The 51,271-nt window shown below is 65.4% G+C and carries 49 protein-coding genes; 24 read left to right on the forward strand and 25 right to left on the reverse strand.

Features of this window, described 5'->3' with window-relative positions:
• A partial coding sequence (locus AC1DXX_RS21505; RefSeq protein WP_478136242.1) for a hypothetical protein occupies positions 1 to 858 on the forward strand: 858 nt, incomplete at its 5' end.
• On the opposite strand, the gene AC1DXX_RS21510 is transcribed toward AC1DXX_RS21505, so the two are convergent.
• Complete coding sequence (locus tag AC1DXX_RS21510) at positions 855 to 1,505, reverse strand: hypothetical protein (RefSeq protein ID WP_478136243.1); 651 nt, start codon at positions 1,503 to 1,505, stop codon at positions 855 to 857. The two genes, AC1DXX_RS21505 and AC1DXX_RS21510, sit on opposite strands and share 4 nt — an antisense overlap.
• Positions 1,493 to 2,599, reverse strand: coding sequence for an HsdM family class I SAM-dependent methyltransferase (locus AC1DXX_RS21515; protein ID WP_478136244.1), 1,107 nt, complete (start codon positions 2,597 to 2,599; stop codon positions 1,493 to 1,495). Before AC1DXX_RS21515 ends, AC1DXX_RS21510 begins: the two co-directional genes overlap by 13 nt.
• Before the next feature lie 236 nt (positions 2,600 to 2,835).
• Here AC1DXX_RS21515 and AC1DXX_RS21520 point away from each other — a divergent pair, with 236 nt between their 5' ends.
• A complete protein-coding gene (locus tag AC1DXX_RS21520; RefSeq protein ID WP_478136245.1) occupies positions 2,836 to 3,201 on the forward strand; it encodes a hypothetical protein in 366 nt (121 codons plus the stop codon).
• A 1-nt stretch (position 3,202) separates the two neighbouring features.
• Here AC1DXX_RS21520 and AC1DXX_RS21525 read toward each other — a convergent pair whose 3' ends face one another.
• The gene (locus tag AC1DXX_RS21525) at positions 3,203 to 3,832 is read right to left on the reverse strand and encodes a DUF7002 family protein (RefSeq protein ID WP_478136246.1); all 630 of its coding nucleotides are present in this window, start codon (positions 3,830 to 3,832) and stop codon (positions 3,203 to 3,205) included.
• 7 nt (positions 3,833 to 3,839) lie between these two features.
• Positions 3,840 to 4,772: an SDR family oxidoreductase gene (locus AC1DXX_RS21530; RefSeq protein ID WP_478136247.1), complete on the reverse strand. Its 933-nt coding sequence runs from the start codon at positions 4,770 to 4,772 to the stop codon at positions 3,840 to 3,842.
• A gap of 55 nt (positions 4,773 to 4,827) precedes the next feature.
• On the opposite strand from AC1DXX_RS21530, the gene AC1DXX_RS21535 reads away from it, so the two are divergent.
• Positions 4,828 to 5,892, forward strand: coding sequence for a CDP-6-deoxy-delta-3,4-glucoseen reductase (locus AC1DXX_RS21535; protein WP_478136248.1), 1,065 nt, complete (start codon positions 4,828 to 4,830; stop codon positions 5,890 to 5,892).
• A 29-nt stretch (positions 5,893 to 5,921) separates the two neighbouring features.
• Positions 5,922 to 6,896, forward strand: coding sequence for a Bug family tripartite tricarboxylate transporter substrate binding protein (locus AC1DXX_RS21540; RefSeq protein WP_478136249.1), 975 nt, complete (start codon positions 5,922 to 5,924; stop codon positions 6,894 to 6,896).
• A 1-nt stretch (position 6,897) separates the two neighbouring features.
• On the opposite strand, the gene AC1DXX_RS21545 is transcribed toward AC1DXX_RS21540, so the two are convergent.
• From AC1DXX_RS21545 to AC1DXX_RS21580, 8 genes are all read right to left on the reverse strand, one after another.
• Positions 6,898 to 7,662: an ABC transporter ATP-binding protein gene (locus tag AC1DXX_RS21545; protein WP_478136288.1), complete on the reverse strand. Its 765-nt coding sequence runs from the start codon at positions 7,660 to 7,662 to the stop codon at positions 6,898 to 6,900.
• 16 nt (positions 7,663 to 7,678) lie between these two features.
• Entirely contained in the window at positions 7,679 to 8,452 is a 774-nt protein-coding gene (locus tag AC1DXX_RS21550; protein ID WP_478136250.1) for an ABC transporter ATP-binding protein, read from the reverse strand.
• Positions 8,453 to 8,469: 17 nt separating this feature from the next.
• Entirely contained in the window at positions 8,470 to 9,678 is a 1,209-nt protein-coding gene (locus AC1DXX_RS21555) for an ABC transporter permease subunit (RefSeq protein ID WP_478136251.1), read from the reverse strand.
• Between the two features lie 13 nt (positions 9,679 to 9,691).
• Positions 9,692 to 10,621, reverse strand: coding sequence for a branched-chain amino acid ABC transporter permease (locus AC1DXX_RS21560; protein WP_478136252.1), 930 nt, complete (start codon positions 10,619 to 10,621; stop codon positions 9,692 to 9,694).
• Between the two features lie 239 nt (positions 10,622 to 10,860).
• The gene (locus tag AC1DXX_RS21565) at positions 10,861 to 12,153 is read right to left on the reverse strand and encodes a replication-associated recombination protein A (RefSeq protein ID WP_478136253.1); all 1,293 of its coding nucleotides are present in this window, start codon (positions 12,151 to 12,153) and stop codon (positions 10,861 to 10,863) included.
• 8 nt (positions 12,154 to 12,161) lie between these two features.
• The gene (lolA, locus tag AC1DXX_RS21570; protein ID WP_478136254.1) at positions 12,162 to 12,794 is read right to left on the reverse strand and encodes an outer membrane lipoprotein periplasmic chaperone LolA; all 633 of its coding nucleotides are present in this window, start codon (positions 12,792 to 12,794) and stop codon (positions 12,162 to 12,164) included.
• 157 nt (positions 12,795 to 12,951) lie between these two features.
• A complete protein-coding gene (locus AC1DXX_RS21575) occupies positions 12,952 to 15,369 on the reverse strand; it encodes a DNA translocase FtsK (RefSeq protein ID WP_478136255.1) in 2,418 nt (805 codons plus the stop codon).
• Between the two features lie 94 nt (positions 15,370 to 15,463).
• The gene (locus AC1DXX_RS21580; RefSeq protein ID WP_478136256.1) at positions 15,464 to 16,138 is read right to left on the reverse strand and encodes a Crp/Fnr family transcriptional regulator; all 675 of its coding nucleotides are present in this window, start codon (positions 16,136 to 16,138) and stop codon (positions 15,464 to 15,466) included.
• A gap of 181 nt (positions 16,139 to 16,319) precedes the next feature.
• Here AC1DXX_RS21580 and trxB point away from each other — a divergent pair, with 181 nt between their 5' ends.
• From trxB to rpmG, 3 genes are all read left to right on the forward strand, one after another.
• Positions 16,320 to 17,279 carry a thioredoxin-disulfide reductase gene (trxB, locus tag AC1DXX_RS21585; protein ID WP_478136257.1) on the forward strand — a complete coding sequence of 320 codons (960 nt, stop codon included), beginning with the start codon at positions 16,320 to 16,322 and terminating at the stop codon, positions 17,277 to 17,279.
• A gap of 182 nt (positions 17,280 to 17,461) precedes the next feature.
• The gene (gene rpmB / locus AC1DXX_RS21590; RefSeq protein WP_007830293.1) at positions 17,462 to 17,695 is read left to right on the forward strand and encodes a 50S ribosomal protein L28; all 234 of its coding nucleotides are present in this window, start codon (positions 17,462 to 17,464) and stop codon (positions 17,693 to 17,695) included.
• A gap of 11 nt (positions 17,696 to 17,706) precedes the next feature.
• Positions 17,707 to 17,880: a 50S ribosomal protein L33 gene (gene rpmG / locus AC1DXX_RS21595; protein WP_007830291.1), complete on the forward strand. Its 174-nt coding sequence runs from the start codon at positions 17,707 to 17,709 to the stop codon at positions 17,878 to 17,880.
• 138 nt (positions 17,881 to 18,018) lie between these two features.
• On the opposite strand, the gene AC1DXX_RS21600 is transcribed toward rpmG, so the two are convergent.
• From AC1DXX_RS21600 to AC1DXX_RS21610, 3 genes are all read right to left on the reverse strand, one after another.
• Entirely contained in the window at positions 18,019 to 19,233 is a 1,215-nt protein-coding gene (locus AC1DXX_RS21600; RefSeq protein ID WP_478136258.1) for a DesA family fatty acid desaturase, read from the reverse strand.
• 132 nt (positions 19,234 to 19,365) lie between these two features.
• A complete protein-coding gene (locus AC1DXX_RS21605; protein ID WP_478136259.1) occupies positions 19,366 to 20,637 on the reverse strand; it encodes an RsmB/NOP family class I SAM-dependent RNA methyltransferase in 1,272 nt (423 codons plus the stop codon).
• A gap of 28 nt (positions 20,638 to 20,665) precedes the next feature.
• Entirely contained in the window at positions 20,666 to 22,519 is a 1,854-nt protein-coding gene (locus AC1DXX_RS21610; RefSeq protein WP_478136260.1) for a M48 family metallopeptidase, read from the reverse strand.
• Between the two features lie 51 nt (positions 22,520 to 22,570).
• On the opposite strand from AC1DXX_RS21610, the gene AC1DXX_RS21615 reads away from it, so the two are divergent.
• Positions 22,571 to 22,804, forward strand: coding sequence for a DUF1653 domain-containing protein (locus AC1DXX_RS21615; RefSeq protein WP_478136261.1), 234 nt, complete (start codon positions 22,571 to 22,573; stop codon positions 22,802 to 22,804).
• A gap of 20 nt (positions 22,805 to 22,824) precedes the next feature.
• On the opposite strand, the gene AC1DXX_RS21620 is transcribed toward AC1DXX_RS21615, so the two are convergent.
• Together AC1DXX_RS21620 and purN are read right to left on the reverse strand one after the other, a co-directional pair.
• Complete coding sequence (locus tag AC1DXX_RS21620) at positions 22,825 to 23,145, reverse strand: I78 family peptidase inhibitor (protein WP_478136262.1); 321 nt, start codon at positions 23,143 to 23,145, stop codon at positions 22,825 to 22,827.
• A 35-nt stretch (positions 23,146 to 23,180) separates the two neighbouring features.
• Positions 23,181 to 23,777: a phosphoribosylglycinamide formyltransferase gene (gene purN, locus AC1DXX_RS21625; protein WP_478136263.1), complete on the reverse strand. Its 597-nt coding sequence runs from the start codon at positions 23,775 to 23,777 to the stop codon at positions 23,181 to 23,183.
• A 181-nt stretch (positions 23,778 to 23,958) separates the two neighbouring features.
• Between purN and AC1DXX_RS21630 the strand changes: the two genes are divergently transcribed.
• The 4 genes from AC1DXX_RS21630 (at position 23,959) to AC1DXX_RS21645 (ending at position 28,515) form a co-directional block, all read left to right on the forward strand.
• The gene (locus tag AC1DXX_RS21630) at positions 23,959 to 25,140 is read left to right on the forward strand and encodes an acyl-CoA dehydrogenase family protein (RefSeq protein WP_478136264.1); all 1,182 of its coding nucleotides are present in this window, start codon (positions 23,959 to 23,961) and stop codon (positions 25,138 to 25,140) included.
• Positions 25,141 to 25,153: 13 nt separating this feature from the next.
• Positions 25,154 to 26,269, forward strand: coding sequence for an acyl-CoA dehydrogenase family protein (locus AC1DXX_RS21635; RefSeq protein WP_478136265.1), 1,116 nt, complete (start codon positions 25,154 to 25,156; stop codon positions 26,267 to 26,269).
• 84 nt (positions 26,270 to 26,353) lie between these two features.
• Positions 26,354 to 27,715, forward strand: a complete 1,362-nt coding sequence (locus AC1DXX_RS21640; RefSeq protein WP_478136266.1) for an alpha/beta fold hydrolase — start codon at positions 26,354 to 26,356, stop codon at positions 27,713 to 27,715.
• 11 nt (positions 27,716 to 27,726) lie between these two features.
• Complete coding sequence (locus tag AC1DXX_RS21645; protein ID WP_478136267.1) at positions 27,727 to 28,515, forward strand: enoyl-CoA hydratase; 789 nt, start codon at positions 27,727 to 27,729, stop codon at positions 28,513 to 28,515.
• Here the strand turns inward: AC1DXX_RS21645 and AC1DXX_RS21650 are convergent.
• Positions 28,512 to 29,072 carry an HNH endonuclease gene (locus AC1DXX_RS21650; protein WP_478136268.1) on the reverse strand — a complete coding sequence of 187 codons (561 nt, stop codon included), beginning with the start codon at positions 29,070 to 29,072 and terminating at the stop codon, positions 28,512 to 28,514. The two genes, AC1DXX_RS21645 and AC1DXX_RS21650, sit on opposite strands and share 4 nt — an antisense overlap.
• Positions 29,073 to 29,238: 166 nt before the next feature.
• Between AC1DXX_RS21650 and AC1DXX_RS21655 the strand changes: the two genes are divergently transcribed.
• From AC1DXX_RS21655 to AC1DXX_RS21700, 10 genes are all read left to right on the forward strand, one after another.
• On the forward strand, positions 29,239 to 30,276 hold the full coding sequence (locus AC1DXX_RS21655) for a bifunctional riboflavin kinase/FAD synthetase (protein WP_478136269.1): 1,038 nt from the start codon (positions 29,239 to 29,241) through the stop codon (positions 30,274 to 30,276).
• A 129-nt stretch (positions 30,277 to 30,405) separates the two neighbouring features.
• The gene (ileS, locus tag AC1DXX_RS21660) at positions 30,406 to 33,255 is read left to right on the forward strand and encodes an isoleucine--tRNA ligase (protein ID WP_478136270.1); all 2,850 of its coding nucleotides are present in this window, start codon (positions 30,406 to 30,408) and stop codon (positions 33,253 to 33,255) included.
• Positions 33,255 to 33,773: a signal peptidase II gene (lspA, locus tag AC1DXX_RS21665; RefSeq protein WP_478136271.1), complete on the forward strand. Its 519-nt coding sequence runs from the start codon at positions 33,255 to 33,257 to the stop codon at positions 33,771 to 33,773. The genes ileS and lspA overlap by 1 nt, the downstream gene beginning before the upstream one ends.
• Before the next feature lie 146 nt (positions 33,774 to 33,919).
• Positions 33,920 to 34,918: a LacI family DNA-binding transcriptional regulator gene (locus AC1DXX_RS21670; protein ID WP_478136272.1), complete on the forward strand. Its 999-nt coding sequence runs from the start codon at positions 33,920 to 33,922 to the stop codon at positions 34,916 to 34,918.
• A 44-nt stretch (positions 34,919 to 34,962) separates the two neighbouring features.
• Positions 34,963 to 35,976 (forward strand): ABC transporter substrate-binding protein, encoded by a 1,014-nt coding sequence (locus tag AC1DXX_RS21675; RefSeq protein ID WP_478136273.1) that lies wholly within the window; start codon positions 34,963 to 34,965, stop codon positions 35,974 to 35,976.
• Positions 35,977 to 36,371: 395 nt separating this feature from the next.
• Positions 36,372 to 37,193 carry an ABC transporter permease gene (locus AC1DXX_RS21680; protein WP_478136274.1) on the forward strand — a complete coding sequence of 274 codons (822 nt, stop codon included), beginning with the start codon at positions 36,372 to 36,374 and terminating at the stop codon, positions 37,191 to 37,193.
• Between the two features lie 13 nt (positions 37,194 to 37,206).
• Positions 37,207 to 38,007: an ABC transporter permease gene (locus AC1DXX_RS21685; protein WP_478136275.1), complete on the forward strand. Its 801-nt coding sequence runs from the start codon at positions 37,207 to 37,209 to the stop codon at positions 38,005 to 38,007.
• Positions 37,997 to 39,058 carry an ABC transporter ATP-binding protein gene (locus AC1DXX_RS21690; RefSeq protein WP_478136276.1) on the forward strand — a complete coding sequence of 354 codons (1,062 nt, stop codon included), beginning with the start codon at positions 37,997 to 37,999 and terminating at the stop codon, positions 39,056 to 39,058. The genes AC1DXX_RS21685 and AC1DXX_RS21690 overlap by 11 nt, the downstream gene beginning before the upstream one ends.
• The gene (locus AC1DXX_RS21695; RefSeq protein WP_478136277.1) at positions 39,055 to 39,909 is read left to right on the forward strand and encodes a phosphodiesterase; all 855 of its coding nucleotides are present in this window, start codon (positions 39,055 to 39,057) and stop codon (positions 39,907 to 39,909) included. The genes AC1DXX_RS21690 and AC1DXX_RS21695 overlap by 4 nt, the downstream gene beginning before the upstream one ends.
• Before the next feature lie 329 nt (positions 39,910 to 40,238).
• Entirely contained in the window at positions 40,239 to 41,900 is a 1,662-nt protein-coding gene (locus AC1DXX_RS21700) for a Na/Pi cotransporter family protein (protein ID WP_478136278.1), read from the forward strand.
• 1 nt (position 41,901) lies between these two features.
• Here AC1DXX_RS21700 and AC1DXX_RS21705 read toward each other — a convergent pair whose 3' ends face one another.
• The 3 genes from AC1DXX_RS21705 to AC1DXX_RS21715 form a co-directional block, all read right to left on the reverse strand.
• Positions 41,902 to 42,903 carry a bile acid:sodium symporter family protein gene (locus AC1DXX_RS21705; RefSeq protein WP_478136279.1) on the reverse strand — a complete coding sequence of 334 codons (1,002 nt, stop codon included), beginning with the start codon at positions 42,901 to 42,903 and terminating at the stop codon, positions 41,902 to 41,904.
• A gap of 176 nt (positions 42,904 to 43,079) precedes the next feature.
• Positions 43,080 to 43,481: a response regulator transcription factor gene (locus tag AC1DXX_RS21710; RefSeq protein WP_478136280.1), complete on the reverse strand. Its 402-nt coding sequence runs from the start codon at positions 43,479 to 43,481 to the stop codon at positions 43,080 to 43,082.
• A gap of 108 nt (positions 43,482 to 43,589) precedes the next feature.
• A complete protein-coding gene (locus tag AC1DXX_RS21715) occupies positions 43,590 to 44,576 on the reverse strand; it encodes a quinone oxidoreductase family protein (protein WP_478136281.1) in 987 nt (328 codons plus the stop codon).
• 101 nt (positions 44,577 to 44,677) lie between these two features.
• Here AC1DXX_RS21715 and AC1DXX_RS21720 point away from each other — a divergent pair, with 101 nt between their 5' ends.
• The gene (locus AC1DXX_RS21720; protein ID WP_478136282.1) at positions 44,678 to 45,583 is read left to right on the forward strand and encodes a DMT family transporter; all 906 of its coding nucleotides are present in this window, start codon (positions 44,678 to 44,680) and stop codon (positions 45,581 to 45,583) included.
• Between the two features lie 154 nt (positions 45,584 to 45,737).
• On the opposite strand, the gene AC1DXX_RS21725 is transcribed toward AC1DXX_RS21720, so the two are convergent.
• Genes AC1DXX_RS21725 through AC1DXX_RS21740 form a run of 4 tightly spaced genes read right to left on the reverse strand, consistent with a single transcriptional unit; the run spans position 45,738 to position 50,132 of the window.
• Positions 45,738 to 46,529: an SDR family oxidoreductase gene (locus AC1DXX_RS21725; protein ID WP_478136283.1), complete on the reverse strand. Its 792-nt coding sequence runs from the start codon at positions 46,527 to 46,529 to the stop codon at positions 45,738 to 45,740.
• Between the two features lie 30 nt (positions 46,530 to 46,559).
• Entirely contained in the window at positions 46,560 to 47,507 is a 948-nt protein-coding gene (locus AC1DXX_RS21730) for a DMT family transporter (RefSeq protein ID WP_478136284.1), read from the reverse strand.
• A gap of 21 nt (positions 47,508 to 47,528) precedes the next feature.
• On the reverse strand, positions 47,529 to 49,142 hold the full coding sequence (locus AC1DXX_RS21735) for a gamma-glutamyltransferase family protein (protein ID WP_478136285.1): 1,614 nt from the start codon (positions 49,140 to 49,142) through the stop codon (positions 47,529 to 47,531).
• 12 nt (positions 49,143 to 49,154) lie between these two features.
• Positions 49,155 to 50,132, reverse strand: a complete 978-nt coding sequence (locus tag AC1DXX_RS21740; RefSeq protein WP_478136286.1) for a Bug family tripartite tricarboxylate transporter substrate binding protein — start codon at positions 50,130 to 50,132, stop codon at positions 49,155 to 49,157.
• A 97-nt stretch (positions 50,133 to 50,229) separates the two neighbouring features.
• Here AC1DXX_RS21740 and AC1DXX_RS21745 point away from each other — a divergent pair, with 97 nt between their 5' ends.
• Positions 50,230 to 51,156 carry a LysR family transcriptional regulator gene (locus AC1DXX_RS21745; protein ID WP_478136287.1) on the forward strand — a complete coding sequence of 309 codons (927 nt, stop codon included), beginning with the start codon at positions 50,230 to 50,232 and terminating at the stop codon, positions 51,154 to 51,156.
• Positions 51,157 to 51,271: the final 115 nt, after the last annotated feature.

Here is a 51,271-nt window from a genome sequence, read left to right on the forward strand (position 1 = left end):
GAGGTGGGCAGCATGGCAGGCAAATGGGGCAGTATTCGAACGGCCGAAGCACAACAACAACTACTCGAYGCTCTTCGCCCGCTGATTAATCACGAGATCACGAATCTTCGAATTCCCGTCGAAGCAGCCAGCCAATTCGAACCCTCTCAAATAGGTACGATCATCGGTACTTTAACCGATGCACTACTTCCTTCAATCGCATTGTCCCTTGGGATCGGCCTAACGAAAGGCCCAGGCGTTCTTGGCGATCGCGAAGGATATCCGGATTTTGGGCATGGATCTGGCTATAGGCTGGAGCTAAAAGGCCTTTTCAAAGACAACGTCGCAGTTAAACTTAAGAAGCCGCCGACGCGACGAGAGCCATCCGCTCGGCTCACTCAGAAAGTGACAACGAAGAATGTCAGGCCCGACGAAGATGCGCTATTGCTTCTGGTCTATCAACTTGAACCGACCGCCCGCGACCCTTCTCTCCTGTCACCGGTTATTGTTGACTTAGGCATCTTTCCGGTAATCGATTGCATCTTGGCACGCGATCACAGACTTACTTCTGCTGGCGGGCGATGGTTTGGTGATTACGAAACGCCAACCATTCTTAGCAGAATTGGCAAGCAAAAGTTCAAGCTCGACGCGCCTCTGAATACGCTCTACTATGGACGAAAAGAGAGCGAAGGCCATGACTACAATGAAGATACGAATTTCGGAAAGCTCAAGCGCATCCCATTGAAATCATTGCACATCTTCTTGGCAAAACATGGCGCGTCTTTTGCCTCTAAGGGAGCATATCCTTCGCCATGGAGCTTTGCAACCGACCAACTGAACCTTTTGCCACCTGCACCCGACGAGGCAGCGGAAGGCTAGTCAACGTTTCCGACGATTTTTGCAAGCCCCAGCTGAGCATCTAAGTGCGATTTTATTAGACGATCGACCTCTGCACTCACCGCTTGTCGTTTCTCTAAAACGCTCTTCGGAATCGTCAATCTGCTCAACAAATCTTCGTCGAATCGTGGATGGTGGCCTCCGGTTGTTGCATCTTCAAGTATCTTCTGGACTTCCTTAGATAGCAACCAAGGAACCATAAAGGCAATGCTCTCGCCTTGATCCTTGGGATTGATAACGTAAAACTCCGTCGAACAGAGGATCGCTGTCACATCTAGCTTTGCCAGCGTCCCAACAGGGATGTACGTTATCTGCCGCAGATATGGACGAAGGCGAGATACGATCACGGCCCCCTCTGGCACAACCTTTTTGTGACTTACCCTTCCTTTTGAGTCTGCACCGAGCGACTTTAGGCTAAGTAAGCCTCGATCGGCATTTCCGGTATCGAGAACCAACGCAGTCGACGGAATTTGGGACGTACCTCGGCTTCCAATGAGGGCAAACTCGCTAATGGTCGAACCATCTGTCATCCTAGTAGTGCTACGTTGAGAGATCCAATACTCCGGCGACAAAGAGCTGTCGCGACCTAGTGCATTGGAGGAAACGGCAATACTGTTTAGATTTTCCATTTTTCAGTCAAGTCACTCATTATTTGGCCCAAATCATGGTCGATTTTGCCGTTAGAGTAGACGTATTCGCCTGATGTGTTCTTGCCAGGCTTATCAGAACGATACAACTCAATCTGGTTTGCCACGACTCTGCCGTTGTTTGGTTTTTGAACAAACAGAACTGCCGCCTTCTGAGAAGTATAGGGTCGAAATGTATTGGAATGCAGACTAACCACGCCAATGATGCTTGCTTGAGAAATGAGCCAACGGCGTACGAAGGCAAACTTAACCGCAGAGATCTTATTATCTGGAAGCACAATCGCCATTCTTCCGCCGGGACGCAGAAGCTTGATGCAACGCTCAAGAAAAAGGACATCCCTCTCTACTTTTCCGGCACTAAATCTTGCCGTCTCATATTGTGAAGCAAAATCGGCGCTACTTACGTCGCCTGCGAATGGTGGATTTGTTGCAATCACATCGAATCCCGAAAATTCCCTTCCATCGGTCTTCATAATTTGCTCCAACGTATGCTCGCACGGATCAATTAATCCAACGTTTTGGAGAGCCAGAGAATCTAGCTGACTCAAGTGTAGGGAGTCTCCACAAGCAAAGTACGACATCAAGTTTGCCGTCTTCATGGCCTTTCTTGAGATGTCAAATCCATATAGCTCGAGCTTCTTAGAATCGGCGAATTTTAATGCACTGTGAAGAAATGCTGCACTACCACATGCAGGATCACAAACAGATTCTCCGTGACTGGGTCTTAGGACATCGATGCAAAAATCGATTACATGACGGGGAGTAAAGAACTGTCCTTTATCCGATTTCGCCTCGTACGAGGTCATTCCTTCAAAGGCCGCGTCAAGCGCCTCGAACCCAATGGATGTAAGGTTCGTGGGCTCAAGTACATTCAGGCATTCGTTGGCAACATCTTGGGGCGCTGATATCTGGGTACTTCCGTCGACGAACCTTTGTACGACATCATGTTTTGCCCTCAAGATTTCCTGTGCCGTCTGATAGTCGAGGCGATTGCTCTTTCCAGAACGCTCATGGCTCGCCTTCGCAAAGAGCAACTTCACTGTTTCATGAAACTCGTCGAGTCCGGTACGAGCCATTAGAAGCTCTTGACACCTTCGAACCTGAGACACCAAATCGGTGCCTGAATAATGTCGTTTTGCCATTCGCGCGTTATATGTAGATCAAGTACGTACGATACACGGAATTCGTGACGGCGGTCAAATTTTATTTGTCTATGGTCGTTGATATTCATTCACTTTAAGCGCCAGTTTCTGCACAAAAGTCGTCCACGAGTTTTCACATGACTCTCTCCGTGAGCTTCGGCCAAGAAGATATGCCTACCGCCGATGTAATCCATGAGAGATGTGACATACGAAATTACCGCTACTCCTACGAGCCGGCATTGCGCGCGATGGTCGACTACGTCAAGGCTGCGGGCAAGACGTCGATCGTCACCGGCCTCTCGCAAGTGAAGGCCCGGCGCATGCCGCTGCGCGACGAATACGACACCACCGCACGCCGCGTCGCCAACGAGGAAGGCGCGATGTTCGCCGACTGGGGTGCCGTGCGCTTCGATCCCGCCGAGATGGCGGACGACATCCACCCCCTGCAGCCCTACAGCACGCGCCTCGTGGAGCGGCTCGTGCTCGCGCTCGACGAAGCAGCCCCCGAGTGCGCGGATCCTGCAAGACAGGGATAGATCAATCGCCTTTCGTGTCGATGGTCTCGGTCGCAGTGACGAAGCGCATCGCATCCGGCACGGCCGCCCGCAGGACCAGCTCCGCCGGCCGATGGCTGGCCGCTCGCACCGGCTGCTCCGGCAACGCTTCCGACACCCACCCCTGCGCCTGCCATTGCGCCACCGGCACCAGCGTGCGCAACCCGCGCGCCGCCGCCTTGCGCACGGCACTGCCGATGTTGAAAGGGGTCACATGGGCCACCGCCTCGTAGGCGGCCGCCAGCGCCCTGGCATCGAAGGTCAGCAGCACCTGTGGCCGGCCGCTCAAGGCGGTGCGATGGCGTTCCACGCGATCAGGGTCGAGCCAGAAGAACACACCGCCATTGAGCAGCGCGTACCAGTCGGCTTGCGCCAGGCCCGGGTCGAGACAGCGCGCCAGCGCCTGCGGCGGCATCGGCCGCTGGTCGCGGATGTAGCGGCCATCGGGCAAGGTCACGCCCTGCGAGCGATGGGCGCGCACGGCAGCCTCGACCTCCAGACCGAAGGCGCCGCGATTCAGCAGCTCCTCGGTGCTGCACAGCCCTTGCGCCCGGACCGCGGCCCAGTTGGCGCGATCGACGAAGTGAAAGGCCGCCGCAGGCAGGCTGGGCATGGCGTTGTCAGGCGTCGGCGCGCAGGCCGGTGTGCACGGTCGGATGCGCAAGCCGCACGCGCAGTTCGCGCTTGAGCCGCGTGTTGTCGAGCCGCCGCGATTCGCCCATGAAGCTCAGCAACTGCAGCGGCAACTGGCGCTCGGCCTCCTCGCGTGCCACGCGCGGGGGGCGCTGCATGCCGTAGAGGTCGGCGGCCAGATCGACGTAGTCGCCCATCCGCAGCTCTGTGTCGTCCGAGACATGGACGATGCGCTGCGGCCGCCCCCGGAACAGTGCCGCCTCGCAGGCGCGCGCCAGGTCGTCGGCATGGATGTGGCTGGTGTAGACGTCGTCCTCGCGCCGCAGCACCGGCGTGCCGCGCTGCAGGCGGCCGCGCGGCGTGCCGTTTTCGCGGTCCGGCGCATAGATGCCCGGGATGCGCAGGATGCTCGCGCGCACGCCGGCACTGCGGCCAAGCCAGCGCACGGCACGCTCGGCGTCCACGCGCCGATGGGAGCGTGGCGTATCGGGCCGCACGCCGCGCGTTTCGCTCACGCGCGCGCCGCCGCAATCGCCATAGACGCCGCTGGTCGAGCCGTAGACGAGCGCCGAAGGCACCGAGCGCAGCCGCAGCGCGCGCGCCAGGGCCGTGGTGCGCTGGTCCCGCCACCAGGCGGCTCCGCCGTCGCGCGCAGGCGGCGCCAGGTGCAGCACCCGCGTGGCAATGCCCGCCAGCCGGCGCAGCGTGGCCGGATCGTCCAGATTGCCCACCAACGGGCGAATTCCAGCCGCACGCAGCGCCGCAACCCGCTCGGCCGACGAAGTGAGCGCCACCAGTTGCATGCGTCCCCGCAGATCACGCGCCACCCGCTGCCCGACGTCGCCGCAACCGACGATCAGAAGGCGCTCGCGGCGAAAGCGTGCCGGCAGCGCGCCGGAGGGGCTATTGATTGAAGGCAAAATCCTCTTCCCTTTCCCTTTCAGACCCAGGCTGAAAACAAGCCGAAGAATACAGATGACTGCTGCAGCGCCGCATGATGCGGGCTTTTCCATCACCGTCGAGCCCAGCGGCCGCCATTTCGTGGTCCACGGCGACGAAACCATCCTGGCAGCCGGCATCCGGCAAGGCATCGGCCTCCCCTATGGCTGCAAGGACGGCGCCTGCGGCTCGTGCAAGTGCAGGAAGCTCTCGGGCGAGGTCACCCTCGGCCCTCACCAGAGCAAGGCCCTGAGCGCCGAGGAACAGCTCGCGGGCTACGTGCTGACCTGCTGCGCCCATGCCAGGAGCGACGTGGTGCTCGAATCGCGCCAGGTGACCGAAGCCGGGGCGCTGCCGATCCGCAAGATGCCGGTGCGGGTGCTGGGCCTGACGCGTCAATCGCACGACGTGATGATGCTGCGCCTGCAGCTGCCGGCCGGCGAGCCGCTGCAGTTCCATGCGGGCCAGTATGTGGAATTCATCCTGCGCGACGGCGCACGCCGCAGCTACTCGATGGCCAACGCGCCGCACACGCTGGGCCAGCCGGGCACGGGCATCGAGCTGCACCTGCGGCACCTGCCGGGCGGCAAGTTCACCGACCACGTGTTCGGCGTCATGAAGGAAAAGGAAATCCTGCGCATCGAAGGCCCCTTCGGCAGCTTCTTCCTGCGCGAGGACTCCGACAAGCCGATGATCCTGCTGGCCTCGGGCACGGGCTTCGCGCCCATCAAGGCGCTGCTCGAGCACATGACGTTCAAGGGAATCGACCGGCCCGCCACGCTTTACTGGGGCGGCCGCCGCCCCGAAGACCTCTACATGGACGAATGGGTGCGCGCGCAACTGGCGGAGATGCCGAACCTGCGCTACGTGCCCGTGATCTCCAACGCCACGCCCGACGACAACTGGACCGGCCGCACCGGCTTCGTCCACCAGGCGGTGCTGGACGACTTTGCCGACCTGTCGGGCCACCAGGTCTATGCCTGCGGCGCGCCCATCGTGGTCGACTCGGCCAAGCGCGACTACGTGGCGCTGGCGGGCCTGCCCGAAGAAGAGTTCTTTGCCGACGCGTTCACCACGGAAGCAGACAAGGCGCTGCCCTGATTCCCCGAGAGACAAGACACAGACAAGAAATGAAAACGAGACACCTCCTCCTCACCCTGCTCGCCAGCGCCACGCTGCTTGCCACCGGCCAGGCAGCAGCCCAACAACAACGTCCCGTCCGCCTCGTCGTGCCCTATGCCGCCGGCGGCCCCATCGACGTCACCGCGCGCATGCTGGCCGAACGCGTCAAAGACGCGCTGGGCCCGGTCATCATCGACAACAAGCCCGGTGCGGGCGGCAACATCGGTGCCGACATCGTCGCCAAGGCGCCGCCGGACGGCCTCACGATCGGCATCGCGGCCACCGCCACCAACGCGGTCAACCCGTGGCTCTACAGCAAGATCCCGTTCAACGCCTCCACCGACTTCGCGCCGATCACGCAGATGGTCCGCGTGCCCAACGTGCTGGTGATGAACGCCGAAACGGCCAAGCGGCTCCACATCGAGACGGTGGCCGACCTGATCCGCTATGCCAAGGCCAATCCCGCCAAGCTCAACTACGGCAGCGGCGGCAACGGCAGCGCCGGCCACCTGGCGGGCGAGCTGTTCAAGAAGGAAGCGGGCATCTTCGCGCTGCACATCCCGTACAACGGAGGCAACCCGGCACAGCTGGCGCTGATCTCGGGCCAGGTCGATTTCAATTTCGACAACCTCGCGACCGCGGCACCGAACATCCGCTCGGGCAAGCTGAAGGCGATTGCGGTGACGACGTTGCAGCGCAGCAGCTCGCTGCCCGAGGTGCCGCCGGTGGCCGACACGCTCAAGGGCTTCTCGATCGACACCTGGTGGGGGCTGGTCGCGCCGGCCGGCACGCCGCACGACGTGGTCGTGAAGCTCAATCAGGCCTTCGTCGCCGCGCTGAACGCGCCGGAGACGAAGACCCGCTTTGCCTCGCTGCTGGCCGAGCCGGTTGGCAACTCGCCCGAGCAGTTCGGCGCTTTCATGAAGACCGAACTGGCCAAATACGAGAAGGTGGTCAAGGCCACCGGCGCAAAGGTCGACTGAGTTATTCGCCGAGGTACGCGGCGCGAACCCGCGGGTCGCGCAGCAGTTCCTTGGCATCGCCGTTCATCGTGATAAGGCCCGACTCCATCACGTAGCCGCGGTCGGCCAGCTGCAGCGCGCGGTTGGCGTTCTGCTCCACCAGCAGGATCGTGACGCCCTGCGAGGCCACGGTCTGCACCACTTCGAAGATCTTGTCGCACATGATCGGCGACAGGCCCATGGTGGGTTCGTCCAGCAGCAGCACCTTGGGGCGCGCCATCAGCGCGCGGCCCATGGCAAGCATCTGCTGTTCGCCGCCCGACATGGTGCCGGCCAGCTGGTCCTTGCGCTCGCGCAGGCGAGGGAAAGTGACGAACACGCGCTCCATGTCGCTCGCGATGGCGGCCTTGTCCTTGCGGATGTAGGCGCCGATCTGCAGGTTCTCGGTGATCGTCATGCGCGTGAACACGCCGCGGCCCTCGGGCACCATCACCAGCCCTTCGCCCACCAGATCCCAGGCGCCGCGGCCCTTGATGCTGCGGCCCAGGAATTCGATCTCGCCGGCCCCGGCCGGCAGCGTGCCGGTGATGGCCTTCATGGTGGTGGTCTTGCCGGCGCCGTTGGAGCCGATCAGCGACACGAGTTCGCCTTCGCGCACCTCGAAGTCCACGCCCTTCACCGCCTGAATGCCGCCGTAGCCGACCTTCAGGCCGCGCACCTTGAGCAGCATCTTGCCCGCCGCCTTGGCCTGCACGGCGTTGGCACGGGTTTCTTCTTCGCTCGTCATCGTTGCTGTGCTCATTTCAGTGGCCTCCCGTTCCGAGGTAAGCCTCGATCACTTTTTCGTTCTTCTGCACGTCGGCGGGCGTACCTTCTGCAATCTGCTTGCCGTAGTCGAGCACGGTGACGCGGTCGCACAGGCCCATGATGAGCTTGACGTCGTGTTCGATGATCAGGATGGTGCGGTCGTCCTTGCGGATGCGGTCGATCAGCTCGCGCAGCAGCACCTTCTCGGTCGAGTTCATGCCGGCGGCAGGCTCGTCGAGCGCGATGAGTTGCGGATCGGTGGCCAATGCACGTGCGATCTCGAGGCGGCGCTGGTCGCCGTACGACAGCGTGCGCGCCTTGTAGTCGGCGAACTTGCCGATGCCCACGTAGTCGAGCAGTTCATGGGCGCGCTCGGCAATGGCTTTTTCTTCGGCCTTGAAGCTGCCGGTGCGCAGCATGGCGCCGAAGACGCCCGAGTGGGTGCGGATGTGGCGGCCGACCATCACGTTCTCGAGCGCCGTCATTTCGGCGAACAGGCGGATGTTCTGGAAGGTGCGCGCGATGCCGGCCTTGGCCACTTCATGCACGGCCGTCGGCTGGTAGGGCTTGCCGGCCAGCTCGAAGGTGCCGCTGTCGGGCGTGTAGAGCCCGGTGATCACGTTGAAGAAGGTGGTCTTGCCGGCGCCGTTCGGGCCGATCAGGCCGTAGACCTGGCCACGCTTGATGGTGATGCCAACGTCCGAGAGGGCTTGCAGCCCGCCGAAGCGTTTGGAGATGCCGCGAACGTCGAGGATGGTGTCTGTCGTCATGTCTGTGTCCTCTGTGCTCACGGATTGATCGACATGGGACGCGAAGCCGCACCCGGCACTTCGTCGGCGGGTGTATCGATGCCCGGCGCATGGGTCTGCAGCGAGCCTGGGGCCACCGCCGCATGGGCCGGATCGACGGGCACGCCGCCCCGCTTCGTCAGCGTCTTGCCATGCTCCGGCGATGGCCAGAGGCCACGCGGACGCACCAGCATGATGATGATCATCGCGAGTGCAATGAAGAGTTGGCGCAGGATGGACGCGTCGAGGCGGCCATCGGTCAGCGACTGCAGCGGGCCGGCCACATAGCGCAGCACTTCGGGCAAAGCTGCCAGCAGCACGGCACCGAGGATGACGCCGGGCAGATGCCCGATGCCGCCGAGCACCACCATCGCCACGATCATCACCGACTCCATCAGGCTGAAGGACTCGGGCGAGACGAAGCCCTGGAAGGCCGCGAACATCGCGCCCGACACGCCACCGAAGCTCGCGCCCATGCCGAAGGCCAGCAGCTTCATGTTGCGGGTGTTGATGCCCATGGCCTTGGCGGCAATCTCGTCTTCGCGGATGGCCATCCAGGCGCGCCCGATGCGCGACATCTGCAGGCGGTGCGAAATGATGATCGTCGCGACCACCAGCGCCAGGAACAGGTAGTAGTAGAGCGTGACCGAGGAGATGCTGAAGCCGTCGAACTTCCACGCCTTGCCGAGGTCGAGTCCCCAGAACTTGATGGAGTCGATGGCCGTGATGCCCTTGGGACCGTTGGTGATGTTCACCGGCTGGTCGAGGTTGTTCAGGAACACGCGGATGATTTCGCCGAAGCCCAGCGTGACGATGGCGAGGTAGTCGCCGCGCAGCTTGAGCGTGGGCGCACCGAGCAGCACGCCCAGCATGCCGGCCACCACGAGCGCCAGCGGTATCACGATGAGCAGCGAGGTGTGCAGCCCGTTCGGGAACATGGCCTTGAACCACGGGAAGGTTTCGGTCAGGTGCGACGAGCCCATCAGCGCGTACAGGTAGGCCCCGATCGCAAAGAAGGCCACATAGCCCAGGTCGAGCAGACCGGCGTAGCCGACCACGATGTTCAGGCCGAGCGAGAGCATCACGTAGAGCAGCGCGATGTCGGCGATGCGCACCCAGGCATTGCCCTGGCTTTGCAGGAAGATCGGCAGGGCGAGCACGGCGACGACGCCGAGGATGTAGAGAGCGAGGTTCTTGCTGTTCTTCATGGTGTTCTGCTCCTCAGGCCCGATCCGCCACGCGCTCGCCGAGCAGGCCCGAGGGCCGCAGCGTGAGCATGACGATCAACACGATGAACGCGAAGATGTCGCTGTAGTTGCTTCCCAGCACGCCACCCGTGAGGGTGCCGATGTAGCCCGAGCCGATGGCTTCGATGAGGCCGAGCAGGATGCCGCCGACCACGGCGCCGGCCAGATTGCCGATGCCGCCGAACACGGCTGCGGTGAAGGCCTTGAGGCCGGGCAGGAAGCCCATCGCGTGCTGTGCGATGCCGTAGTTGGAGGCATACATCACACCGGCGATGGCCGCGAGCACGGCACCGATGATGAAGGTGGCCGAGATGACCATGTCGGGGCGGATGCCCATGAGTGCTGCGACGCGCGGGTTCTCCGCGGTGGCGCGCATCGCGCGGCCGAGCTTCGTGTAGTTGACCAGCCACATCAGCACCACGAGCGAGAACGCCGTGACGCTGAGGATCATGACCTGCGTCGGCGAGATCACGGCACCGCCCACGTGGATGGGGTCGGTGGGCAGGAGGTTGGGGTAGGCCTTGTTGGTCGGCTTCCAGATGATCATCGCCAGCGTCTGCAGCAGGATCGACATGCCGATGGCGGTGATGAGGGGCGCGAGCTTGGGGCTGTTGCGCAGGGGCCGGTAGGCCACCTTCTCGATCACGAAGTTGAGTGTTGCCGCGACGACGCAGGCAATGATCAGCGCAATGATGAGGATCAGCCAGCCCGGCGTGTTGGGCATGCCGTCCTTCATGAGGCCGATGATGGTCCAGCTGGTCAGCGCCCCCACCATCAGCACTTCACCGTGCGCAAAGTTGATCAGATTGATGATGCCGTACACCATGGTGTAGCCCAAGGCTATCAAGGCATACATGCTGCCGAGTACCAGACCGTTGATGATCTGCTGCAGCAATATTTCCATAACGCGTTCCCTATGTGTTGCACCGTTGCGGGGTGCCGTTCACCCACCGTGGCACCGGTTTGGCGCCTTTGGTGACCAAGCAAAAAACCAGCCAGCATGTGTCGCTGGCGGATTTGTGGGCGGGATTGTAAGCACGCACCAGCGCTGATTTGGTGCGCAGCGACCGGGGTTTACCCGCTCACGTCATGCTGTATGGGAGTGAACTCATGCGCGGCACGCACACAGGTTGCAAGACAGTATCAATCGTCGCGTTCAGTGTTCAGGCGGCGCAATTCGCGCAGCTTTTCGCCGATGCGAATCTCGAGTCCGCGGTCCACCGGCTCGTAGAAGACCTGGCCTTCCAGGCCTTCGGGAAGGTAGCGTTCGCCGGCGGCGAAACCGCCCTCCTCGTCGTGCGCATAGCGATAACCCTTACCGTAGTCGAGCTCCTTCATGAGCTTGGTGGGCGCATTGCGCAGGTGCATGGGCACCGGTCGTGTGCTGTCCTTCTTGATGAGGGCGCGCACCGCGTTGTAGGCCTTGTAGACCGCGTTCGACTTGGGTGCGATCGCCAGGTAGACCACGCATTCGGCCAGCGCGAGTTCGCCCTCGGGCGTGCCGAGCCGCTCGTAGACCTCGGCGGCATCGAGCGCCAGGCGCAGCGCGCGCGGATCGGCCAGGCCGATGTCTTCGCTGGCCATGCGCACGAGGCGCCGGGCCATGTAGCGCGGATCGGCCCCGCCGTCGAGCATGCGCACGAACCAGTAGAGCGCGGCATCGGGGTCGCTGCCGCGCACCGACTTGTGAAGCGCGCTGATGGTGTCGTAGAACTGCTCGCCGCCCTTGTCGTAGCGCCGCATGCGCTCGCCGAGCACGCGCAGCAGCCATTCGTCGGTGATGTTCCCGAGCTTCTCGGCGCGGGCCGCGACGGCCAGCGTTTCGAGCGTGTTGAGCAGCCTGCGGGCATCGCCGTCCGCATAGGCGACGAGGCGGTCGATGGCCGTCTCGTCGATGGCCGGAACCGCCTGGATCGCCTGGGCCTTGGCCACGATCTGCTTGAGATCGCCCTCGGTGAGCGGCTGCAGCACGTACACCGCCGCCCGCGACAGCAAGGCCGAATTGACCTCGAACGAGGGGTTCTCGGTGGTCGCGCCGATGAAGGTGAAAAGCCCCGACTCCACATGCGGCAGGAAGGCGTCCTGCTGGCTCTTGTTGAACCGGTGCACCTCGTCGACGAAGATGATGGTGCGCTGCTGCTCCAGGCCGTCGCGTGCGGACGTGGCCCGATCGACGGCCTCGCGGATGTCCTTCACGCCGCCCAGGACCGCGCTGATGCTCAGGAACTGCGCATCGAAGGCATCGGCCATCAGCCGCGCAATGGTGGTCTTGCCGGTGCCGGGCGGGCCCCAGAGGATGCAGGAGTGCGGCTGGCCCGACTCGAAGGCGATGCGCAGCGACATGCCCGGGCCGAGCAGATGCTGCTGGCCGATCACTTCGCCGAGCGTCTTGGGGCGAAGACGCTCGGCGAGGGGTTGGTGGGAGCTGGTGGCCAAACCTGTGGTTACTGCTTGACGATGTCGGCGCCGGCGGGCGCCTTGAAATCGAACACGCTGGCGGGGAGCGCCGGATTCACGTCGACCTTGCTGAACTTGAGCACCGATCGCTGGCCGAAGCTGTCGAGGATTTCGAGCGCCGCCAGTGCATCGCCCTGGAAACCGACGTGTACGCTTTGCAGCTGGCCATCCTTGTTCTTCGGCGTGGCCTTGACCCACTCGAGGCCGTCGCGCTCGGGCGCGGCTTCGAGCGTGAAGTCGGCCTGCAGCGCGCGCAGGTCGGGCGCTGCGGCAATCAGGGCCGCGGGCGTGGAGCCGAGCGCCTGCGCCTGGGGACGCTGCGTGACCTGGTTCAGGTCGGCGTCGTAGAGCCACAGCGTCTTGCCGTCGGCGACGATGCTTTGCGCAAAGGGCTTGCGGTAGTCGAACTTGAATTTTCCGGGCCGCTGGAATTCGAAGATGCCGGTCGAAGTCTTGACACGACCCGGCTGCCCTTCGCGCGACGGTGCGGTCACGGTCTGGGTGAATTCGGCGCGGCCGGATTTGACCGTCTTCACGAAGGTCTCGAGGCTTTCAAGGCCGCCGGCCCAGGCGTTGGCGGAGCAGAGAAGACCGATCAGTAGCCAATGGCGGATTTTCAATTTGGGTTCCTCGGAAAAGCTATTGCACTGGGCATCGACCCTACCCGCCCCGAATTGCGGCAGGTGTAGGTCTTCATGAAGATTTGCAATGCCCAGGAGCGCTTCTGCAAATTGCCTTTCAGCACGTAACCGGAATTGTGCGTCGCTGCCGCACCAATTATTCGGTGCGCGCGGGCACCAGGATTTCGCGCTGGCCGCTGCCGCTCATGGCACTGACCAGGCCAGCCTTTTCCATGTCCTCGACGAGGCGCGCGGCGCGGTTGTAGCCGATCTTCAGGTGGCGCTGCACCAGCGAGATGCTGGCCTTGCGGTTCTTGAGCACGACCTCGACCGCCTGGTCGTACATCGGGTCTTTCTCCGCGTCGCCGCCGCCCAGCAGGTCGCCATCGCCGTCGCCATCGACCGTGCCGCCTTCGAGCACGCCTTCGATGTAGTCGGGCTCGCCCTGGCTCTTGAGGTAGGCCACCACGCGGTGCACTTCCTCGTCGCTCACGAAGGCACCGTGCACGCGGATCGGCAGGCCGCTGCCGCTGGCCATGTAGAGCATGTCGCCCATGCCCAGCAGCGCCTCGGCGCCCATCTGGTCGAGGATGGTGCGGCTGTCGATCTTGGAGCCCACCGAGAACGCGATGCGCGTGGGGATGTTGGCCTTGATGAGGCCGGTGATCACGTCCACGCTGGGCCGCTGCGTGGCCAGGATCAGGTGGATGCCGGCGGCGCGCGCCTTCTGCGCGAGGCGGGCGATCAGCTCCTCGATCTTCTTGCCGACCACCATCATCAGGTCGGCCAGCTCGTCGATCACGACGACGATGTGCGGCTCGCGCTTGAGCGGCTCCGGATCGTCGGGCGTGAGGCTGAAGGGGTTGTAGATGAACTCCTCGCGCGCCTTGGCTTCGTCGATCTTGGTGTTGTAGCCGGCCAGGTTGCGCACGCCGAGCTTGCTCATGAGCTTGTAGCGGCGCTCCATTTCGGCCACGCACCAGTTCAGGCCGTGCGCCGCCTGGCGCATGTCGGTGACCACGGGCGCCAGCAGGTGCGGGATGCCTTCGTAGACCGACATTTCGAGCATCTTCGGGTCGATCATCAGCAAGCGGACGTCGCGTGCCTCGGCCTTGTAGAGCAGCGACAGGATCATGGCGTTGATACCCACCGACTTGCCCGAGCCGGTGGTACCGGCCACCAGCACGTGCGGCATCTTCGCGAGGTCGGCCACCACCGGATTGCCGATGATGTCCTTGCCGAGGCCCATGGTGAGCATCGACTTGCCTTCGTTGTAGATCTGCGAGCCCAGGATTTCGCTGAGCTTGATCGACTGGCGCTTGGCGTTCGGAAGCTCGAGCGCCATGTAGTTCTTGCCCGGGATGGTCTCGACCACGCGGATCGACACCAGCGACAGCGAACGCGCCAGGTCCTTGGCCAACCCGAGAATCTGCGAGCCCTTGACGCCGGTGGCGGGCTCGATTTCATAGCGCGTGATCACCGGGCCCGGCGAGGCCAGCACCACGCGCACCTCGACGCCGAAGTCCTTGAGCTTCTTCTCGATCATGCGCGAGGTCATCTCGAGCGTGTCGGCCGAGACCGTTTCCTGGCGCACCAGTGCGGCATCGAGCAGGTCGACCTGCGGCAGTTTGCTGTCGGGCAGTTCCTTGAAGAGCGGCTTCTGGCGTTCCTTGACGACGCGATCGCTCTTGGGCACTTCGGTCATCGCGGGTTCGATCTGCACCGGCGGCGAAGGCGTGCGGCGCTTGGGGGGGGGCTCGATGCGGATCTCTTCGTCGTCGGGGAAATCGGTCGTCAAGGCCGGCTCGCTGCCCTTGCCCGAATCGCTGCGGGTGAACGACGGCTCGTCGGCCTCGGCGCGTTCGCGGGCGGCCTGCTTGCCCATGGCAATGTCGGCTGCCATTTCGCGCTTCTCACGGCGCGACTCGAAGAGCGAGTAAGCCCGCGCACCGATGCGTTCGGCAATCAGGCTCCACGAGAAACGGAAGACGAGCGCCGAACCGATCACGCCGCCGGCGATGGCCATCAAGGCAGAACCGGTGAAGCCCATCCAGCGGACGCTGGCCGGCCCGACGAGATAGCCCAGGGCGCCGCCGCCCGAACCCGGCAGGTGCGATTCGAGCCGGTACAGACGCGACCATTCGAGCACCGCGCTGGCGCACAACAGCAGGACGAGGCCAAACCAGAAGGCCAGGCGGCTGCGGTTGAAGCGGCCGCGCGGTGGCTGCTCGGCCGGTGCGGTTTCGCCACCACGCAGCCAGTTGGCCAGCGATGAGAGCCATGCACGCAAACCCGCTGCAAGGCACCACCAGACGGAATAGCCCGCGAGGAAGTAGCTGCCATCGGCCAGCCAGGCACCGATGCGGCCACCCCAGTTCTTGACCTCGCCGCCGGTGCCCGATGTCGACCAGGCCGCGTCGGAAGGCGTGAAGCTCAGCATGGCGAGCAGCCAGAACAACAGCGCTGCGAATCCGGCGATCAGCGTGATTTCGTGGGCGAAGCGCATGGCGCGCATGCGCACGGGTTGCCCATCGGCAGCAGAAGAAGATTGAAGCGTATTGAGCGAATAGGTCATGAAAAACACGGCACCCGGCCCTGGAAATCGGGAGCCGAACGCACGAACACTACAACAAAAGGCCGTGGCCGCCAGAAGCGCCCGGCCCGAAGGCTCAAGTGAGCGTCAGGAGCCGTTCCTTGACGATCATCGACCCATCGTCCTGGGTCTGAACGAAACCGCGCTCTTCCAGATCCTTCATCACGCGGCTCACCATTTCGCGCGAGGCGCCGACCATCTTTGCCAGATCCTGGCGGGAGATCTTGTCGCGCACCTTCAGGTTGCCCGCAGCGTCCTCGACAGCGAACTCGAGCAGCGAGCGCGCCACGCGGCCATAGACGTCCATCAGCGCCAGGGACTCGATCTTCCGGTCGGCATGACGCAGGCGCTGCACCAGGCCGCGCATGATGTTGTAGGCCATCGACGAGTTCTCGGGCAGGCAGCGCGCGAACGCGTCGCGGCCCAGCATGAGAACGTCGCACTGGATCTCGGTGCGGACCGTGGCGGAGTGCGGCTCGTCATCGATGAGGCTCATTTCGCCGAGGTAATCGCCGGGGTGCAGCGTGGCCAGGATGACCTCGCGGCCCCGGCTGTCGGCACTGGTCACGCGGGCGCGGCCGGTGAGGATGATGTAGAGCGCATCGGACTTCTTGCCCTGCTCCACGACGACTTCGGCACGCTTGAAACGCTTCTTGATGATCGCATCCGCAATGCTTGCGGACTGCGTGGCCGTCAGCGACGCGAACAAAGGAACGCGCCGAAGCAATTCAAGATTGGACAGCATCGACATTAATCAATCCCTGATACGGCGCGCTGAACCGATTCCAAAGGCAAGCCGATGGATTACTACAATCGCGCGCATTGAAAACACCGTGCACCCGGTGTTGAACCGGGCGGTGATACTCCATATATATCGCTACCACCCTGAAAATGTACACGCTGAAGCAGCGCATATCCTAGGTTTTCTACTCATGTCCGCTCCCCAACACGCCAAGGTTTTGATTCTGGGCTCCGGCCCGGCCGGCTATACCGCCGCCGTCTACGCAGCCCGCGCAAACCTTCAGCCCTTGCTCATCACAGGCATCGCCCAGGGCGGCCAACTGATGACCACCACCGAGGTCGACAACTGGCCGGCCGACGTGCATGGCGTCCAGGGGCCGGAGCTGATGCAGCGCTTTCTCGAGCATGCCGAGCGCTTCAAGACGCAGATCGTGTTCGACCACATCAACAAGGTCGACCTGGGCAAGCGCCCCTTCACCCTCACCGGCGACAGCGGCACGTACACCTGCGATTCGTTGATCATTGCCACAGGCGCTTCCGCCAAGTACCTGGGCCTCGATTCGGAACAGAAGTTCATGGGACGCGGCGTCTCCGCATGCGCAACCTGCGACGGCTTCTTCTACCGCGAGCAGGAGGTCTGCGTGATCGGCGGCGGCAACACGGCCGTCGAGGAAGCGCTGTACCTCGCCAACATCGCGAACAAGGTCACGCTGGTTCATCGCCGGGACAAGTTTCGCGCCGAGCCCATCCTGATCGACAAACTCAAGGAGAAGGTCGCCGAAGGCAAGATCGTGCTGAAGCTGCACAACGAGCTCGACCAGGTGCTGGGCGACGACACGGGCGTGACGGGCATCCGGATCAAGAGCACGCAAACCAGCGAGACCGAGCAGATCGACCTCAAGGGCTGCTTCATTGCCATCGGGCATCACCCCAACACCGATATCTTCCAGGGCCAGCTGGAGATGAAGGACAACTACATCCTGACCCGTTCCGGCCTGCAGGGCTTCGCCACGATGACCAGCATTCCGGGCGTCTTCGCCGCCGGCGACGTGCAGGACAACGTGTACCGCCAGGCCATCACGAGTGCGGGCACCGGCTGCATGGCTGCCCTGGATGCGCAGCGCTTCCTCGAGCAGGACGGCACCCTCTAAACGCCAGGCCGCCCGAAAGGGCTATAATCCAAGGCTTTGCCGAAATAGAGCTCTTCCAAGGAGTTGCGGCAAAGCCGGGGTACCGCCACCCGTTTCTGGCGAGGTCAAGCTGCAAAACACCTGCAATCACCGGCGCAAGCCACGATTGCGCCGGTGCCAGCTGTTCAAGAAAGAGTGTCCACATGGCACGCGTATGCGACGTAACGGGCAAAGGCCCGATGGTCGGAAACAATGTTTCCCACGCCAACAACAAAACCAAGCGCCGGTTCCTGCCGAACCTGCAATACCGCCGTTTCTGGGTCGAGACCGAAAACCGCTGGGTTCGCCTGCGCGTTTCGAGCGCTGCACTGCGCCTGATCGACAAGAACGGTATCGACGCCGTGCTCGCAGACCTGCGTGCACGCGGCCAAGCTTAAGGAGCTGAATCATGGCAACGAGCAAAGGCGGACGCGAAAAGATCAAGCTGGAATCCACCGCGGGTACCGGCCACTTCTACACGACCAGCAAGAACAAGAAGACGATGCCTGAAAAGATGTCGATCATGAAGTTCGACCCCAAGGCACGCAAGCACGTCGAATACAAGGAAATCAAGCTGAAGTAATTCGGCCCTGGTTTTCCAAACAAGAACCCGCTGCTTACCCAGCGGGTTTTTTGTTGTCCGCCGCTGTATGTCGAACAGTCGGCAGGCGTAAAAAAGCCGGCCCGCAGGCCGGCTTTTTCAATTCAGAAAACCCGCGACTCAGGCGCGCGCAGCGCGCAGGCGGGTCGAGAACTCCCGCAGGCCCGCAATGCCACTGGCTTCCGCACGGTGGCACCAGGCCGCCAGATCGGCCGCCAGCTGCTCGCGCGACTGCGACGTGTTCAGCCAGAGCTGACGCAGCTCTTCACGCATCGTCACCATCTTGTCGAGCACCGGGTGGGCGGCTCGGGCCTGCACGAGATGCGTGCGGGCCGATGCAGGCACCTTGTCGTCGTCACGGTGAAGCCAACGCTTGGCTGCCTTGAGCACCGACAGGTCGGCACCCTTGGTCTTGAGCTGGGCCAGCTCTTCGCTGGTCGCACGGCGCATTTCGCGGGCATAGCCGGCCATGACTTCGTAGCGGTTGGCAATGACAGCCTCGAGCGTCTTCTCGTTGGCCACGGGCTGGATGTCGCCCATCTGCATCTTCGGCGGCACCTTCTTGACCTTGGCCCAACCGATCGCCTGCATGATCTGGATGTAGATCCAGCCGATGTCGAATTCGTACTTCTTGACCGAGAACTTGGCCGACGTCGGGTACGTGTGGTGGTTGTTGTGCAACTCTTCGCCACCGATGATCAGGCCCCAGGGCATGATGTTGCGGCTGGCATCGGGCGCCTCGAAGTTGCGGTAGCCCCAGTAGTGGCCGATGCCGTTGATGATGCCGGCGGCGGTGATCGGGATCCAGAGCATCTGGACAGCCCACACGGCCATGCCGAGCGTGCCGAACAGCGCCAGGTTGATGATCAGCATCAGGCCGACGCCCTGCCAGCTGTAGCGCGTGTAGAGGTTGCGCTCGATCCAGTCATCGGGCGTGCCGTGACCGTAGCGCTCCATCGTTTCCTTGTTCTTCGACTCGGCGCGATAAAGCTCGGCGCCGCGCCAGAGCACTTCGTCGATGCCCTTGACCTGCGGGCTGTGCGGGTCCTCCTGCGTTTCGCATTTGGCGTGGTGCTTGCGGTGAATGGCAACCCATTCCTTCGTCACCATGCCGGTGCCGAGCCACAGCCAGAAGCGGAAGAAGTGCGAGGGGATCGGGCCCAGATCCATGGCACGGTGCGTCTGCGTACGGTGCAGGAAGATCGTGACCGCGGCAATCGTGATGTGCGTGGTGACGAGCGTGTACAGCACGACTTGCCACCATGTGATGTCCCACAAGCCGTGTCCAAGCCATTGGATGGCCGCATTGAGAACGGCAGAGTCAGGAAGCAACATTGAGTCAGGTACTCCATGGCCACACGAAGGTGCAGCCTTTAGATAACCAGCGATTTTAAGGGGGCAAGGCCAGAACGAGGCCTTTTACCCCTCAGGAAAAGCGCTGATTAACCCTAATTTGGAGTCCCGCCCCTATTTGCGGTTCCACACCGCCGCAAAGAAACCGTCGGTCGAATGACGGTGCGGCCACAGCCGCAGGTAGCGCCTGCCGTCCGCCCCGCCGGCGCAAAGCGCCTCGAAACCCTCCACCTTGAGCCCCTGCAGCAGTTCTGCGGCGTCCTGGGGCTCGAAATCGGGGTTGGCGGCGCCAAAAGCCTCGGCAATGGCCTCGTTTTCCTCTGGCAGCACGCTGCAGGTGGCATAAACCAGCCGCCCGCCCGATTTCACCAGCCGGGCAGCGCTTTGCAGGATCGCCGTCTGCTTGACCGTCAGCTCTTCCACCGACTTGGGCGACTGGCGCCATTTCAGGTCGGGATTGCGGCGCAGCGTTCCAAGCCCCGAGCAGGGGGCGTCGACAAGCACGYGGTCGATCTTGCCCGCCAGGCGCTTGATCCGGTCGTCCCGCTCATGCGCGATCGCAGCCGGGTGGACGTTCGACAGCTTGCTGCGCGCCAGCCGCGGCTTGAGCGCGTCGAGCCGGTGCGCCGAGGTGTCGAAAGCGTAGAGACGGCCGGTATTGCGCATCGTGGCGCCGATGGCCAGCGTCTTGCCGCCCGCGCCGGCGCAGAAATCGACCACCATCTCGCCACGCTTGGCATCCAGCAGGAGCGCCAGCAGCTGGGAGCCCTCGTCCTGCACCTCGACCGCGCCGCGAGTGAACGCGTCGAGCTTGGTCAGCGCCGGCTTGCCTTCGATGCGCAAGCCCCAGGGCGAGAACGGCGTTGCTTCCGATTTGATAGCAGCCTTTGCAAGCTCTTCCTTCACTTCCGCCCGCTTGTCGGTCAACGCGTTGACGCGCAGATCGAGCGGCGCCGGCTGCTGCAGGCTTTCGACCAGCGGCCAGAAGCCGTCGCCGAGCTGGGCCTTGAGCGGCGCCACCAGCCATTCGGGCAGGTTGTGGCGATGGCGTTCGAGCAGGTCCTCCTGCTTGACGGCATCGCAGTTGTCGAGCCAGCGCTTCTCGGTGTCGTTGAGTGCGCTCTTGAGGAAGTCGCGCGGGCCGTAGAAGCCGAGGATCGCCATGCGGCGCTCCTTCGAACCGCTGCCCGAAGGCGAGAGGTGGTCGAACAAGAGCTTCTTGCGCAGGACGGTGTAGACGGTCTCGGCCAGCGTGGCGCGCTCGCGCGGACCGAACTCGCGGTGGTCGCGGAAAAAGCGCGAAACGACCTGGTCGGCCGGGTGATCGAATTTCAGGACAAGGCCGACCAGATCGGCGGTGGCCTCCAACAGGGCTTTGGGGTGCATCCCCCGATTGTCTCAGGCGGTCGCCCGGTCAAGCCTCGCGCGTCCAGACCGCCCCGAAAGCATGCTGCTCGATGTCCGCCAGCGTGGGCGAATGGCCGGCCCAGAGTACCAGCGCCGCGCCCGGCAGGCTCAGCGTCTGCTCGAGCTGGCGGCACAGCTGCCAGCGGTCGTCATCGTCGAGCCCGGGCAGTTCGACGAACACGATGTACGCACGGCGCCAGGGAAATTCGCGCAGGTTCTTGCGCACCAGCCAGGCCCGCGAAACGGGAAGGCAGCGCACGAAATCCGCCCTCAGTTCGCCCAACTCGTGGTCATTCAGGTCGTGCCGCGTGACCTGGCTGAAGAAAGGCGTGCCGGTGATTTCCTCCCAGGCACGCGCCTCGGCCTCTTCTGCTTCCTTGAGCCGGCCGCGCCACAGCTTGAGCGCTTCTTCATCGTGCGGCCCGGCATCGGGGTCTTCGAGCGAAGCGACAGCGCTCTTGGCGGCCCACCAGCGGCTGGCTGCACCGGACCGGTGCAGCTGCTCGAGCACCGCGAGGCGGGCGCCGCGATCGCTCACCGGCAGCATCTGGACCAGGCCGCGCAACGCTCCAGGATGCTCCGGCGCGATCTTCAGGGCACTCTCATAGCGGACGCGCACAGGTGCCGCCGGATCGAGCCGGCGCTCGGAATCGGCCCACTCGACCATCTCGTCGGGCGTGTTGCGCTCGCCGCGCGCCGCCAGCACCCCGATGCGCTCGCGGATGCGCGACCGGTGCGCATGGTGCTGCTTCCAGTCACTGGCATGGGCACGGCGCCACTGGTTGTCGAAATGTCCGATCCATTTGGCGCTGTCGGCCAGCAGTTCGAGTGCCGGGCGCTCCGACCAGGGTGGCAGGACCGCCTTCTGGCCCAGCGCCTCCAGCCGGTCACGCAGCACCGGGTGGGTGTCGTCCAGGTCGCTGACGCGGCGCATCGCCTCGCGCAGCGCCTGGCGGGCGAAGTCGTCGCTCGGCGGCGTACGGGCACGCTGGTGCAGGGCCGCGAACGGCCCCGGCGGCTGCGGCTCCAGTTCGGCGCGGGCCCAGTGCGAGGGCCAGAACTCGTTGGCGTACCAGCTGCCCTTGATCGCGATCTCGGTCAGGGCGGCGGCGGCCACGGTCGTGCCCAGCAGCCGGCCCGAGATGCGGTCGGCCTCGTACTCGTCCTGCCGGGCCAGCGCGAAGGTCTTGGCCGCAAAGCGCGGGAAGTACCAGTGAAAGAAGGCCTGCGAAAACAGCGCCATCACGCCTTCGTTGCGCTGCAGGTTGGCGTCCAGCTTGAGCCAGGAAAGCCGCGTGCGGTAGATCCAGGCGCTCAACTTGCCGTGGTTGCCGCGCAGGTGGCCGTATTCGTGCGCGAGCACCGACAGCAGCCGCCGCCGGTCGAGCATCATCAGGAGCGGCAGGCCGATGCTGAGCGAGTTGACCGCGCCGCCGAACAGGCCGAAGCGCGGCACCTGGCGGATGCTGGCGTTGAAGTCGTCGTCGAGGTAGACATGGTGGACCGGCGGGCCCTTGATCTTGCCGCGGATGCGGTCCAGCGCTTCGAAGAGGGCCGGCGCATCGGCGCGCGAAAGCGCCCTGCCCTCGGGCTCGTCGAAGCGCACCCAGAGCGCACGCAGCGTGGCCCAGAGCAGCCCCGCGGCAAAGACCAGGAGCCAGCCGCGCGTGAAATTGAAACGTTCGCGCCCGAGGGCCGAAACCACCCAGACAATGATGCCCACCGCGAGACCGAGACAGCCCAGCACCCACAGGTAGCCGAGCGCGGCAAATGCTGCGACGCTGCGCCGGTAGCGCACGCTGTCGTCGGCACTGGCATGCTCGCTCAGCCGAACCAGGTGAACAAAATCCGCGCGATCCATTCGACTCCCGTCAAATCAAGCACCGACAGTTTTTGAAGAAAGAAGCCCCCGTTGAACGACGACGACCTGCCACCCCTGATCGAAACGCCGCTTGGCCGCTACCGCCACTACAAGGGCGGCGAATACGAAGTCCTGGGCACCGTGCGCCACAGCGAGACCCTCGAGCCCATGACGCTGTACCGCGCCCTCTACGGGGCTCACGGCCTCTGGGTCCGCCCCGCCGCGATGTTCGGGGAAACCGTCGACATCGATGGCGTGCCGCAGCGAAGATTCACGCTGATCTAGCCGGACTTCCGCGATCCGTATCAGCCGCAGCGAACGTCGGTCACGCGGCTGCGCACGTCGACATCGAGGTTGAGTCGCCCGCCGTTGAGTTCCATCGTGACGACGTCGCCGGGCTTCAGCACGCGCACGATTCCTGCGCCGGCGCGAACCCGGGCTGCGGCTTCGAGCTGCGGCGTCAACAGCTGGCCAACGGCAAATCTGGCGCCATCGGCATTGCACTGATACACGGGCGCCGGCCGGGCGGCGGAGGCTGGTGCGGGCGCCGGTGCCGACGCAGCGCAGCCCGCCACCAGGGCGGCAACGGCAACAGTCGGCAGCAGCGATTGGGTTTTCTTCTTCACTTCTAACTCCCGAAGACCCGCGAATATAAACAAATTTAACGAATGTGACGCGATGTATCTGACAACCATCCGGCAATGGCGCGTGGATACAACTGATGCTCCTGCGCCAGAACCCTGCCCGCCAGCGTCGCGGCGGTGTCGTCCGGCAACACCGGCACGACGGCTTGCGCCAGGATCGGTCCGTGGTCGAGTTCGGTGGTGACCTGGTGGACGGTCACGCCGGCCACCTTGCAGCCCGCATCGATGGCGCGCTGGTGGGTGTTCAGCCCGGGAAACGCCGGCAGCAGCGAAGGATGGATGTTGATAAGCCGGCCTGCATAACGCCCGACAAAGCCCGGCGTCAGGATGCGCATGAACCCCGCCAGCACCACCAGCGCCGGGGAATGCACGTCGACAGCCTTTGCCAGCGCTTCGTCGAAGGCCTCGCGGGTCGGGAATTCCTTGTGCGGGACCACGGCGGTTTCGATGCCGTGCGACCTGGCGAGCGCAAGCCCCCCGGCTTCCGCCTTGTTGCTGACGACCGCCGCCACGCGCGCGTCGAACCGCTCGGCCCAGCGGTCGCGTTCCGCGGCGCGCACGATGGCCGCCATGTTGGAGCCGCCGCCGGAGATCAGGATCACGATGTTCTTCATGGGAGGCGGGATTATCCGTGCTCGACAGTCGCCGCCGGACCGCCCCAAGGCGAGCCGCGCCTCACCCTGGAGGGTGGCTTGTCGCGGCGCGGACACCGGATCGCAGCACGACCGTGCTAAAACTCGCAATTCCGGAGACACACCGCGTTTGCGGTGAACCGTTCAACACAGCGAGGCACGCATGGATTTGAGCTTCACACCCGAAGAACAGAAGTTCCGCGAAGAGGTTCGCGCCTGGGTCAAAGAAAACCTTCCCAAAGAAATTTCGCACAAGGTGCACAACGCGCTCGAACTGACGCGCGACGATCTGCAGGGCTGGGCCAAGATCCTCGGCAAGAAGGGCTGGCTCGGCTACGGATGGCCCAAGGAATTCGGCGGCCCCGGCTGGACCGCCATCCAGCGCCACCTGTTCGAGGAAGAAACCGCCCTCGCCGGTGCGCCGCGCATCATTCCCTTCGGCCCCGTGATGGTCGCCCCGGTGATCATGGCCTTCGGCAACGCCGAGCAGCAGAAGCGCTTCCTGCCCGGCATCGCCAGCGGCGAAGTCTGGTGGAGCCAGGGCTACAGCGAACCCGGTTCGGGCTCCGACCTCGCCTCGGTCAAGACCAAGGCAGAGCGCCAGGGCGACAAGTACATCGTCAACGGCCAGAAGACCTGGACCACGCTCGGCCAGTATGGCGACTGGATGTTCAACCTCGTGCGCACCAGCAACGAAGGCAAGCCGCAGACCGGCATCAGCTTCCTGCTGCTCGACATGAAGTCGCCCGGCGTCACGGTGCGCCCGATCAAACTGCTCGACGGCGGCCACGAGGTGAACGAAGTGTTCTTCGACAACGTCGAAGTGCCGGCCGAAAACCTGATCGGCGAAGAGAACAAGGGCTGGACCTACGCCAAGCACCTGCTCTCGCACGAGCGCACCAACATCGCCGACGTGAACCGCGCCAAGCGCGAGCTCGAGCGTTTGAAGCGCATCGCCAGGAGCGAAGGCGTCTACGACGACCAGCGCTTCCGCGACGAGATCGCCAAGCTCGAAGTCGACATCGTCGCGCTCGAGATGATGGTGCTGCGCGTGCTCTCGGCCGCCACCTCAGGCAAGAACTCGCTCGACGTCGCGGGCCTGCTCAAGATCCGCGGCAGCGAGATCCAGCAGCGCTACAGCGAACTGATGATGCTGGCCGGCGGCCCGTACTCGCTGCCGCTGATTCGCGAAGCGATGGAGGCCGGCTGGCAGGGCAACTTCCCCGGCGGCAACCCGGCCATCGCACCGCTCGCATCGACCTTCTTCAACATGCGCAAGACCACCATCTACGGCGGCTCCAACGAAGTGCAACGCAACATCGTCGCGCAGACGGTTCTGGGCTGAGGAGACACACAACATGGATTTCAATTTCACCGACGACCAGGAACAACTGCGCGACGCCGTTCGCAAGTGGGTCGACAAGGGCTATGACTTCGAGCGCCGCCGCGGCATCGAGGCCCAGGGCGGCTTCTCGCGCGAGGCCTGGGACGAACTGGCCGAACTCGGCCTGGGCGGCCTCTACATCGGCGAGGACGACGGCGGCCTGGGCATGGGCCCGGTGGCCGGCATGGTCGTGATGGAAGAGCTGGGCCGCGGCATCGTGCTGGAGCCCTTCGCGCAGACGCTGATCGCAGGCGCCGTGCTCAGCGGCTACGCCGAGGAAAACATCAAGGAAGACTGGCTGCCGCGCATCGCGGGCGGCCAGGCCATCGTGGTGCTGGCCTACCAGGAGCGCAAGGCGCGCTACCGGCTCGACGTGTGCGAGGCCCACGCCGTGAAGACCGGCAACGGCTGGTCGCTGAACGGCGCCAAGAGCGTGGTACCCGTGGGCGACGAAGCCGACGCCTTCCTGGTCCCTGCCAAGGTGGACGGCAAGATCGCCCTCTTCCTGGTCGAACGCAACGCCAGCGGCGTCGAGGCCCGCGGCTACGGCACGCAGGACGGCGGCCGCGCGGCCGAGGTCGTGTTCGACAAGGCCGACGCCACGCTGGTCACGGCCGACGGCCTGGCGGCGCTCGAATACGCGGTCGACGTCGGCATTGCCGCCACCTGCGCCGAAGCGGTCGGCGTGATGGACAAGACCGTGGCCCTCACCATCGACTACATGAACCAGCGCAAGCAGTTCGGCGTGACCATCTCCACCTTCCAGGCGCTGCGCCATCGCGTCGCCGACATGAAGATGCAGCTCGAACTCGCACGCTCGATGAGCTACTACGCGACGCTCAAGCTCAACGCCCCGGCCGCCGAGCGGCGCCAGGCGCTGGCGCGCGCCAAGTACCAGCTGGGTACGTCGATGCGCTTCGTCGCCGCGAACTCGGTGCAGCTGCACGGCGGCATCGGGGTGACGGACGAATACATCGGCAGCCACTACTTCCGCAAGCTCACCCAGCTCGAGATGACCTTCGGCGACACCCTGCACCACCTGGGCGAGGTGTCGTCACGCATGCAGGAAACGGCGGGCGTCTTCGCCTGACGGTGTTTTTCCCATAGCATCCAACGCCCGCCCGCCTTGCGCCGGCGGGCATTTTTTTACTTGGAACCTGGCCAGGAACGAAACATGCAATCCCGCCGCACCCTCCTTGCCATCGCGATGACAGGGCTCGCCTCCACCGCCGTGCTGACCGCCTGCGTCACCGCCCCGACGCCCTCGTACACCGAACGCCCCCCGATCGTGTTCATGCACGGCAACGGCGATTCGGCGGCGCTCTGGCAGACCACGATCTGGCGTTTCGAATCGAATGGCTGGCCGCGCGACCGGCTCTTTGCGGTCGACCAGCCCAACCCGGTGGCCCGCGACGACGATGCCGTGGCCCAGCCGGGCCGCAGCTCGACCACCGATTCGGCGGTCTTCCTGAAGGCCGAAGTCGACAAGGTGCTGAAGGCCACGGGCGCCAGCAAGGTGGTGCTGCTCGGCAATTCGCGCGGCGGCAACACCATTCGCAACTACGTGCAGAACGGCGGGGGTGCGGCTGTCGTGAGCCATGTGGTGCTGGGCGGCAACCCGGCGCACGGCATCTGGGCGGTGAAGGACTTCCGCGAGAACAACGAGTTCTCGGGCCTCTCGGGCTTCATGCAGCAACTCAATGCGCCGAAGGGAGCGAACGGCGACGAGGTCACGCCCGGCGTGAAGTGGCTCACGCTGCGCTCGGACAACAACGACAAGTACGCGCAGCCCGACGGCGTGTGGATCGGCGTGCCCGGCAAGCCGACCAACATCGGCTTCGACGGGCCGGCGCTCAAGGGCGCGACCAATGTCGTGCTGCCGCGCGTCGATCACCGCGAGACCTCGTTCTCGCCCGCGGCATTTGCGGCGACCTGGCAGTTCCTGACCGGCGAGGCGCCGCGCAACACGGCGGTCGCGGCCGAAACGAACGTCGTGCTCGACGGCCGTGCGATCGGTGCGGAGAACCTCTCGCTGAACGGCGGGCAGCTCACGGTCTACGCCATCGATCCGGCCACGGGCGCGCGGCGCGGCAATGCCGTGCACAGCAAGAACATCGGCGCAGACGGCCGATGGGGCCCGTTCAGCGCGCGCGGCGACACGGCCTACGAGTTCGCCCTCAGCGCGCCCGGCTACGGCACCACGCACATCTACCGCAGCCCGTTCCCGCGAAGCAGCGGCTTCGTGAACCTGCGCCCCGAGCGCGTCACGCCGGCCGATGGCGGCGCCAATTCGATCGTCGTCTTCACGCGGCCCCGCGGATATTTCGATGCGCAGCGCGACACCATGCGCTTCGACGGCCAGAGCCCGCCAGCCGGCGTACCGCCCAAGGGCTCGGGCGTGTCGAGTTCGAGGCTGCGGATTGCCGCGGCCGACCCGCAGCGCGCGGTCACCGGCGAATTCAACGGCGAACGCATCACCGGCCTGACGTGGCCCGCAGCGAAGGAGCATGTGACGGTGCTCGAACTGACCTACTGAGGACCGCAGGCATGAACGACGCGGCCTCTCCTTTCGTGCTGAAGACGCGCGACGCGCGCGGCGTGGTCAGACTGACGCTGAACCGCCCAGCCTCTTTCAATGCGCTCTCGGAAGGCATGCTCGGCGCGCTCGAACAAGCGCTCGGCGAGATCGCGGCCGACGACACCGCACGCGCGGTCGTCGTCGCGGCGGCAGGCAAGGCCTTCTGCGCGGGCCACGACCTGAAGGAGATGCGCGCCGAGCCCTCGCTGGGCTACTACCGGCAACTCTTCGAGCGCTGCGGCGCGATGATGCTGTCGATCCAGCGCCTTCCGGTGCCCGTGATCGCGCGTGTGCACGGCATCGCGACCGCAGCGGGCTGCCAGCTGGTCGCGGTCTGCGATCTGGCCGTGGCCTCGAGCGAGGCCCGCTTTGCGGTCAGTGGCGTCAACGTGGGGCTGTTCTGCGCGACGCCAAGCGTCACGCTGTCGCGCAACCTCGGACGCAAGGAGGCCTTCGAGATGCTGGTGACCGGCGAATTCATCAGCGCACAGGAAGCCCGGGAGAAGGGCCTGGTCAATCGGGTGGCAGCGCCTGCCGAACTCGACACTGCGGTCGAAGCGCTGGTCGCCAGCATCGTCGCCAAGCCCCGCAAGGCGCTCGCGCTCGGCAAGGCACTGTTCTACCGCCAGCTCGAAACCGGCATCGAGGCCGCGCTGGCCGATGCCAGCCAGACCATGGCCTGCAACATGATGGACGAAAGCGCGCTGGAAGGCGTTCAGGCCTTCATCGAAAAACGCCCGCCGGACTGGAAGCGCTAGGTATCGTGCAGCCGCGAACTCTGCGGCAAATGAGCCATCAGGAATTCCATCTGGTCCGCCAGGATGCGGCGGTTTCGCAGGATGAAATCTTCCCAGAGGCTGGGCACATAGGGCGCATACAGCAGCGGCATGTTCGCCTGCTCGGGCGTGCGACTGCTCTTGCGGTGGTTGCACGGCTTGCAGGCCGTGACCACGTTCATCCAGGTGTCGATGCCCTTCTGGGCAAACGGGATGATGTGTTCGCGCGTGAGCTCTTCTTCATGGAAATGACCACCGCAATAAGCGCAGACGTTGCGGTCGCGCGAGAACAGCTTGCTGTTGGTGAGCCCCGGACGCTGGGTGAAGGGATTGATGCGTGGCACGCCCTTGGTGCCGATGATGCTGTTGATCGCAATCTGCGACTGCTCCCCCGTGATGGCGTTGTGGCCCCCGCGAAACACCGCCACCTGCGCGCCCACTTCCCAGCGAACTTCATCCGCCGCATAGTGGATCACCGCCTGTTCGAGCGATATCCATGACTGGGGCAGCCCTTGGGCCGACAGCTTCAAGACCTTCACCAACGTCTCCTCAAAAAGGGAAGAACCACGGAAAGACCAGGGACACGGAGCGCATCGGAGACCCACGCCAGACAACGCGCTGCGTCACAATATACCGGCTTTGTGACAAATCGGCCTGATTCGCCCATTTGACGGGCGAAAGGCGCTATCAAAAAGATACCCACCCATGCAGGTTTTCCGCGGCTTCCGGCACCCGGGCGTAGCTCCGGCCTGCGCCCTCACGATCGGGAATTTCGACGGCGTGCACCGTGGCCACCAGGCCATGCTCGCGCTCTTGCAGACCGAGGCCCGCCAGCGCGGGCTGCCGAGTTGCGTGCTGACGTTCGAGCCGCACCCACGCGACTATTTCGCCRCCCTGACCAAGAAGCCCGACCTCGCGCCGGCGCGCATCGGCACGCTGCGCGACAAGCTCGGCGCGCTCGCCGCCTGCGGCGTGGCGCAGACCATCGTGCTGCCCTTCGACGGACGGCTCGCCTCCCAGTCGCCCGAGCAATTCATCCAGAACGTGCTGATGGACGGCCTGGGTGCGCGCTATGTGCTGGTGGGCGACGACTTCCGCTTCGGCGCCAAGCGGGCCGGCGACTACGCCATGCTCGATGCGGCCGGCGACGCCCGCGGTTTCGACGTGGCGCGCATGAACAGCTACGAAGTTCACGGCCTGCGCGTTTCCAGTTCCGCGGTGCGCGAGGCGCTGGCCGAGGGCCGCATGGCCGACGCCCAGACCCTGCTCGGCCGGCCCTACGCCATCTCGGGTCATGTGGTCCATGGCCGCAAGCTCGGCCGCGCGCTGGGCGCCTCGGCCCCGGGCCGGGACGACGGATTCCGCACCCTCAACCTGCGCTTCAAGCACTGGAAACCGGCTGCCAGCGGCATCTTCGCGGTGCTGGTGCACGGCCTGGCCGACCAGCCATTGCCCGGCGTGGCCAACCTCGGCGTGCGTCCCTCGCTGGACGCCAATGACGTCAATGCCGGCCGGGTCCTGCTGGAGACGCATTGCCTCGAGTGGCCCTCGCATCTGGGCGCCGAAGGGGCCTACGGTAAAATCGTCCGCGTGGAACTCCTGCACAAACTGCACGACGAATTGCGCTACACCAGCCTCGAGGCCCTGACTGCGGGCATCGCCAAGGATGGGCGCGACGCACGTGCGTTCTTTGCATCGACCCACGCCGAAACCCACCGCCAGACCACGCGCGATCGAATTTAGCCCTGCACGCACCGTGCTGCCGCCCTTCGACAAGCTCAGGGCGAACGGCTTTTCTTCCGCGCCGACGCCTTTTCCTTTTCCGGGCAGTTCGGGCCGAGCCTGTCGAAGCCCCCTGTTTCGCACCCCAACATGTCTGACGCTGCTTCCTCCACCGATTACCGTTCCACGCTGAACCTGCCCGACACCCCCTTCCCGATGCGCGGCGACCTGCCCAAGCGCGAACCGGGCTGGGTGAAGGAATGGAACGACGAAGGCCGCTATCACCGCCTGCGCGACGCCCGTCACGGCGCGCCCAAGTTCATCCTGCACGACGGCCCGCCGTACGCCAACGGCCAGATCCACATGGGCCATGCGGTGAACAAGATCCTGAAGGACATGATCACCAAGGCGCGCCAGCTCGAGGGCTTCGACGCGCTCTACGTGCCCGGCTGGGACTGCCACGGCCTGCCGATCGAGAACGCCATCGAAAAGCAGTACGGCCGCAACCTGAGCCGCGACGAGATGCAGGCCAAGAGCCGCGCCTACGCCACCGAACAGATCGCGCAGCAGATGCTCGACTTCCAGCGCCTGGGCGTGCTGGGCGAATGGGACCACCCCTACAAGACGATGGACTTCGCGAACGAAGCCGGCGAGCTGCGCGCGTTCAAGCGCGTGATCGAGCGCGGCTTCGTGTACCGCGGCCTGAAGCCCGTGTACTGGTGCTTCGACTGCGGCTCGTCGCTGGCCGAGTTCGAGATCGAATACGCCGACAAGAAGAGCCAGACCCTCGACGTGGCCTTCAAGGCGCACGAGCGCGAGAAGGTGCTCAAGGCCTTCGAGACCGACCACACGATCCTCGGCGACATCTTCGCCGTGATCTGGACCACCACCGCGTGGACCATCCCGGCCAACCAGGCGATCAACCTCAACCCGGAGATCGAGTACTCGCTGGTCGACACCGAGCGCGGCCTGCTGATCCTGGCCAATTCGCTGGTCGAGATGTGCATGACGCGCTATGCGCTCGACGGCAAGGTGCTGGCCACGGTCAAGGGCGAGAAGCTCGGCGGCCTGGAGTTCGAGCACCCGCTGTACGACGTCGACGCAGGCTACAAGCGCCTGTCGCCGGTGTACCTGGCCGACTACGCCACCGCCACCGACGGCACGGGCCTCGTCCACTCCTCGCCCGCCTACGGCGTGGACGACTTCAACTCCTGCATCGCCCACGGCGTGGCCTACGACGACATCCTGAACCCGGTGCRGGGCAACGGCAGCTACGCGCCCGACTTCCCGCTCTTCGGCGGCCAGAACATCTGGAAGGCCGTGCCGGTGATCATCGCCGCGCTGCGCGATGCCAATCGCCTGCTGGCCACCGAGGCCATCACCCACAGCTACCCGCACTGCTGGCGCCACAAGACGCCGGTGATCTACCGCGCTGCGGCCCAGTGGTTCATCCGCATGGACGAGGGTGAAGGCGTGTTCACCAAGGACAAGGCGCCCAAGTCGCTGCGCCAGACCGCACTCGACGCCATCGAGGAGACCAGCTTCTACCCCGAGAACGGCAAGGCGCGCCTGCACGACATGATCGCCGGCCGGCCCGACTGGTGCATCAGCCGCCAGCGCAGCTGGGGCGTGCCGATCCCGTTCTTCCTGCACAAGGATTCGGGCGAACTGCATCCGCGCACGATGGAAATCCTCGACCAGGCCGCCGACATCGTCGAGAAGGGCGGCATCGAGGCCTGGAGCCGCGTCACGGTCGAAGAGATCCTCGGCGCCGAGGATGCGCCGCACTACACCAAGAGCACCGACATCCTCGAGGTGTGGTTCGACTCGGGCTCGACCTTCTATCACGTGCTGCGCGGCACGCACCCCAACGTGCACCACGAGACGGGTCCGGAAGCCGACCTGTACCTCGAAGGCCACGACCAGCATCGCGGGTGGTTCCACTCGTCGCTCCTGATCGCCTGCGCGCTGGAAGACCGCGCGCCGTACCGGGGCCTGCTCACGCACGGCTTCACGGTGGATGCCAAGGGCATCAAGATGAGCAAGTCGCTCAAGAACGGCATCGACCCGCAGGAGATCAGCAGCAAGCTGGGTGCGGAAATCATCCGCCTCTGGGTGGCCGCAAGCGACTACTCGGGCGACATCGCGGGCGACGACAAGATCCTCGCGCGGGTGGTCGACTCGTACCGCCGCATCCGCAACACGCTGCGCTTCCTGCTCGCGAACACCAGCGACTTCGACATCGCGAAGGACGCCGTGCCGCTCGACCAGCTGCTCGAGATCGACCGCTATGCACTGGCCCGCGCGTCGCAGTTCCAGGCCGAGATCCTCGCGCACTACAAGGTGTACGAGTTCCATCCGGTGGTGGCCAAGCTGCAGATCTACTGCTCGGAAGACCTGGGCGGCTTCTACCTCGACATCCTGAAGGACCGCCTCTACACCACGGCGCCGGGCTCGCTTGCCCGTCGCAGCGCCCAGACGGCGCTCTGGCACATCTCGCAAGCCATGCTGCGCTGGATGGCGCCGTTCCTCAGCTTCACGGCCGAGGAAGCCTGGAAGTTCGTGAGCACCGGCAAGCCGGGCGAATCGATCTTCGCGCAGACGTACAGCCAGTTCGCCGCGCCCGACGAAGCCTTGCTGGCGAAGTGGGGCCGCATCCGCGAGATCCGCGACGTGGTCAACAAGGACATCGAGGCCGTGCGTGCCGAGGGCAGGGTCGGCTCGTCGCTGCAGGCCAACCTGAGGCTCAGCGCACCGGCCGGCGACTTTGCGCTGCTGAACACGCTGGGTGAAGACCTCAAGTTCGTCTTCATCGCCTCCGCCATCGAGCTGGCCGCGGGCGAGACGCTGTCTACCGCGGTGGTGCCCAGTACGGCGCAGAAGTGCGAGCGTTGCTGGCACTACCGCGACGACGTGGGCCATGACCCGGCACACCCGACGATCTGCGGGCGTTGCACGAGCAACCTGTTCGGCGCCGGCGAATCGAGGAGCTTTGCCTGATGGCGGCCGCACGTTCCGCGTCGGCATCGCGTTCGCGTGGTGGGAGCCTCGGCATCTGGCCCTGGCTCGGGTTGGCGGTGATCATCGTGATCATCGACCAGTTCACCAAGACGCTGATCCTGGGCTACTACAAGCTCGGTGACGCGACCTACGTCACCAGCTTCTTCAATGTCGTGCGGGCGCACAACACGGGCGCTGCCTTCTCGTTCCTGGCCGATCACTCGGGGTGGCAGCGCTGGTTCTTCACGGCGATCGGCGTGGCGGCTGCGCTGTTCATCGTCTGGATGCTGAAGTCGCATGCGGGGCAGAAGCTCTTTTCGTTCTCGATGGCTTGCATCCTGGGTGGGGCCATCGGGAATGTGATCGACCGGATGATGCACGGCTATGTCGTGGACTTTCTGAGCTTCCACGCCGGCAACTGGTACTTCCCGGCATTCAATGCTGCGGACAGTGCCATCACGCTCGGCGCTATCTGCTTGATCCTGGACGAGATCCGGCGGGTTCGCCGGGGCAAGTAAGTTTTCTCAAGGGGCCCACGGGGCCCCTTCTTCTTTGGGTCTGCCACCCTCACAAAAGCCCCAAGGGTTTCTCCCGCTTTCTCGCGATGTCATAACAAAGTCATACTGCGGCGGTTCAATGTAATCGATTACATGAACACCGCACGATGAGCATTCAATCCGTCGCAGCCAAGGCCGGGGTCTCCGTGGCCACCGTGTCGCGGGCCTTCAATTTCCCCGACAAGGTCACCCCGGCCACGCGGGAACTGGTGGAGCGCGTGGCGCGCGAACTCGACTACGTTCCCAACGCGAGCGCACGCACCTTGCGCACCCAGCGCAGCCGTGCATTGGGCGTGGTGCTGCCAACGCTGCTGAACCCGACCTTCGCCGAGTGCCTGCAGGGCATCGCGCGTGCAGCCATCGCCGGTGGCTACGCGATCATTCCCGTCACCACGGGCTACCGGCTCGACGAGGAAGAGCGTGCGGTCCATCTGCTGCTCGCCGGCAATGTCGACGGACTGATCCTCGTGGTCTCCAATCCGTCCACCTCGGCGGCGCTCGCCCGGCTGCGCACCACCGGCACGCCCTATGTGCTCGCCTACAACCGGCACCCCGGGCATCCCTGCGTCACCGTCGATGGCGAAGCCGCCGTGGCCGATGCGGTGGCGCGCCTCGTGCTGCTGGGCCATCGCCGTATCGCGATGGTCAGCGGCACGCTGGCAGCCTCCGACCGCGCGCAGCAACGCTTTCGCGGCTACCAGAAGGGCATGGCCGATGCCGGGCTCGAGGCCCCACCGCTCATCGAGGTGCCGTTTGTCGAAAGCGCGGTCGATGCGCTCTCGAATGTGCTGCAGGCAGACGCCCGCCCCACCGCCCTGGTCTGCTCCAACGACCTGCTCGCCATCCGCAGCATCCGCGCCGCGCACCTCAGCGGCCTCTGCGTGCCCGACGACCTCAGCGTGATCGGTTTCGACGGCATCGCGCTCGGCGAAGACCTGACGCCGGCCCTCACCACCATCGCACAGCCCAACAGCGACATCGGCCGCCACAGCGTCGAACTGCTGATCCAGGCGATGGCCGGCGGCACCACGCTGCAGGCCGACGCGAGCCTGCTGCTGCCCTGTTTCTTCCGCGACGGCGAGTCATGCGCAGCCGCCGCTCCCTGACCTCCTTCCTGTTTTCCGTCCTCATCCATCCAAGGAGTTCCTTCATGTCCCTCCGCCTCTCCCGCATGGCCCGCCTCGGCCTGCTCGCCGCCACGCTCGTTGCTGCAGGCAGCGCCATGGCCCAGACCGCCATTTGCTACAACTGCCCCACCGAGTGGGCCGACTGGGGCACGCAGCTCAAGGCCATCAAGGCCAAGACCGGCGTCACCGTGCCGGCCGACAACAAGAACTCGGGCCAGTCGCTCGCGCAGCTCGTCGCCGAGAAGGCGAGCCCCGTGGCCGACGTGACCTACCTCGGCGTGACCTTCGCGGTGCAGGCCGCCAAGGACGGCGTGGTCGAGCCCTACAAGCCGGCCGCGTGGAGCGACATTCCCGACGGCCTCAAGGACCCGGCCGGCAACTGGTTCACCATCCACTCCGGCACCCTCGGCTTCATGGTCAACGTCGATGCACTCAAGGGCAAGCCGATTCCGAAGTCGTGGGCCGACCTGCTCAAGCCCGAGTACAAGGGCCTGATCGGTTACCTCGACCCCGCATCGGCCTTCGTCGGCTACGTGGGCGCGGTGGCCGTCAACCAGGCACGCGGCGGCACGCTCGACAACTTCACGCCGGGCATCGACTACTTCAAGGCACTGCAGAAGAACGAGCCCATCGTGCCGAAGCAGACCTCCTACGCGCGCGTGCTGTCGGGCGAGATCGCGATCCTGCTCGACTACGACTTCAACGCCTACCGAGCCAAGTACAAGGACAAGGCCAACGTCGCCTTCGTCATCCCGAGCGAAGGCACGCTGGTCGTTCCCTACGTGATGAGCCTGGTCGCCAAGGCGCCGCATTCGGCCGACGCGAAGAAGGTGCTCGACTTCGTGCTGTCCGACGAAGGCCAGGCGATCTGGGCCAAGGCGTATCTCCGGCCGGTGCGCGCGAACGCGATGCCTAAAGACATCGAAGCACAGTTCCTGCCGGCGAGCGAATACGCGCGTGCCAAGAGCGTGGACTACGGTCGCATGGCCGAAGCGCAGCGCGCATTTTCCGATCGCTACCTCAAAGAGGTGCGCTGAGTAGGCCCTCGGATGAGACTTTGCTTTTCGATTCTTCGCGTCGTGCGTGACGTGCCTCGTTCAGGGCGCGMTCACGCCGACGGTGTGCTCTGCTCCGCGAATGTCCCCCGGCGCGGCCTAGGGCCGCAKGCCTCCTCCTTTATTTCGCTGCGCAGAGCACACCGCCAGCGTGATCGCTCAGCGCAGTCGTTGATCGGCTCGCACAASSGCAGCGTCCATCGTGCACAGGGCACCGGGTGCTCCCCGCAGCGAAATAAAGGAGGAGCGAAGCGGGGGACATTCGCGGAGGGGAGYACCCGGTGTCCTGTGCACGCGCCCCGAACAAGAGCGCCTCGAACAAGAGCGCCCCGAACACAAGCAACCCGCAACGCAACAACGCAAGACGGAAAACCGAGATGAAGTCCGCCAACGCCTGGAACCCACGATGGCGCCTGCTGGCGTGCGTGGCACCCGCAGCCGCCTTCTTCGCGGCCTTCTGGCTGCTGCCGGTGGTGCGCCTGCTCGCGCTGCCGGCCGAGAAAGGCTGGGCCACCTACTTCGCGGTCCTGACCGACTCGCGCTACCTGACGAGCATGGCCAACACGGTCGCGCTGTCGGTGGCCGTGACGCTCTCGACGCTGGTGCTGGGCGCGGCGGTGGGCATCTACCYTGCGCGCCATGCCTTCATGGGCAAGCGCGTGCTGCTGTCGCTGCTCACGCTGCCCCTGTCGTTCCCGGGCGTGATCATCGGCTTCTTCGTCATCCTGCTCGGCGGGCGGCAAGGGCTGGTGGCGGACCTGAGCGACAGCCTGATCGGCGAACGCATCACCTTCGCCTACGGCCTGCTCGGCCTGTTCCTGGCGTACCTGTACTTCTCCTTGCCGCGCGCCATCGCCACCTACGCCGCCGCGGCCGAGGCAATGAACGTGCAGCTCGAAGAGGCGGCCCGTTCGCTCGGCGCCTCGCGGCTGCGCGTGGCGCGCGACGTGTGGATGCCCGAGCTGGCGCCCACCACCCTGGCCTGCGGCGCGATCCTGTTCGCCACCTCGATGGGCGCCTTCGGCACCGCCTTCACGCTGGCCAGCAAGTTCGAGGTGATCCCGATCACCATCTACAACGAGTTCACCAACTACGCCAACTTCGCACTCGCCGCATCGCTGTCGATCGCGCTGGGCATCGTGACCTGGCTGGTGCTGTTCGTCGCGCGGCGCTTCGGGGCGAACCCGGTGGCACGCTGAGGAAGGACCACCCATGCGAAAGAACACGCAACCCAAGGCGCCCTTCCTGCTGGCCGTCACCGTGGGGGTCAGCCTCTTCATGATTGCGCCGATGCTGCTGTCGGTGATGGCGGGGCTGGTCAACAACTACAGCACCGGCCTGAAAAGCGGCCTCACGCTGCGCTGGCTCGGCGAGGTGTGGGAGAACTACGGCGGCACGGTCGGCTGGTCGCTCGCACTGGCGCTGGCCTGCGTGGCCGGCACGGTGCTGCTGGGCGTGCCCTGCGCCTATGCGCTGGCGCGCAGCCGTTCGCGGGCCGCGCGCATCTTCGAAGAACTGCTGACGCTGCCGGTCGCAGTGCCGGGCCTCGCGACAGCACTCGCACTGATCCTGGCCTACGGACAACTCACCGCCTTCCGCCAGAGCTTCGCCTTCATCCTCGTGGGCCACATGATCTTCACGCTGCCGTTCATGGTGCGCACGGTGAGTTCGGCCTTCCAGCGCGACGACCTGCTCGCGCTCGAGGAAGCTGCGCGTTCGCTCGGCGCCAACTTCCGCCAGCGCTTCATGGGCATCCTCGTGCCCGCCGTGTTTCCCGCCATCGTGGCCGGCAGCCTGATGGTGTTCACGCTCTCGGTGGGCGAGTTCAACCTCACCTGGATGCTGCACACGCCGCTCACCCGCACCCTGCCCGTGGGCCTGGCCGACAGCTACGCCTCGATGCGCATCGAGATCGGCTCGGCCTACACCCTGGTCTTCTTCGCTGTGATCCTCCCGGTGCTGTGGGGCCTGCAGTACCTTGCCAACCTGATGCAGAAACGCCATGGAACTTGAACGCATCCCCATCGACATCACGAACTGCGCCAAAACCTACGCCGACGGCACGCGCGGCCTGCAACCCACCGACCTGAAGGTCGAGGCCGGCGAGGTGCTGGCGCTGCTCGGCCCCTCGGGCTGCGGCAAGACCACGCTGCTGCGCCTGATTGCGGGGCTCGAAGCGCCCGACGAAGGCAGCCGCATCGTGTTCGGCGACCAGGACGTGACGCAGCGCCCGGTCGAGCATCGCGGCGTGGGCATGGTGTTCCAGAGCTATGCGCTCTTTCCGCAGATGACGGTAGCGGCCAACATCGGCTATGGCCTCCGCATCCGCGGTGTGGCGCCAGAGGAGGAAAAGCGCGCCGTGGGCGAACTGGTCGACCTCGTGCGCCTCGGTGGACTCGAGAACAAACGCCCCGCCGAGCTTTCGGGCGGCCAGCGCCAGCGCGTGGCCCTGGCGCGCGCCGTGGCCGTTCGCCCGCGCGTGCTGCTGCTCGACGAACCCCTGGCCGCGCTCGACGCGAAGCTCAAGGAGTCGCTGCGCGACGAGCTCGCCGAACTGCTGCGCCGCCTGCACATCACCGCCATCCACGTGACGCACGACCAGCAGGAAGCCCTCGCCATCGCCGACCGGCTGGCAGTGATGCGTGCCGGCCGCATCGTGCAGGTGGGCCGGGGCGAAGACCTGTACCGCGCGCCGGCCCATCCCTTCGTCGCGGAGTTCCTCGGACGGGTCAACGGGCTCGAGCGCGCGGCCGAGGCCATCGCACAGGGCGTTGTCCGACTCGGGGGAAGCGCCCTGCCTTGCCCACCCGCCTGGCAGAGCCATGCGATGCTGTTGGTACGGCCCGAAGACGTCGAAGTGAGCGCGCCCCGGCCCGATTGGGGCACCGCCACCGTCGAACGCCGCACCTTCCTCGGCGACCGCGTGCAGCTCCAGTTGCGCGTGAAAGACCAGCCCATGCTGGTGGCCGACGTGGGACGCGACAACCCCTTCGGACCGGGCGATCCGGTCGGCCTTCGCGTCCACCCCGATCGGCTCATGACGTCGCAGGAGCCCAGCGCATGACGACAACGACCCCAGACACCTTCCTGGTCCAGCTGACCGACCTGCACATCCGCGAGCCGGGCCGCCTGGCCTATGGCCGCATCGACACCGCGCCCTATCTCCAGCAGGCGGTGCAGTCGGTGCTCGCCCTGCCGCAGCAGCCCGATGCAGTGGTGATCACCGGCGACCTGACCGACTTCGGGCGCGCCGCCGAGTACGAGCACCTGGCGCGCCTGCTGGCCCCGCTGACCATGCCGGTCTACCTGATGCCCGGCAACCACGACGAGCGCGACCAGTTGCGCCGGAGCTTTCCCGATCACGCCTATCTCGGCACGGGCGACGACACGGCGGGCTTCATCCAGTATTCGGTGCGGGTCGGCGCGCTGCGGCTGATCACGCTCGACACCTGCGTGCCGGGCGCCAGCCATGGCACGCTGTGCGAGAAGCGCCTGGGCTGGCTCGAAGCCCAGCTCGACGCCTGCCGCAACGAGCCGGTCGTGCTCGCCCTGCACCACCCGCCCTTCACGACGCTGATCGGCCACATGGACGAGATCGGCCTGCTGCAAGGCGCCGATGCGCTCGAAGCGCTGATCGCCCGCTACGGGAACGTCGAACGCGTGATCTGCGGCCACCTGCACCGCGCCATCGACGTGCGCTTCGGCGGCACCATCGCGTCGACCTCGCCGGCCCCGGCACACCAGGTCTGCCTCGACCTGGCCCCCGACGCGCCCTCGGCGTGGACGCTGGAGCCGCCGGCGTTTCGCGTGCATGCCTGGTCCCCGCGAAGCGGCCGCCTCGTCACCCATCTGGCGGCCTCGGGCCGCTTCGAAGGCCCTTACCCCTTCCACGATAACGGGGCGCTGATCGATTAGGGCCTGTTTACCCTACGCAAGGGGTCGCGAAGCTCGCCACAGCCCGCCCATCAAGGCGCGTGACGCCGTGCGTGCGTCCGCACGCACAAGGAGCGCAACGCCGAGGGGCGGGCTGTGGCGAGCTTCCCTTCGGGTTGCTTCGCAAAGGGGCTGTCTGCGGCGTTGCCCGCGCTTGCAAGGCTCTAGCCTTGCTGCGCACGGGCGCCTTGCACCCAGCCCCTTTGCGAAGCAACGCGACCCCTTGCGTAGGGTAAACAGGCCCTAAGCCGCCACTTGTGGAAAATGGGGGTCAAAGCGAACCAAAACGAAAAGGACAGAACCCGGCCCCCATGAAGCATCTCCTGAATCTGCTGGCAGCAGTCGCACTGCTGGTGTGGGGCACCCACCTGGTTCGCACGGGTGTGCTGCGCGTGTTCGGCGCCAACCTGCGCAAGATCCTCGTGCAGAGCATGCGCAACCGCTTCACGGCTGCRCTTTCGGGCATCGGCGTCACGGCGCTCGTGCAGTCGAGCACCGCCACTTCGCTGATGACCTCGTCCTTCGTCGGGCAGGGCCTGGTCACGCTGCCGGCGGCGCTGGCGGTGATGCGCGGGGCCGACGTGGGCACGGCGCTGATCTCGGTGCTGTTCTCGGCGGACTTGTCATGGCTCTCGCCGATGTTCATCTTCGTGGGGGTGGTGCTGTTCATCACGCGCTCGGCCACCGTGGCGGGACGGGTGGGCCGGGTGCTGATCGGGCTCGGGCTGATGCTGCTCGCGCTGCAGCTGGTGGTGGAAGCCACGGAGCCGCTCTTTTCCGCGCCCGCCATCCGGGCCCTGCTGGCATCGATCAACAGCGACGTGCTGCTCGAGATCACCATCGGCGCGGTACTGGCCATCGTGGCCTATTCGAGCCTCGCGGTCGTGCTGCTGGTCGCGGCCATGGCGACCTCGAATGTGGTGCCGCTGGACGTCGCGCTCGGCCTGGTGCTTGGCGCCAACCTCGGCAGCGGCCTGCTCGCGGTGCTGACCACGGCCAAGTCGGTCGTGTCGGTGCGGCAGGTCACGGTGGGCAACCTGCTCTTCAAGGCACTGGGCGTGGCCCTCGTCGCGCCTTTCGTGGGACTGTGGATCCGCTACGTGCAGCCGGAGCTGCCGAACCAGACGCATGGCGTGGTGCTGTTCCACCTGGCCTTCAACATCGTGATCAGCATCGGCTTCATCGGCCTCACGCAATGGGTCGCGAAGCTCGTGACGAAGCTGCTGCCGGTGCCGCAGCAGCCGGCAGGCACCAGCCGGCCGCATCACCTCGATCCTTCGGCGCTCTCGACCCCCTCGCTCGCGATTTCGAATGCAGCGCGCGAGGCGCTGCACCAGGCCGACATCGTGGAGACCATGCTGATCGGCACGCTCGACGTGATCCGCCACAACGACCTGCGGCTGGCGCAGGAGCTCCGGCAGCTCGACGACACGGTGGACTCGCTGTATTCGGCCATCAAGTACTACATGACGCGCATCTCGCGCGAGGCACTGGGCGAAGAGGAAAGCCGGCGCTGGACGGACATCATCAGCTTCACGATCAACATGGAGCAAATCGGCGACATCATCGAGCGCGTGATCATCGACATCGAGGACAAGAAGATCAAGCCGCAGCGCAATTTCTCGCAGGCCGGGATGGCGGAGATCGTCGAGCTGCATGGGCGGCTCGTTGCCAATCTGCGGCTCAGCATGAGCGTCTTCCTGAACGGCAATGTGCGGGATGCGCAGAAGCTGCTGGAAGAAAAGGTGCGGTTCCGGGATCTGGAGCGGGCCTATGCGACGACGCATCTGGACCGGCTTTCGGACCGCACGACCCTGAGCATCGAGACGAGCTCTTTGCACATCGATCTGATCAGCGATCTGAAGCGGATCAATTCGCACATCTGTTCGATCGCCTATCCGATTCTTGAATCGGCCGGGGCATTGGCGCCGAGCCGGTTGAGGGAATCCCGGCTGGGGAAGATCGAGGGCTGAACTACTCGGCGGTCTTCAAGCGGGAGGCCCCCGCGCCGGCCCCTCGCCGCGCATACCGCTGCGCCAGCACGGCACACACCATCAGCTGCATCTGGTGAAACAACATCAGCGGCAGCACGATGGCGCCCACGGCATGTGAAGCAAACAAGACCTTCGCCATCGGAATCCCGCTGGCCAGGCTTTTCTTGGAGCCGCAGAAGACGATCGTGATCTCGTCCGCCGTATCGAATCCCAGCTTGCGCGCCGCCAGCGTCGTGAGGCTCAGCGCCAACCCCAGCACCACCGCGCACACCACCAGCAATCCGACCAGCGCGTGCGCAGGCACCTGCCGCCACAACCCCTCGATCACGGCCGCGCTGAAGGCCGTGTAGACGACCAGCAGGATCGACCCCTGATCCACGAACTTCAAGACCGAAGCACGCCGCTGAATCCACTTCCCGATCCAGGGCCGCAGCAAATGCCCCACCACGAACGGCACCAGCAGCTGCAGCAGGATGCGCCCGATCGACCCCAGCGACGAGCTCGCATGCCCACCGTTCGGCAGCACGACAAGATTGACCAGCACGGGCGTGATGAACACCCCCAGCAATGTCGACGCCGAAGCACTGCAAATGGCCGCAGGCAGATTGCCCCGCGCCATCGCCGTGAACGCGATGGCCGACTGCACCGTGGCAGGCAGCACGCAGAGGTACAGCACGCCGGTGTAGAGCTCCGGCGTCACCAGCGGCAAGAGCAGCGGCTTGAGCGCCAGCCCCAGCAGGGGGAACAGCACGAAGGTGCTGCCGAACACCAGCAGGTGCAGCCGCCAGTGCGTGATGCCGTTCAGGATGGCCTCGCGCGACAGCTTGGCGCCGTGCAGGAAGAACAGCATGCCGATGGCCGCCGTCGTGAGAACTTCGAAAAGCCGTGCCGGAGCCCCGCTCGCCGGCAGCAGGCTTGCAAGGGTGACGACCGAGAGAAGCGCGAACGTGAAGTTGTCGGGCAGAAAGCGAGAGCGGGACATGACGGGGACCGGAGCGCCGCACGGCGCAGCCGCGCGGCGGATTCAGCAGATGGGTTGTGATGTCCGCGCATGAATCTCGTCGCCAATTTGCGGAGCCCGGCGCGTGCTCCTCGCGCCAAGGGGGATTTTCGGCGAAGTCCGGCATCGCTGCCGATCGACGCAAGAATGGCCCCGCCTCAGTGTGCGGCGGGCGAACTGAACCGCGCCTGACGGCAGCGCAGGCAATAGTCGATGAGGTCGTCGATCTCCGTCGCCTTGTCGAACACCGCATCGGCGCCGAGCTGCTCGCACTTGCGCCGCATCTCCGGCGTGGCGTAGTTGCTGAGCACCACCATCTTCTGCGCCGGACCGCGGTGGCGGCAGGCTTCGAGCACGCGCAACCCGGTCCCCTCCTTGAGAAACAGGTCGACGATGGCCAGGTCCCATTGCGACAGATTGCGCAACAGCCAGCGCGTGCCTTCGGCCTCCGACTCCGCCTGTCCGACCGGATCGACCCGCGCCACCTCCCGCAAGGCATCCATCAGGTTCTTGCGGATGGCGAGGTTGTCTTCAACGATGAATGTTCGGACGGTGGACATGACAGCAGGCCTTCGAGCGTTGTCGCAGCCTGCAAATTGCACCCGGCACAAGTCGAAGGCATGACACCCACCGCGGGCAGGCCAAAACCGGCCGTGCCGCCCGCGTCCTCAGAGCGTGAGGATCGTGCAGCCCGTGGTCTTGCGCGCTTCCAGGTCGCGGTGGGCCTGCTGCACGTCGGCCAGTGCATAGCGCTGGTCGATCGGGATCTTCACCGCGCCGCTCTGCACCACCGCGAACAGGTCGTCGGCCATCGCCTGCGTGCTCTCGCGCGTAGCGATGTGGGTGAACAGCGTCGGCCGGGTCACGTAGAGCGAGCCCTTGGAGGCCAGCGTGCCGAGGTTGATCGGCGGCACCGGACCCGAGCCGTTGCCGAAGATGGCCAGCAGGCCGAACGGCCGCAGGCAGTCGATCGACCCCTCGTAGGTGTCCTTGCCCACCGAGTCGTACACCACCTTCACGCCCTTGCCGCCGGTGATCTCCTTCACGCGGGCCGCGAAATTCTCGGTGCTGTAGTTGATGGCATGCGCCGCGCCGTATTCGAGCGCGAGCTTGCACTTGGCGTCGCTGCCCGCCGTGCCGATCAGCTGCAGGCCCAGCGCCTTGGCCCACTGGCAGGCGATCAGGCCGACACCGCCGGCGGCTGCATGGAACAGGATGAAGTCGCCGGGCTGCAGGCCTTCGGCCGGCAGCGTCTTCTTCAGCAGGTACTGCGTCGTCAGGCCCTTGAGCATCATGGCCGCGCCGGTCTCGAAGGAGATGGCGTCGGGCAGCTTGCACACGTTCTTGGCCGGCATCACGCGCAGTTCGCTGTAGGCGCCGGGCGGTCCGCTGGCATAGGCGGCACGGTCGCCGGGCTGCAGGTGCGTCACGCCTTCGCCCACCGCCTCGATCACGCCCGAGGCTTCCATGCCGAGCTGCAGCGGCATCTGGAACGGGTAGAGCCCGCTGCGCTGGTAGGTGTCGATGAAGTTCAGGCCCACGGCCTGGTGGCGGATGCGGATTTCGCCGGGGCCGGGGTCGCCGACCTCGACGTCCACGATCTTCAGTTCTTCGGGGCCGCCATGGCGGTCGATACGGATGGCTTTGCTCAACATCGCTGAAGTCTCCTGGCACAGAAAAAGAAGAGGGGCATCGTGCCATGTTTGGCTTTCCCGCGACGGGGCGGGTCATTTCATTGCCGGTAGAGTCGGCGGCCATGCAGACACAGCCGCGCCTCACGCCCCTCACCGCCCTCCTGCTCACCGTTCCGCCGCTGCTGTGGGCCAGCAATGCCGTGGTGGGCCGCCTGGTGCGCGATCTGGTGTCACCGCTCACGCTGAACTTCGTGCGCTGGATCATCGCGTTCGTGCTGCTGCTGCCGTTCGCGGCGTCCGTCCTGCGCCTGAACAGCCCGCTCTGGGCCCACTGGAAGCGCTACGCGCTGCTCGGGCTGCTGGGCATCGGTCTCTACAACGCGCTCCAGTATCTGGCGCTGCAGACCTCCACGCCGATCAACACCACGCTGGTGGGCTCCAGCCTGCCGCTGTGGATGCTCGCCACCGGCATGCTTTTCTTCGGTGCCCGCTTCAGTGCACGCGAGACCGGCGGTGCGCTGCTGTCGATGCTGGGCGTGCTGCTGGTGCTGAGCCGCGGCGAATGGCGGCAGCTGCTGGCGCTGCGCCTGGTGCCGGGCGACCTCTACATGATCCTGGGCACCATCGCCTGGGCCTTCTACAGCTGGCTGCTGGCGCGCACGCACGAGCCGAAGCAGGCGCGGCAGGACTGGGCCGCCTTCCTGATGGCACAGCTCGTTTTCGGCCTCGCATGGTCGGGCGCCCTGGCCGCCGGCGAGTGGACGCTGACCGCTGCGCACATCGACCTCGGCTGGCCGCTCATCGCCGCCATGGCATTCATCGGCGTCGGCCCCGCGGTGGTCGCCTACCGCTGCTGGGGCACGGGCGTGCAGCGCGCGGGTCCGCAGGCAGCGAGCATCTTCATGAACCTCACGCCGCTGTTCGCCGCGCTGCTGTCGGCCGCCTTCCTGCGCGAACCGCCGCACTGGTACCACGGCGTGGCGTTCGTGCTGATCGTCGGCGGGATCGTGGTGTCGTCAAGGCGCTGATCCAACAACGCTCCCTTCAAGCGGACACCGAGGAACCGGCTTCGCCGGGCCTCAGGTGTTGCCCCCGGTAGGGGGTAGGAGGAGCGACACGAAGTGCGCGAAGCCTGGGGGCGAGCTCAATACAACACGAAGTGCGCGCAGCCTGGGGGCGAGCTCAGTACGTGCCGGGGTAGGCGCCGCCGTCCGCCAGCACGTTCTGCCCGGTCATGTAGCCGGCCTGCATGCTGCAGAGAAAGGCGCAGATGGCGCCGAACTCGGCCGGCGTGCCGAAGCGCCTGGCCGGAATGTTCTTCTTGCGGGCTTCCCACACGGTGTCGAAGTCCTGGCCCGACTTCTGGGCCGCGCCGGCCATCGTGCCCTTGAGGCGGTCGGTGTCGAAGGAGCCGGGCAGCAGGTTGTTGATGGTCACGCCCTGCGCCGCGATGGGAGTGCGTGCCACGCCGGCCACGAAACCGGTGAGGCCGCTGCGCGCACCGTTCGACAGGCCCAGGATATCGATGGGCGACTTCACCGAGCTGGAGGTGATGTTGACGATGCGCCCGAAGCCGCGCTTGGCCATGCCATCGACGGTCGCCTTGATGAGTTCGATGGGCGTGAGCATGTTGGCGTCGACCGCCTTGATCCACGCTTCGCGGTCCCAGTTGCGGAAGTCGCCGGGGGGCGGGCCGCCGGCGTTGGTGACGACGATGTCGAAGTCGTGCCCCAGCGCGAACACCGCTGCGCGGCCGGCTTCGGTCGTGATGTCGGCCGCGACGTGCTTGACGAACGGGCCCGACGCGCCCGTCGCCTCGGTCAGCTTCTTCGCAGCTGCTTCCAGCGCCTCGGCGCCGCGCGCCACGATCACCACGTTGACGCCTTCGCGCACCAGCGCCTCGGCGCAGCCGTAGCCGAGCCCCTTGCTCGCGCCGCACACCAGCGCGGTCTTGCCTGCAATGCCCAAATCCATGTTGTTGCTCCAGTCGGTCCTGCAGGGGCTTCAGCGCCCCTTGCGTGTGAAAACGAAGATGCCCGCGATCACGAGCACCGTGCCGGCCGCGATCCACGCGGTGAACGGCTCGCCCAATATGACCACCCCCATGAGGATGGTCGAGAGAGGCCCGATCATGCCGGTTTGCGCGGCCACGGCGGGGCCGATGCGCTCGATGGCCATCATCACCATGAGGACGGGCACGGCCGTGCACAGCGTGGCATTGAGCACCGACAGCCAGATCACCTCGGGCGCGACCTCGAAGGCCACGCTCATCGGCCGCGTCAGCACGAACTGCAGGATGCACAGCACGCAGGCCACGGTGGTGGCAAGACCCACGAGCCGCAGCGACCCAAGGCGCTTGACGAATTCGCCGCTGTAGACAAGGTAGCCGGCATAGCTCACTGCGCTCAGGAACACGAGAAACGCGCCCCAGGCCGCCGCGCCACCGCCTTTGCCGCCGCCACCGGTCCAGAGCTCGTGGCCGAACACCAGCAGCACACCGGCGTAGCTCACGATCATGCCCAGCACCTGCGGGCGCGTGGCGCGCCGCCGGTACAGGATCCAGCCGAACAGCAGCACCAGCGTGGGGTTGAGATACAGGATCAGCCGCTCGAAGCTGGCCGAGATGTAGGCGAGCCCCGCGAAGTCCAGAAAACTCGCAAGGTAGTAGCCCGAGAAGCCGAGCCCGATCACGCCGAGCCAGTCGCGGAAGCCAAGGGCCGGCTTGCCGCGGCCGGCCCACCACGCCATCACGGCGAACAGCGGCAGCGCGAACAGCATGCGCAGCATGATCAGCGTGATGGCATCGACGCCGTAGCGGTAGGCCAGCTTGACGATGATCGCCTTGCCGCTGAAGGCAATGGCGCCCAGCGAGGCGAGGATGAGGCCGGGCGCAATGCTCTTTGCGCCGCTCTGCGAGGGGGGGATGCCGGTCTGTACGGCGGTCTTGGTCATCCCCTGATCATCGCGTGATCGTCAAAAACCTGCAGCCGCGCCGTCGCGTCGCGGGTCGCTCGCAGCCACGTAGCCTTCGACCGACGGATCGCCCGCGCGCCAGATGAACTGGCCGGCGCCGAAGTCCTGGTACGAATCGTCGATCACGTCGAGGTGATGGCCGAGGTCGCGCAGGCCCTGCACGGTGTCCGGGTTCATCGCGGCCTCGACGTTGATCTCGAGCCCCGCGTTGAAGCGCCAGCGCGGCGCATCGCAGGCGGCCTGCGGGTTCTGCTTGTAGTCGAGCATTCGCACCAGCGTCTGCATGTGGCCCTGGGGCTGCATGTTGCCGCCCATCACGCCGAAGCTCATGACCGGCTGGCCGTCCTTGGTGAGGAAGGCCGGGATGATGGTGTGGAACGGCCGCTTGCCCGGCGCCACCACGTTCGGGCTCTCGGCCTTGAGGCTGAAGCCGTGGCCGCGGTTCTGCAGGCTGATGCCGAATTCGGGCTCCACGCAACCCGAGCCGAAGCCCATGTAGTTGCTCTGGATGAAGCTCACCATCATGCCGCTCTCGTCCGCCGCAGTGAGGTAGATGGTGCCGCCCTTGACGGGGTTGCCGGCCTTGAAGTCCTGTGCCTTTTTCACGTCGATGAGTCTGGCACGGGATGCGAGATACGCGTCATCGAGCATTTGCGCGGGGGTCACCGTCATCGACGATGGCTCCGACACGTAGCGGTAGACGTCGGCGAAGGCCAGCTTCATGGCTTCGATCTGCAGGTGCTGCGAAGCGACCGAGTCGACCGGCAGCGAAGCGATGTCGAACTTCTCGAGGATGCCGAGCGCGATCAGCGCCGCAATGCCCTGGCCATTGGGCGGAATCTCATGCAGCGTGTGGCCGCGGTAGTCGCGCGAGATCGGCTGGACCCACTCGGGCTGGTAGGCCGCGAGGTCGGCCACCGTGAGCGAGCCGCCCTGCGCGGCCGAGAACTTCGCGAGCGCCTCGGCGATCTCGCCGCTGTAGTAGGCCTCGCCCTTGGTGCGGGCAATGGCCTTGAGGGCGCGTGCTGCGGCGGTGAAGCGGAACATCTCCCCCACCTCGGGCGCACGGCCCCAAGGCAGGAAGGTCTTGGCAAAGCCCGGTTGCGACGCCAGCAGCGACGCAGCCGCGGCCCACTTGCCCTGCACCACCGGCGGCACGAGGTAGCCGCGCTCTGCGATGTCGATGGCCGGCGCCAGCAGGTCGGCGAACGGCAGCTTGCCGAAGCGGTCGCTCATCGCCACCCAGCCGCGCACCGCGCCCGGCACCGTGACCGAGTCGATGCCGCGCATCGGCGGCGTGGCGGCGTCGGCGCCGTACTTGGCCTTGAAGTACTCGGGCGTCCAGGCCCTGGGCGCGGGACCCGAGGCGTTGAGGCCGTGCAACTCCTTGCCGTCCCACAGGATGCAGAAGGCATCGCTGCCCAGGCCGTTGCTCACGGGCTCGACCAGCGTCATGACGGCGGCGGTGGCGATGGCCGCGTCGACGGCATTGCCGCCCTGCTGCAGCATGCGCAACCCGGCCTGCGCGGCCAGCGGGTGCGAGGTCGACACCACGTTGCGCGCGAAGATCGGAATACGGGTCGAGAGGTAGGGGTTGTTGAAGTCGAAGTTCATGTCGGCGTCTCGTTATTCGTTGGTGATCTTGCGTTCGACCACGATTTTTTTCCACTTGGCGGCGTCGGCTGCCACCATCTTGGCGAACTGGTCGGGTGTGCCCGCAACGGCGGGTTCGATGCCCAGGCGCGCGAGCTTGTCCTTCACCTCGGGATCGGCCAGCGCATCGTTCGCCGCCTTGTTGACGCGCGCCACGATGTCCGCAGGCAGATTCTTCGGACCGTAGAAGCCGAACCAGGTGTTCGACTCGTAGCCCGGCAGCGTATCGGCAATCGGGGGCAGCTCCGGCGCCAGCGGGCTTCGCTTGAGCGTCGTGACACCCAGGGCGCGCAAGCGGCCGTCGCGCACGTGCGGCATGCCGGTGGGCAGCGAGTCGAACAGCACGTCGATCTTGCCGCTGATCAGGTCGGGAATGGCGAGCGCGGTGCCCTTGTAGGGAATGTGCGTGACGAACACGCCGGCCTGTGCCTTGAAGAGCTCGGCCGTGAGCTGCACGATGGTGCCGTTGCCGCTCGAGCCGTAGTTGAGCTTGCCGGGGTTCTTCTTCGCGTACTCGATCCATTCGCGCACGGTCTTCGCGGGCGAATCGACCGGCACCAGCATGATGCTCGGCGCATCGCCCACATGCCCGATGGGCGTGAAGTCGCGCACCGTGTCGTAGGGCAGCCGGGGCATGACGGCGGGGCCGATCGAGTGCGTACTGGTGGTGGCCAGCAGCAGCGTGTTGCCGTCGGGCGCGGCCTTGGCGGCCTGGTCGGAGCCGATGGCACCGCCGGCGCCGGGCTTGTTGTCGACGATCAGCGTGGTGCCGAGCTTCTCGCCCATCTTCTGCCCGAGCGTGCGGGCAAAGAGGTCGGTGGCGCCGCCCGCGGGGAACGGCACGATGAGCCGGATCGGCTTGTTCGGGTAGCCCTGGGCCAGGCTGGCGGACGACGCGGCCATGCACAGAAGCGCAACGGCGACCCCTTGAAGGAACTGGATTCTTTTCATGGTGCTGGATTCTGGCCCCGTGGAGAAACCTTGCATGCTATGCACCCGCCGCACATCAAGCCAGATAATCCCGCTTATTCAACTATGAGCGCTGCTTATGACAAAAAACGCCACGGAAGAGGTCTCGCTGCAGCAGCTCCGGGCGCTGGCGGCGGTCGCCGAATCGGGCAGCTTCACGCTGGCGGCGGAAAGCCTGCAGTTGACGCAGCCGGCCATCAGCCACCTGATCAAGCGCATGGAAGAGGAACTCGGCCAGCCGCTGGTCGTGCGGGGCCGCCGCATCCAGCTGACCAGCGCGGGGCAGGTGATGGTCGAGACGGCCGTGCGTGCGCTGCGGCTGATCGACGAATCGGTCGGAGCCTGCCGGTCGCAGTCGCAGCTGCGCGAAGGGCGCGTGGTGCTGGCGGTGGGCCACCTCACGGCGGGCGCCCTGCTGCCGCCGATGCTCGGCCGCTTCTCCCGGCAGCATCCGACGCTCGCGACCACGCTGCTCGACAGCACGGCGGAGCAGATGATTTCACGCATCCTCTCGCAGGAGGCCGACCTGGGCTTCGGCTCGGACATCGGGCAGAAGCACTCGGAGCTGGCGACCGAGTTGCTGTTTACGGAGCGCATGGCGCTCTACGTGCGCGAGGACCATCCGCTGGCGCAGCGCGTGGTGGTCGATGCGAAGCACCTGGAGTCGCAGCCCTTCATCCACGTCAACCCGGACGCCAACGTGTGGCGCGCCGTGAGCCGCCAGCTCTCGAGCGTGGCCAATGTGTACCCGCGCGTGGTGCATCACGTGTCGATGCTGTCGACGGCCTTCGGCCTCATCCAGTCGGGCGCCGGCGTGGCCCTGCTGCCGCGCTATGTGGAGGTGCTGATGCCCGCCAACCTGCGCGCGGTGGCCGTGACGCGCCCCACGCTGGAATACCCCGTGGTCGCCGTCCGGCTGGCCAAGCACCCGCTCAGCCCGGCTGCCCTGGCCTTCCTGGCCATGGCACGGCAGCACATGAAGCCACTACGTGCTGGCAAGCCCTGAGGGTGTTTGACGCCCGCTGTTCAGGGCGCGATCACGCCGACGGTGTGATCGTTCAGAGCACTGGTTGATCGGCCAGCACAACAGCCGCGCCTCTCGTGCACAGGGCACCGGGTGC

This window comes from Variovorax sp. P4_B10, assembly GCF_056402375.1.

Coding starts and splice junctions, on each gene's coding strand:
- AC1DXX_RS21535 (WP_478136248.1), top strand. CDS start 4,828: ATGACTGCTGCAGCGCCGCATGATGCGGGCTTTTCCATCACCGTCGAG.
- AC1DXX_RS21645 (WP_478136267.1), top strand. CDS start 27,727: ATGAACGACGCGGCCTCTCCTTTCGTGCTGAAGACGCGCGACGCGCGC.
- AC1DXX_RS21705 (WP_478136279.1), bottom strand. CDS start 42,903: ATGTCCCGCTCTCGCTTTCTGCCCGACAACTTCACGTTCGCGCTTCTC.
- AC1DXX_RS21510 (WP_478136243.1), bottom strand. CDS start 1,505: ATGGAAAATCTAAACAGTATTGCCGTTTCCTCCAATGCACTAGGTCGC.
- AC1DXX_RS21610 (WP_478136260.1), bottom strand. CDS start 22,519: ATGGATCGCGCGGATTTTGTTCACCTGGTTCGGCTGAGCGAGCATGCC.
- AC1DXX_RS21540 (WP_478136249.1), top strand. CDS start 5,922: ATGAAAACGAGACACCTCCTCCTCACCCTGCTCGCCAGCGCCACGCTG.
- AC1DXX_RS21685 (WP_478136275.1), top strand. CDS start 37,207: ATGCGAAAGAACACGCAACCCAAGGCGCCCTTCCTGCTGGCCGTCACC.
- rpmG (WP_007830291.1), top strand. CDS start 17,707: ATGGCAACGAGCAAAGGCGGACGCGAAAAGATCAAGCTGGAATCCACC.
- AC1DXX_RS21555 (WP_478136251.1), bottom strand. CDS start 9,678: ATGAAGAACAGCAAGAACCTCGCTCTCTACATCCTCGGCGTCGTCGCC.
- AC1DXX_RS21715 (WP_478136281.1), bottom strand. CDS start 44,576: ATGTTGAGCAAAGCCATCCGTATCGACCGCCATGGCGGCCCCGAAGAA.
- AC1DXX_RS21525 (WP_478136246.1), bottom strand. CDS start 3,832: ATGCCCAGCCTGCCTGCGGCGGCCTTTCACTTCGTCGATCGCGCCAAC.
- AC1DXX_RS21675 (WP_478136273.1), top strand. CDS start 34,963: ATGTCCCTCCGCCTCTCCCGCATGGCCCGCCTCGGCCTGCTCGCCGCC.
- AC1DXX_RS21745 (WP_478136287.1), top strand. CDS start 50,230: ATGACAAAAAACGCCACGGAAGAGGTCTCGCTGCAGCAGCTCCGGGCG.
- AC1DXX_RS21730 (WP_478136284.1), bottom strand. CDS start 47,507: ATGACCAAGACCGCCGTACAGACCGGCATCCCCCCCTCGCAGAGCGGC.
- AC1DXX_RS21580 (WP_478136256.1), bottom strand. CDS start 16,138: ATGTCGATGCTGTCCAATCTTGAATTGCTTCGGCGCGTTCCTTTGTTC.
- AC1DXX_RS21690 (WP_478136276.1), top strand. CDS start 37,997: ATGGAACTTGAACGCATCCCCATCGACATCACGAACTGCGCCAAAACC.
- AC1DXX_RS21725 (WP_478136283.1), bottom strand. CDS start 46,529: ATGGATTTGGGCATTGCAGGCAAGACCGCGCTGGTGTGCGGCGCGAGC.
- AC1DXX_RS21720 (WP_478136282.1), top strand. CDS start 44,678: ATGCAGACACAGCCGCGCCTCACGCCCCTCACCGCCCTCCTGCTCACC.
- purN (WP_478136263.1), bottom strand. CDS start 23,777: ATGAAGAACATCGTGATCCTGATCTCCGGCGGCGGCTCCAACATGGCG.
- AC1DXX_RS21710 (WP_478136280.1), bottom strand. CDS start 43,481: ATGTCCACCGTCCGAACATTCATCGTTGAAGACAACCTCGCCATCCGC.
- AC1DXX_RS21740 (WP_478136286.1), bottom strand. CDS start 50,132: ATGAAAAGAATCCAGTTCCTTCAAGGGGTCGCCGTTGCGCTTCTGTGC.
- AC1DXX_RS21515 (WP_478136244.1), bottom strand. CDS start 2,599: ATGGCTCGTACCGGACTCGACGAGTTTCATGAAACAGTGAAGTTGCTC.
- AC1DXX_RS21560 (WP_478136252.1), bottom strand. CDS start 10,621: ATGGAAATATTGCTGCAGCAGATCATCAACGGTCTGGTACTCGGCAGC.
- AC1DXX_RS21635 (WP_478136265.1), top strand. CDS start 25,154: ATGGATTTCAATTTCACCGACGACCAGGAACAACTGCGCGACGCCGTT.
- AC1DXX_RS21695 (WP_478136277.1), top strand. CDS start 39,055: ATGACGACAACGACCCCAGACACCTTCCTGGTCCAGCTGACCGACCTG.
- AC1DXX_RS21575 (WP_478136255.1), bottom strand. CDS start 15,369: ATGACCTATTCGCTCAATACGCTTCAATCTTCTTCTGCTGCCGATGGG.
- AC1DXX_RS21640 (WP_478136266.1), top strand. CDS start 26,354: ATGCAATCCCGCCGCACCCTCCTTGCCATCGCGATGACAGGGCTCGCC.
- AC1DXX_RS21520 (WP_478136245.1), top strand. CDS start 2,836: ATGCCTACCGCCGATGTAATCCATGAGAGATGTGACATACGAAATTAC.
- trxB (WP_478136257.1), top strand. CDS start 16,320: ATGTCCGCTCCCCAACACGCCAAGGTTTTGATTCTGGGCTCCGGCCCG.
- AC1DXX_RS21545 (WP_478136288.1), bottom strand. CDS start 7,662: ATGACGAGCGAAGAAGAAACCCGTGCCAACGCCGTGCAGGCCAAGGCG.
- rpmB (WP_007830293.1), top strand. CDS start 17,462: ATGGCACGCGTATGCGACGTAACGGGCAAAGGCCCGATGGTCGGAAAC.
- AC1DXX_RS21735 (WP_478136285.1), bottom strand. CDS start 49,142: ATGAACTTCGACTTCAACAACCCCTACCTCTCGACCCGTATTCCGATC.
- lspA (WP_478136271.1), top strand. CDS start 33,255: ATGGCGGCCGCACGTTCCGCGTCGGCATCGCGTTCGCGTGGTGGGAGC.
- AC1DXX_RS21600 (WP_478136258.1), bottom strand. CDS start 19,233: ATGTTGCTTCCTGACTCTGCCGTTCTCAATGCGGCCATCCAATGGCTT.
- AC1DXX_RS21550 (WP_478136250.1), bottom strand. CDS start 8,452: ATGACGACAGACACCATCCTCGACGTTCGCGGCATCTCCAAACGCTTC.
- AC1DXX_RS21670 (WP_478136272.1), top strand. CDS start 33,920: ATGAGCATTCAATCCGTCGCAGCCAAGGCCGGGGTCTCCGTGGCCACC.
- AC1DXX_RS21630 (WP_478136264.1), top strand. CDS start 23,959: ATGGATTTGAGCTTCACACCCGAAGAACAGAAGTTCCGCGAAGAGGTT.